Raw genomic sequence first — 57,158 nt, forward strand, 5'->3', positions numbered from 1 at the left:
TGCGCCACGCTTCCCGCGCGATTTCCGGTTTTTCCGGACGGGCAAACGCTTCCATCGGCTTCATCACGAGCGCGCCACGGTCGGCGGCGATCTGTTCGCGGGCATTGGCGCGGCGCAGCCGTTCCAGGCTGGGGGCGACGCCGATGGTGCCGAGGAACGGCGCCCCGGGCACGGCGATACCGGGCAGCTGCGCGCTGCGGGCCTTGCCGCCCTCCAGGTGCCAGTGAGCGAGGATGGGGCCGCGGAACTCGTCCGGCATGAACCCCCGGCCTGGCGCGGTCAGGGTGAACGCCCGGCCGCCGGGGATGATCTCCAGCAGGTGCACGGCCAGCAGATCCCCGGGCTCGGCATCGTTGACGTACACCGGGCCGGTCAGCGGATGCACTCGCCCCGGGGAGAATCCAGCCGGGAGATCGTCGGTCGTCATGGGCTCGTGGAGCTGCCCGTCGGCGGCGTCGATCGTCGTCATCTCGACGGTGTCGCCCGAGTCGATGTGCAGTTCGGGCGGGATATGCGGATGCCACCGGTTGTGCCCGTTCCGCACCCCTTCGCCTTCCCGGATGGCCTGAATCCGGTGATGCCCCATGCCGCGCCTCTTTCGGTATTTCCGGCCAGGTGGCCGGCGGCCGGATCGCCGCCGGCCATGGCTGTTCAGGACTTTTCGACGGCCAGCGACTTGCCGAACTCCTCGTCGTCGGCGACGGCCGCGCTGTAGTGCTCGCGGTAGAGTCCGGCTTCCTCGTCGTAGAGGAATACCGTGGTGCCGAACACCTTCGGCGCGTGGAACACGACGCCCTCGAAGTCCTCGGACGCCTCACCCTCGCGGTGGCGGTTCATCGCGGGCTGGTGCATGACGGTGCCCGCGCCGAGCCGGACCGCGCCGATGCCTTCGAACTCGAAATCCGCCCAGCCCTTGATGATGTAGGTGACGGAGTATCCGAAGTGGTGCATGTGCCAGGGGCTGCCCACCCATTTGTAGCCGGGCTTCGAGCGCATGATCGTGACCCTGGCGTCCCCGGCGGCCAGCGCCCCGAGATCGGACTCGCGGATCTCGCTGGCGTCGAAGCCGGGCAGCGTGCGGAAGCTGCCGGGCAGTTCGGCGCGGAACATGTCAGGGGTCGCCATGACCATGTCCGAGGTGGGCGGCGGAAGCGGGGGCGCGGCAGGGAAATTCGCGGTGGCGATTGCTGCTGACATGGGACAGACCTCACCTGGATTCGACTCAAACGGAAGTTACCGTCTAGACGGTATGTTATTTGGGGCGGTGAGACCTGTCAAGGAACCTGCGGCTGACACAGGGCTTGTGCTACGTGCGGGTGGATCGGAAACGGGAGGGATCACGGGCGCAGCAGCGGCAGCAGCACCTCGTCCACGATCGCCTCGACTTCGGTGGCCGGCACCGTCCCGATATCCATATGGGTGGCGATCACCAGCCGTGGACCCACTCCGGCCACGCGCGCGGTCACCGCATCGGCCCGCACCTCACCGCGTTCGGCAGCCGCGCGCAGCAGATCGGTGAGCAGTCGCTGACGGGGTTGCACCACCAGTTCCCACACTTGCGCATACAACTGGGGATGACGGTCGCGCTGGGTCATCAGCGGCCGCAACGCCCGTCCGTGCGGCTCGTCCAGCGCACGCGCGAACTTCGTCAGCAGCGCGAGCAGATCGCCGCGCAGCGAACCGGTCGCCGGCGGCGTCGTTTCCGTGAACCCGACCTCCGGATCGGCCAGCGCGGCCAGCACGAGCTCGGCCGGGCTGCGCCAGCGCCGGTAGAGCGCCGCCTTCCCGGTCCGCGCCCGGATCGCGATCTTGTCGAACGTCAGCTGGTCGACGCTGGACTCGGCCAGTTCGGCCAGCGTCGCCTCGAAGATCGCCCGGGTCAGCGCGGCGCCGCGACGCCGCGCTCGCGGGAGTTCGTCCGGTTCGGTCGCCACCCCACCATGTATAGCCGGTGGCTCGCGTAGAGTCGTTAGTGAACAGTTTCGTTCTCTATTGGAGCTGACGTCATGACCACCGCTATCCGCAACGTCCGTGTCTTCGACGGCCACGGCCTGTCCGAACCGACGACCGTCATCGTCGACGGCGCGATCCTGGGCGGCGACACCACGGGAGCGCGGACCGTGGATGGCCACGGTGCGACTCTGCTGCCCGGCCTGATCGACGCCCACATCCACCTGGACGGTCGCGGCACCCTCGAACAGCTCGCCCGATGGGGTGTGACGACCGGGCTGGATATGACGACCTGGCCGCCGGCGAAGCTCGCCGGGCTACGCGGCGTCGCGGGGGTGACCGATATCCGCAGCGCCGGCACCCCGGTGATCGGGCCGGACGGTCCGCATGCGCGCCTGCTCGGAAGGGTTGAGGGCGCCGTACTGCGCGAGGCCGGGCAGGCGCCCCAGTTCGTCGATACCCGCCTCGCCCAGGGATCGGATTACCTCAAGGTTGTCCTCGAAGCCCCGGGTGAAGGCGGGCCGGATGCCGACGCCGCCCGTGCCCTGGTCCGTGTCGCCCACGAACGCGGCGCACTCGTCGTCGCCCACGCCGCCTCGCCCGGTGCCTTCACGCTGGCCACCGATATCGGCGTGGACGTGATCACCCACGTCCCGCTGGGCGCCCCGCTGGACGCGCAGGCTGTCGCCGCCGTCGTCGGGAACCGGGCCGTATCGGTGCCTACGCTCACGATGATGAAGGCCATTGCGGACAACGTCGGCAAACCCGAAGCGCTGGCCGGGGCGCTGGCCACTGTCGCTGCGCTGCACGCCGCCGGAGTCCCCGTGCTCGCCGGAACCGACGCCAACACCGCACCCGGCACCCCGGCGCACGTGAAGCACGGCGAAAGCATCCATCACGAGCTGGAACTGCTCGTCGACGCCGGCCTGAGCCCCGTCGAGGCGCTGCGATCCGCCACCAGCTTGCCCGCCCGGTACTTCCGGTTGCCCGACCGCGGTGCGATCACCTCGGGCTTACGGGCCGACCTCGTCCTGGTCGAGGGGGACCCGACCACCGATATCCGCGCCACCCGCGACATCCTGCGTGTCTGGTGCGGTGGTATCGAGCTGGAACCCTTCTGAGGCAAGGGAAATCACCTCCGACGTCCGAGCTAAGGTGCCTCGGTCCGCCAGCCGAGAAGGATCGCGCGGAGCGCTTGCTCCGCGAGTCGCCGGGCGCGGTCATTGCCGACGGTGCCGAGGTAGCCGAGTGACGCTATGCCGTGCAGCGTGCCCCAGATGATCTCGCAGGCCTCGTCGCGGTCGGCAAGGACTACGTCGTGGGCGTCTGACCAGGTGGTGAGGAGTTCCTTCACGACGGCGATGGCCGGTTCCGCGGCGCGCCGGCGCTCGTCCGCGTCGACTGCTGCGCCGTTCATGAGCTCGTAGAGGTGCCGGTGCCGGCCGGCGAACCGGACGTATTCGGACGCGACTCGCATCATGCGCCGGTCGATGCCGGGCTCCTCGGTGGCCTGCTGGAACTCGGCCAGCATCAGGCGGTGGCCGTGTGCGGCCAGTTCCAGCACGAGCGCGTCCTTGTTGGCGAAGTGCTGGTAGACGACCGGCGCGGAGTATTCGACGTCGGTCGCGATGCGCCGGATCGTCAGCGCCGCGGCGCCCTCGGTCTCGAGAACGTGCAGCGCGGCCTCGATGATCCGTTCGCGGGTGCTCGCCCGTTCGCGGGCCCTTCTTGTGCTGGTCGGCATGTCCCGTCACTTCGTTCCGATGGTGTCCTCGGACACTAGCCGCCGCCCTTGACGGCAGCGTCGGGGCGTAGCTAGATTAACGACGTTAGAAAATCTAACAATGTTAATAGGTGAGGTGCAAGGCATGATCTATCACATCGCCCGGGCCACGATGAAGGCCACCGCGACGCCGGAGCAGATCGAGGCGGCCCTGGAGGGCTGGCGTAACCAAGGCCGATCGATTCCCGCGGTCAAGTCCTTCGTCGTGGGCCGCGACCACGGCGGCGACTACGAGTACAGCGCGGTGTTCGCGGTCGAGGACCTTGGTGGACTCTTCGCATATCTGACGCACCCGACCACGTATCAGACCGACCACCTCGGTCTGGACCTTGTCGAGCGGCTCGAAATCTTCGATATCAGCGACGACGACGATCCGGAGCTGAACGCGAAGATCCAGGACCTGCACCGGCGCCGCAACGAGCTCAACCCCGAGGTCGCCGGAATGCTCGCCGATGTGCCCGCCTATAGCGGCTCCGGCGTGGACGACTGACCGAGATCCCAGCCCCAGCAAGGAGAAAACCCTGTCATGGCCGATCATGTCATCATCGGCGCCGGTTCCATCGGCACGAATGTCGCCCGCCTGCTCACCGAGCGCGGCGAAAGCGTCCGGATCGTCACGCGCAGCGGCTCCGGCCCCGACCACCCGCTGATCGAGCGGGTCGCCGCTGACGCCTCCGATGCGTCCCGCCTGAGCGAGCTGTCCCGCGGCGCGAAAGTGATCTACCACTGCGCGAACCCGCCGTCGTACACGGTGTGGGAACGCTTGTTGCCGCCCTTGCAAACGGCGGTGATCGCCGCGGCGAAGGCGAACGACGCGGTACTGGCGCTCACCGGCAGCCTCTACGCCTACGGCCGGCAGCCCGGCGGCAGGATGAACGAGCACACCCCCTTGGCCGCCACCGGGCACAAGGGCCGCCTGCGCAAACGGATGTGGGAACAGGCCCTCGCCGGCGGCATCCGCACCGTCGAGGTCCGCGGCGCGGACTACATCGGCAAGGACGCGGCCAGCCTCTACTCCATGGTCATCGAGCCGGCGTTGAAGAAGGGCGGCACCGCGTGGATCCCCGGCCACCTGGACATGCCGCACACCTTCACCTTCAACGGCGACATGGCACGGGCCCTGATCACGCTCGCCCAGGACGAACGCGCGTGGGGCCGGGCCTGGCATGTGCCGTCCCCGCCGGCCGTCACCATCCGCGAACTGGCGCGGCGTTATGCCGTCGCCGCGGGCCGGCCACCGATCAAACTGATCCAGATGCCGCGCTTCCTGATGCATGCGGTCGGGCTCGTCGTGCCGATCGCCCGCGAGATGGCCGAGATGGACTACCAGTGGTACGAACCATTTCACATGGACGCGACGGAGACGGCCGAGACCTTCGGCCTGACCGCCACCGACCTCGACACCGCCATCCGTGACCAGGTCAGCGGGATCAGGCCGGAACATGCCGACGACGGACGGCGGTCATGAAGCCCCGTCTTCGGATACGGGGGGAATGAGGCCCGCCGCTGCCAGGTCGGCCCAGAAGTCGCGGGGAACGGGCCGGCCGGCGGCCGTGATATTCCGCCGGACCTCGGCCGCCGATCGGTTACCCACGACGACCGCGGCGACGGCCGGGTGACGGACCGGATAGGTCAGCGCCGCGGCGGCGAGGTCCACGTCGTGCACCCGGCAAAAGTCCACAATGCGGGCGACCCGCTCTTGGACTTCCGGCGGCGGGCTGCCGTAGTCGTAGCTCGAGTTGGGGTCTCCGGTGGCCAGTATCCCCGTGTTGAACGGTGAGGCGATCACCACCGCGTGGCCGGATTCGAGGCAGTACGGCAACAACTCGTGCGTCGGTTCGTGGTTGAGCAAGGTGTACGAGCCCGCCATGATGAATCCGTCGACCGCCGCGTTCCGGGCGATGGTCAGACACACGTCCGATTGCCGCGTGGACACCCCGATCGCCCGGATCTGGCCCTCGTCCCGGAGCTGAGCGAGCGTAGGCAGGCACTCGTCGAGTACGAGTGCGAGAACGTCGTCGAACTGATCACCGTGCATCGCCCGGTCGATGTCGTGGACATAGACGATGTCGATCCGGTCCGTTCCCAGGCGTTCGAGGCTGCGAAAGACGGACTCGCGCGTCGCCGAAGCGGAGTAGTCGAACTGGCGAGCGGAGCTCGGATCGGCCACACCGGGGCGGTTGGGCAGGCGCCCGACTTTCGTCGAAATGACCAGCTCGTCCCGCTCATGACGGCGGACGAAGCGCCCGAGCCGCCGCTCGCTTTCGCCGCTCAGGTACAGCGGTGCCGTGTCGAAATCTCGTACTCCCTGCTGCCAGGCCGCTTCGAGCATCTCGTCGAAAGCGCGCTCGCCATCCCGGTTCGACTGGGTACCGGCCCCGACGCCCAGCCAGCCGAGGGTGACGCCCGTCCGGCCGAAGGGGGTCCGGGTTTGTGTTCCGATCACTGTCACCTCGCCAGTATCGGGGGCCGCGCTCCGGCGGACCCTGCCGATACGTCAATCCGGCTCGGAAAGGTCCGACTGGCGTATCGGCGCGCCCCGTCGACGAAGCCTCAGCCAAGCTGGGCGCAGCAATGTCGCACAGGAGGACGCCGAATGCGCTACGGATACGCCACGGTCGGGCTGCCCACGCTCGACCCCGGGGAAGCCATTGCCGAGGCCGCGGAGGCGGGATATGCGGGCCTGGAATGGAAAGTCGGCGAGGCCCCGCACGCGATGGGCAGCAGCGCCGAGACTTTTCTGGTCGGTAACCGCACCACGCTGTCCCTCGATCCCGCGGATGGCAGGCGGGTCGCCCGGCTGAGCGCCGCCGCGGGACTCTCGGTCATCGGCCTCAGTCCCTATGTGCGCACCGGTGATCTGTCTACTTTGGACAAGGTGCTGGCCGTCGCCGAGGCCTCGGGAGCGCCGCAGATCCGGCTGCAGGGCCCTCGGTTCGAGCCGGGCGGCCCGGACTACCACGAGCTTTCCGCCCGTTTTCACGACTTCTTCACCGACGCCGCCGAACACGCCTCCCGATCCGGCGTGCGGCTCGTCCTCGAGATCCACCAGCACACGCTTTTTCCCAGCGCATCGCTGGCACAGCGGCTGGTCTCGCATTTCGACCCGGCGAGGGTCGGCGTCATCTACGACGTGGGCAACATGGTGTTCGAGGGCTACGAGGATCACCGGATCGGCAGTGCATTGCTCGGGCCGTATCTGCATCACGTCCATTTGAAGAACGCCCTGTTCCGTCCCGGCAACGGCGGGGATCCGGTGCGGGTGCACCGTCCGATGTGGAGCCCGCTGGACGACGGCGTGGTCGACGTGCCCGGGGTGCTCAGGTATCTGGACGAGATCGGTTACGACGGCTGGGTATCGCTGGAGGATCTCAGTACCGAGCGCGACCCGGCGGAGACACTGCGGCACAATGCCCGCGTGCTCGCCGCTTGCGGGGCACCGGGCTGGTCCGTACCGGTGGCCGGCTGACGACGAAGGATCACGATGAACGCCCGGTTTGTGACCGTCGACGATGGAGTCGACTTGTTCTGCACCGACAGCGGGGACACCGCCGGGGCGCGTCCCGTCGTACTCGTGCACGGCTGGCTCTGCGACTCCGACGACTGGGTCCACCTCATTCCCCTGCTCACGGCCCACACCCGCGTCATCACCGTTGACCTGCGCGGCCACGGGCGGTCGACGGTAGCCTCCTCGGGTTACGGTCCTGCGGTTTTCGCCGACGACGTCGCCACGGTGATGCGCGCGCTCGGCGTCTCGAACGCCGTGGTCGCCGGGCATTCGGCGGGCGGCGAGGTGGGACTGCTGGTCGGCGAACGCCATCCGGATCTGGTGGCCGGCCTTGTTGCCATCGATCCCGTCTATGCGCTCCCGGCTGAGCGCCGCGCGGGGTTCGAGACGCGGGCGGAGGAGCTGTCCGAGCCCGGCGCAGCCGCTCTCGCGTCGGCCCATTTCGCCTCGATCGAAGGCCCCAATACCCCGGACTACCTGCGGGAATGGCACCGACGGAGACCGTTCGCGATCGCGCCGCACGTCATCGCGGAAACCTCCCGGGGCTTTGCATTGGGACCGGACAGCATCCGGTTGCGTCCCGATGCCGACGCTGTCCTCCTGCGCCGCAGGGTGCCGGTATTCGCCGTCTACCGGGACGCGGCACAGGCCGCGGTCGACCGGGCGCTGTGCCCGCATCCGGCCAGCGAAATCCACAGCTGGCCCGACGCCGGGCATTGGCTGCACCAGGAGGATCCGGTGCGTTTCCACCGGATGCTCCGCAGTTGGCTGGCACGACTCGATCGCTGAACGCCGAGAGGATCCAGGTATCGCATCGGTCCGACCCGCATATGGCGGGGCGGACCGGGTGATCCGTCGGCCGATAGTCGGATGACACCGCGACAAACCCGCCCGCGGGCACCGAATTCCCCTCGATCGCACGCCCACCGTCCGGACAAGGAGGTCCCCACGTGGACACTACGGAATCGACCACGAGCACCCCGGTGCAGACGACGACATCCAGCCCGTCCCCCTATCGCTGGATGATCCTCTTTCTGTGCTGGCTGGCCTTCACCGTCATCTACGTCAACCGCACCGCGTGGTCGGTGGTGGCCGTCAGCGCCTCGCACTCGCTCGGGTTGTCCGTCGCCGAACTCGGGATCTTCGCCACGGCGATGTCCATCGGCTACGTCGTCACCAACATTCCCGGCGGGATCTTCGCCGATCTGATCGGGGGCCGCACCGCCGTCGGGATCTCGCTGGTCGCCGCCGGCATCCTCACGTTCGTGTTCGGCACCGTCACCAACCTCGGCCTCGGCATCGCCGTGCAGGTCCTCATCGGACTCGTCAGCGGCGCCGACGTCGCCTCCTTCACCAAGCTCCTCAGTCGCTGGTTCCCGCTCTCCGAACGCGGCACGGCCTTCGGCCTCTACATCACCTCGACCGCGGTCGGGGGTGTGCTCGCCAACGCCACGATCCCCGGCCTGATGGCCAAAGTGAACTGGAACGGCGTCTACTTCGTACTCGGCGGGCTGTCCATCGTGATCGGCGTCGTGTGCTGGACCTTCCTGCGGAACAAGCCTCCCCGCGAGGTCGCGCCGGAACCGGCCACTTCGCACGGCGACCGGCTGAGCGTGGCCATGATGCTGAAAAACCGCAACCTTCTCTCGCTTTCCGTTGCCGGCCTTGGCATGCAGTGGGGCACGCTCGGCTTCTTGGCGTGGGGTAACTCGCTGATGGTCAAGGCATTCGGGCTGTCCACCGGGAAGGCCGCCCTCGTCATGGTCATCGTCAGCACCACCGCGATCGGGGTGAAACCCCTGGTGGGCTTCCTTTCCGACCGGATCCGCGGCACCCGCAAGATCCATCTGATGGTCCTCAGCGGCTACTTCGTCGTGATCCTCATCGTGTTCGGGCTTCTGCACAGCTACACGGCCATGCTCGCCCTGGCGCCCTTCCTCGGCCTCGGCGTCTACGGCTATACCGTCCTCACCAACTCGACCGTCCCCCAATACGCCGACCCGCGTTACGTCGGGAGCGCATTCGGCTTCGCCAACACGTCGTGGCAACTCGGCGGCGTGTTCGCCCCCATCGCCGTCGGCGCGGCATTCGGTGCCACCGGATCACTTCTGCTCGCGGTCAGTGTGCTGGCGGTCGGCCCGCTGCTCGGCGTGCTCCTGCTGCTGCCGATCCGGGAACAGGCCAAACCGGCGGCTTGACCGTAGAATGCTCGGGCGGCGGAGTGAGGAGTGAAGGTGGAACTACGGCACCTGACCTACTTTCTCGCGCTGGCCGAGCACCGGCATTTCGGCCGGGCCGCCGCTGCCGTCGGGATCAAGCAGCCGCCGTTCTCCCAGCAGATCAAGCAACTCGAGCAGGAGCTGGGTGTCGAGCTGGTGGAGCGGCGGCCGGGTGGTTCGGAGCTGACCGAGGCCGGGCGCACCTTCGCCGAGCACGCCCGCGCGGTTCAGGCCGCTGTGGAGCGTGCTCGTGCGGAAACCCTTCGCGCGGCGCGCGGGGAGCTGGGCCGGATCGAGATCGCCGCCCTGGCTTCCTCATTCACCAAGATCCTGCCCCGCACACTGCGTGTGCTGCGCACCCGCAGGCCGGATCTCGTCGTCCACCCGGTCGAGTATTCCCGCACGGCTGACGGTGTGCGGGCGGTGCTGGAGGGCACCGCGGACATCGCGTTCGGGCGTCCTCCGCTGTCCAACGGCCGGGAGACCGGCCGGCTGCTGGCGCTGCCACTGGTGACCGAACGGGCGATGCTGGTGCTGCCCCGGGAACACCCGCTGGCCACCGAGCCGACGGTCCGCATCTCGGCGCTCGTGCATCAGCAGTTCGTCCTGACGCCACTGGAAGAACGCTTCCCGCGCTACCTGCACCTCGCCTGTGCCGCCGCCGGTTTCGAGCCGGCGATCGCGGGCACGGTACAAGGGATCCACACGGTGGTGGGAATGGTGGCAGCCGGCCTGGGCATCGCCGTCGCCCCGGAAAGCGCGGTCGTGCCGGGGCGGCTCGACGTCGTCTTCCGGCCGATCGCGCCGACCGTCCCGGCCCCGCCGTTGAGCTTGGTCTGGCGTGCGGACGACACCCGTGCCTCCACCGCGACCTTCTGGCAGCTCGTGCGGGAAGTGCTGGAAATCGAGGCCACACCGGTTTCCGAGCAGGAATTCGACCGCCGCTATCTCACCGCTCTCCGTGAACGGCAGGGAGCAGGCTGAGCGGCTCAGTCAGTTCTGGGTCGTGAGGGGGAACCGGGTGCCGGTGAGTTGTTCGGACAGTGCCCACAGACGGGCGGCGAGTTCGGCGTCCTTGGCCTGGGCGGAGCGGTTGATGAGTTCGGGTGCGCCGCGCATGTGTGCGAGGTGGCTCGGTCCGGCGAAGCTGTCGCCGGGGAGGTCGGCGACGGCCGCGTAGAGGACGGGGAGGGCGCCTTGTTCGGGGCTTTGTGCCAGCAGCCGGACGAGAAGTTTGGCGAAGGGGCCGCTGTCGGTGTAGATCTCGGAGGCGACGAAGCCGGGATGGGCGGCCTGCTCCAGGACCTTCGAACCGGCGCGGTCCAGGCGGCGCTGGAGTTCGGCGGTGAACAGCAGGTTGGCCAGCTTCGAGCGGTTGTAGGCCCGTGACTGCTTGTACGGGTGGTGTTCGTCGTGGGGGTCGTCGAAGTCGATGCGGCCGGCACGTTCGGATTGCGAGGCCACGGTCACCACGCGGCCGGTGATGTGCTCCAGCAGCAGGTTGGTGAGGGCGAACGGGCCGAGGTGGTTGGTACCGAACTGCAGCTCGAACCCGTCGACGGTGCGTTGCAGTGCCGGTACCGAGATGCCGGCGTTGTTGATCAAGAGGTCGATGGGCCCCTGCCAGCGGGCGGCGAACGCGCGGACCGAGTTGAGGTCGGCGAGGTCGAGCACACTCACCTCGGTGTCACCAGGTGTGGTGCGCGCTGCTGCCTGGCCCTTGTCGTAATTGCGCACGGCGAACACGACACGCGCGCCGGCGCCGGCCAGGGCGCGGGCTGTCGCCAGCCCGACCCCGCTGTTGGCTCCGGTCACGATCGCGGTCTTGCCCGACAGGTCCGGGATGTCGGCAGTGGTGAACGGCATTACGGGCTCCTTAGATCTGATTGCACTCGGTGGCATCACTCTACAAGGGTGATGCCACCGAGTGCAATCAGGAGTAGGCTGCGGTTCATGGCCAGATGGGAACCGGACGCGTACGGGCGGCTGCGCGATGCGGCGTTGGCGCTGTTCGCGGAACAGGGCTTCGAGAAGACGACGGTCGCGCAGATCACCGAGCGAGCCGGGCTGCACAGGCGGACCTTCTTCCACCACTTCGCCGACAAACGCGAGGTCGTCTTCACCGCTCAAGGAGACTCCGAAGAGCTCATCGCCACCGAGATCCGCGCGCAGCCGGACTCCCTCGACCCGCTCCACGCCGCCATAGCCGGGCTCAAAGTCGCGGCCGGCACGATCTACGAGCAATACCGCGAAGGCGCGATCAACCTCGGCCGCATCATCGCGGCGAGCCCTGAACTCCAGGAACGCGAACTGGCCAAACGAGGCGCCCTTGCCGGCGTCATCGCGGACGCGCTCCGTGACCGTGGCACCGCCGATCCGGCCGCCACGGTCAGTGCCTGGACGGCGGTCGCGGTCTTCTTCGCGGCACGAAACCAGTGGAACCAGGCCGGAAATCGTCAGCCGCTGGTCCAGCTCATCGAGACCACCCTCGAAGAATTCCTCAGCGCGACAACATATCCGTCAGCCGCCGCCGGGAGACGGCGGTTGACGGTGCCGGCCGGCGAGTAGCCGCAGACTGTCCTCTGTGGACGATCCGGGAGTGGCGAGCATGATCGTGATCAGCAGATCGGGATCGCCGGGCATGGTGAGGACCTCGTACTGCAGCTCCAAGATGCCCGCCTCGGGATGCTGGATACGCTTGCTGCCGCTGCTCCGGTCGTAGACATCGTGGCGTGCCCACAGGCGCCGGAACTCCGGGCTGGCGATCGACAGCTCACCGACGAGCGAAGCGAGCTCCGGGTCCTGGGGGTGGCGTCCCGCGTCCAAGTGCAGCCACGCCACGATCTCGGCCGCGACCGCGGACCAGTCGGGGTAGAACGCCACCGCATCGGGGTTCGTGAACACGTGGCGAGCCGAATTCCGGTCGTTTTTGGCCTGACCGCTGAACCCGAATACGACGTCGCCGGGCCGGTTCCAGGCCAGTACATCGGTGCGACGACCGAGGATGAACGCGGGCGCTTCGGTCGCCTCGAGCAGCCGCAGGAGTTGCTCGCGTACGGCTCCGTCAGCGCTGTCGCCGCGCTCGGTGGGCCGGGCGAGCATTTTCAGGTGCGCGGTTTCGCCGGCGCTGAGCCGCAGTGCACGGGCGACCGCCTCCAGGACGACGTCCGATACGTGCGGGCTGCGCCCTTGCTCGAGCCGGACGTAGTAGTCGACGCTGACCCCGGCGAGCTCGGCCAGTTCCTCCCGTCGTAGACCGGCGACCCGCCGCCGGCCCGCCGTCGGCAACCCGATGCTTTCGGGCGCGATGCGGGCACGCCGTGCCTTCAAAAACGCCGTGAGCGCGGATCGTGCGTATTCGGGGCCGGAACGGGACGGATCACTCATGTCGCGGCCTCTGGAGCCTCATCGAACGACACTAACCGATCGATGATCGGCTCAATCGCGTACTCGTCGATGGATCCGGTTCGATGCCGGACGCGTGGCCGCCGGGCAGTACCCATTGGGCCATCCCAGTAGGTCCGGAGTTCACGGGGTCAGGACGAGCAGGCCGCGCCTAGCGCCGCCGGCGGCGTTGCGCTCGTGCGCACTGCGGGCGTCGTCCAGGGGAATGGTCTCGGCGACGGCCACCGACAGCGCGCCCGAGGCCGACAGCGCCGAAACCAGCCCGAGCTGGGCGCGATCGGTGCGGTAGGCCCAGTTGATGCTGGTGATGCCGCGGCGCTGCTGCGGGGCACTGTTGAGCAAGGACACGTAACTCCCGCCGTGCGCCACCGCATCCATGGCCGCGACCCCCATCGTGGCGGCGTCCAGTACGCCGTCGACACCGCCCGGAACCAGGGCACGCACCGCCGGGCCGAGGGACTCTTCACGGGACACGAACTCGACCGCACCGAGCTCGCGTAGTGCGTTCTCGTCGCTTTCCCTTGCCTGGGCGAGGACCCGGCGGCCCCGCAGCGTGGCGAGTTGGACAGCCAGCCGGCCGACCGCGCCGGCCGCACCCGTGATCAGGACCCAGCCGGTGGGCGGAACGGCGAGGGCGTCGAGTGCCTGCCAGGCGGTGACCCCGTTCAGCGGCAGACCGGCCGCTTCGCTCCATGGCACGTCTTTCGGCGCGGGAGCCACCGCCCACTCTTCGAGGACGACGTACTCGGCCTGGCAGGCGGTGCGCTGATCGAGGCGTTCCTGCAGGCCGATGACGGGCTGGCCGACGGCCACGGTCGACACGTCGGCTCCGACGGCTTCCACGATGCCGGCGACGTCGATACCGACCCCGTACTGATCAGCTTCGGCCGCGGCACCGAACTGCACGTACATGCCGCTGGTGGACTGGAAATCGGCCGGGTGCAGCGGTGCCGCGACCACCCGGACGAGGACCTCGTGCGGGTCAGGAACAGGCGTCGGCGTCTCGATGACTTCGATCTTGCCCGGCCCGCCGAGACTTCTGACCACGACTGCACGCATGAACGACAACCTTCCCAAGATCCGTTACCCGGTGACCTCCTCACGGTCGGGTATGCGCGGGACGGCAGGAAGGGCGGCCTGAACCAGGGGTCTGCCGGAACCACCTTGGGCGCGCCATCACTGGCCGGTCGCGAGTGGATCGGAGGGATGCGGTCCAGTCGGGTGGACGGTGATCCGCATGAAGGGCCGCAGCGGCAGAGTCGACAGAAGGGCCTCCAGCTCCGTCTCGTTCTCCGCGCGCCACAGGCCCCAGTTCGCCCATTCGCCGGGGACACGCCATAACCGCACGAGGTGGCCGGTGGCAGCGAGGTGCTGCGCCGTGTCGCGCTCCCGCCGTCGGAGTTCGTCCAGCTCCGACGGCGGCAGGGACGCAGGGACCTGGATATGGATGTTGACGAGATACTCGTGCGGCATGGCCTTCCCGCTCCTAGCCTTTCGCGAGGCGGCGTGCGGCATCGGTGATCGTGGACGCGGTGGGCACCAGTGCTTGCTGCAGGGCGCCGGCGGCGGGCAGCCGCGTGTCACGGGCCCCGAGCCGTTCGATGGGGGCGGTGAGCTGATCGAAACGTGCGCTCTGGATGCGGCTGGCGATTTCGGCGCCGAACCCGCCGGTGAGGTTGGCCTCGTGGACGATGAGGACCCGCCCGTTCCCGGCGTCGACGGCGTCGAAGATCGCCTCGTCGTCGAGCGGGTTCAGCCAGCGCAGGTCGAGGACGGTCGCCTCGATTCCCTCTTCGCTGAGCTGCCCGGCCGCGTCCAGCACACGGTGGAGCACCGCACCCCAGGTGATGATCGTGAGGTCACCGCCCTCCCGGCGGCGAACCGCACCGCCGAGAGACTCGGTGGGGGAGTCGGCGTAGACCTCGCCCTTGAGCTGGTAGAGCTCGCGGGCTTCGATCAGCACGACCGGGTCGTTTGAGGCGACGGCGGCGCGTGTCATCGCGTAAGCGTCTCCCGGAGTCGCGGGCAGTCCGACGCGCAAGCCGGGGATGTGCGCGAGCAGCGCCTCCAGCGACTGGTCATGCTGAGCACACGAACCCGGAGTCGCGCCCTGCTGGGTGCGCACGACCAGTGGTGCCGACAGCCGGGACTGCGTCAGATAGCGCACGTTGGCGGCCTGGTTCACGAGCTGGTCGAGTGCGACGAGCATGAAGTCCGCCCACATGATCTCCACGACCGGGCGCATGCCCTCCATCGACGCCCCGACCGCGGAGCCGAGAATCGCGCTTTCGGAGATCGGGGTGTCGAAGACCCGCGCCGCCCCATGCTTTTTCTGCAGGCTGCGCGTGACGCCGAAAATACCTCCCGCGAAGCCGACGTCCTCGCCGTAGACGAGGACCTCGGGACGTTCCCCGAGTTCACGATCCAGCGCGAGGTTCACAGCACGCTGATAGGTCAGCTCCGTGCTCTCTCCGGCAGGCGAAGCTGGGCGACGAAGTTCGGCCGGTTCATAGAGGTGGGCGGCGGCGTCCGCGGTGCCGGGTTCGGGCATCTCGCGTACCTCCCGCACCACGGAGGCGATCAGCTCGGCGACTTCCGCATCGACGGCGTCAAGCTCGTCACCGGTGACACCGGCCGATTGGAGGCGCTCTCGCAGACGCACCAACGGCTCACTGGTGCGGGCGAGCTCGACGTCGTCCTTCGGGCGATAGTGCTCGATATCCCGGTTGTAGTGGCCGCGCAGCCGCGTCGTCCGGCAGACGAGCACGGAAGGTCCCTCGCCGGATCGCGCAGCCGCGATCGCGGCCCGTGCGGCTTCCGCGACGGCCGCGGGATCATTGCCGTCCACCACGCTGCCGGCGATTCCATAAGCGGCTCCGCGGTCGGCCAGTTCTTTCCGGAGCAGGCTCGAGGTGCGGGTCATCTCGGACCAGCCGTTGTCCTCCACGACGAAGACCACGGGCAGCTGGTACGCCGCGGCGAAGATCATGCCCTCGTGGACCGATCCCTGGTTTATCGCCCCGTCGCCGATCGACACGACCGCGACGCGGGAGGTGCCCTGATGCGTCGCCGCGAGCGCGACGCCGGCACCGATTGGAACTCCTGCGCCGACGATCGAGTTCTCGCCGAAAAAGCCGTGCTCGGGGGAGCTGAGGTAGGCGGAACCACCGCGACCCCCGTTGACGCCGCCGGCCCGCTGGGCGATTTCCGCGAACAGCGGAACCAGGGGGATGCCCGCCGCGATCGCCCAGCCATGCCCCCGATATGTGGGCAGGACACGGTCGCCCGCATCCAGTGCGGCGCGAACGCCCACGGCGACCGCCTCCTGTCCGGTGCTGGTGTGCACCGAGCCGGGGTAGAAGCCTTCCGCGCTCAACGCGAGGGCGGCTTCCTCGAACTGCCGGATGATCTGCATGTCCTTGTACATCGCACGCAGTGTGGGGATATCGGTGTACATATCGTCCTTCTCGGTTCGGGATCAGGCGGCCGGAGCGGGGCGCTGAAGAAGTTCAAGGGTGATGCCGTCGGGGCCCTTCAGATAGCAGGCGCGACCTCCGGCATTGATGCCTTCCGTGATCGCGACCGGCTCCGAGAGGGGGATGGCGCCGCGCTCGGTGACCCTGGCGAAGACGGGATCGATGTCGGGCACCAGGAACGCGAGATGCATCGCGCCCGGCTGCGGGTTTCTGAGTGAGAGCTCCTCGAGTTCGGGCGCGTCGTAACAAATGAGCTCGATGATGTGACCGCTCAGCGGCCGCGGCCCGTCCGTGAAACGCAGCTGTGCGATGCGAAAGCGCGCCTCGGGTTCGCCGACGAGACGCCGGGAGTACGGGTTGTCCTGCACCTGGATGTGCACGACCTCCATCCCGAAGCCGTAGGTGAAGAAGTCGATCGCGCGCTCAAGATCGCGCACGGTCATCCCGACGTGGAACACGGAGACAGCCATGTCTCTCCTCTCGCGTGGCCTCCCTGGTTGCGGAAGACATGGGTCATAATATACAAAAAACGAGAGATGACGACTGACGCCACATTAGTATACGATCCACGGCGAGCTGTACCGCTCGTAACGACGGAGATACGAGATACGAGGCCAGAGATGGACCAGACTCGAGGCAGCACCGCGGAACTGAGTGAAGCTCCTCAGACCACGCCCACGCAGACGACCGCCCTCGGAGGCCGCAACCGGACGCTCTTGGGCCGGATCTTCTCGGTCGACGAGCTCGGCCCGCTGCTGGCACTGGTGGTGCTCGTGGTCGTGATCGGCAGCTTCCACTCCCGATTCCTCGACGGGGACGTCGTCGTCAACACCATCCGCTCGGCCTGCTTCGTCGGCATCGTCGCCTACGCGATGGTGTATCTGCTGGCGATGACCGAGATCGACCTGTCGGTCGGTGGTACCTATGCGATCGCGATCATCCTTGCGGCGGAGTGGATGTCGGCCATCGGACCGTGGCTGGCGGCGTTGCTGGCGATTGTCGTCGCGGTGGCATTGGGAGCGCTCAACGGCGTTCTCGCCAACGTCTTCCGGATCCCCGTCATCCTCATCACCCTGGGGACGTTCTCGGCGTATCGGGGGCTCGTCCAGGTGATCACCGGCGGGCGGCCGGCGTCCGGACTCCCGCTCGACTCGAGCTTCTTCTCCGTGCTGGGCGAGAACTGGCTGGGCGTGCCGGTCGCCGCATGGGCCGCGCTGACCCTCGGCGTGATTCTCACCTTCGTCTTCAAGAAAACGCGTTTCGGCGCCATGGTCCGGGCGACCGGATCCAACCATCAGGCGGCGGAGTTCTCCGGTATCCCGGTTCGCCGGATCCGGCTGTACGGGCTGATGCTGACGGGCGGTCTTGCCGGCGTGGCGGGCATCCTGAGCCTCGCGTACTACCAGGGTGCCGACCCCGCGGTCGGGGTCGGCTTCGAAATGCAGGTCATCGCGGCGGCGATCATCGGCGGGACAGCCATCAGCGGTGGCACCGGCACCGTTCCCGGTGCACTGATCGGTGCCTTGATCGTCGCCGTGATCAACAGCGGATTGGTCTTCTTCTCGGTCGACCCCAACTGGACGTTGTTCGTGACAGGCGCAGTGGTCGTCGTCGCCGTCTGCTCCGACGCCGTCCTGCGCCGCCGCCGGGAGCGGCGCGCCAAGTGACCGTGAACCCCGCTTGAGACTTCCGACATTCCAGTAAATACAGGAGAGGAATCCACTCCCATGAGCACCAAGAGCTCAAGGATGCGCTCGCTCGCGCTCGTTGCACTGGGGGCCGTGACATTGCCCCTCGGCTTGGCCGCGTGCGGCGATGCCGGGTCGGCGCAGTCCGGAGGCCCCGGGCACAAGCCCACTGTCGTGGTGGCGGCGCTTCAGGCAGCCGCGAAGTACTACCAGGAGGAAATGGACGGCGCCAAGGCCTTCGGCGTCGAGGACGGAAACGTCAACCTCACGGTCACCGCCCCGCCGAGCTACGACTCCGGGGTGGCCCAGAAGCAGATCAGGGATCTGCTGGCCACCGGCCCCGACGCCATCGGCATCACCCCGCAGCCGCCGGACCTCTGGGGACGGACGATGAAGGACGCCGTCTCGCGACTGGATGGGAAGGTCATCTCGTTCAGCGAACGCACGGCGTCCACCGAGAACGGCGCCAAGGACGCGGCGGTCAAGACGACGGTCGGTTACAACGACCGGGGCCAGGCCCGGACCCTGCTGGAGCAGACCATCAAGGTCGGCAACATCCCGGCCTCCAGCACCGGCAAGGTGCTCCTCGCCGGGTGCACGGCGGACCAGACGGGCACGGTTGCGCTCCGGCTGCAGGGCTTCCAGGATGCGGTGAAGGAGCTGCTGCCCCAAGCGCAGGTGGTGACGCTCGTTTCCGCACCCGACGTGAAGGAGAACCAGGATCGCTGGTCGTCCGCGCTGACAGCTCATCCCGACGCGGTGCTGGCCGCGGGCACCTGTGAGCCGGACGGGCAGAGCCTTTACCGGTTGAAGAAGGAGCGCGGCTACAACTTCGCGCTCGGCGCCATGGAGCTCACGCCCGAGTCGATTTCCGGCCTCAGGGACGGGCTGACCACCGCCGTGCAGTCGGCGAATACCTGGTTGATGGGCTACACCACCGCTCGCATGCTGACCATGGCCGCCCGTGGTGAAAAGCTCCCCGCCGGGTTCGTGGCGACGGGAGGAACCCTGTTCACCAAGGACAACGTCAATGACACTGAGGTGCGCGAGACCGACCCGGCCAAGTTCTACAAGCCGCTTGTGGACAAGCTTTTCGCGAACGGAATGCCCAAGGCGGCGCCGGTCGCGGATGCGTGGAACTAGCCGGAAAACCCCGAACGAGACGCCAGCGAGGACCCCATGTACACGGTCAAAGATCTGCACAAGACCTACGGTGGCGTGACGGCCCTCGCCGGCGTCGACTTCGAGATCCTTCCCGGCGAGGTGCACGCGCTGCTGGGCGCCAACGGCGCGGGCAAGTCGACCCTGATCAAGATCCTCGTCGGCGCCGCCCAGCCGGACGCGGGTCGGCTCGAGCTCGACGGCGCGCCGGTCAGCTTCACCAACACCCGCGATGCGGCCGACCGTGGTGTCGCGATCGTGTCGCAGGAGCTGACGCTCTTCCCACACCTCGACGTGCTCCAGAACCTGTTCCTCGGCCGGGAACCGCTCGCCGCCGGGATCGCCCTCGACCGGCGCGCGATGCGGCGTATCGCCGCCCCGGTACTCGCGGCGATCGGCCTGGATGTCGACGTCAGCCGGCCACTCGGTTCCTTGCGGCTCGGCGAGCAGCAGCTGGTCGAGATCGCCCGTGCGCTGCTCGAGGATCCGAAGATCCTGATCCTCGACGAGCCGACGTCGGCTCTCCAGGCGACCGAGACCGAACGGCTGCTCGGCGTGGTGCGCAATCTGCGTGACCGTGGCGTCGCCGTCGTTTATGTGTCCCACTTCCTCGAGGATGTCTTCGCCGTCGCGGACCGGATCACGGTGCTGCGGTCGGGCAAGGTCGCCGTCTCCCGTCGCCCGCGTGCGGAGATGACAATCCAGGGCACGGTTCGCGCGATGCTCGGCGAGGCCGTCGCCCACGATCGCCGGACGTCCGAAACCGTGGCGTTCGATGACGCGTCCGGCTCGGCCGGGTCGCTCGTCCTCACGGGCGTCGCCGTCACGGGCATCCTCGAGCCGTTCGACCTCACCGCAAGGCCGGGCGAGGTCGTCGGGCTCGCGGGCCTGGAAGGCTCCGGCGCTCGTGCCGTGCTCGACGTGGTTTTCGGTCGCCTGCGGCCGAGCCGGGGCCGGATCACCTTGCCGGAAGGCGGCGGCTGGCCGATGACGATGAACCGTGCGGTGAAGGCGGGGATCGCTTATATCCCGGCGGACCGCAAGCGGCTCGGGCTGATGCTGGACGTGTCGATCGCGGAGAACATCAGTACGGTCAAAGGCGGACCGTTGAAGCGGATGGGCATGGTGCTCGGCCGCCGGACGATGCAGCGCCGAGCCGAGCACTGGCGCGAAACCCTGAACATCGCGATGTCCAGCTCGGCTCAGCCGGTCGGCTCGCTCTCGGGTGGGAACCAGCAGAAGGTCGTCTTCGCGAAGTGGCTGGAAGCGGATCCTTCGGTGATCCTCCTCGACGACCCGTCGCGGGGCGTCGATGTGGGCGCGAAGGATGACATGCATGCGATCATCGCGCAGATGGCGGCCGGCCAGAAGGTGGTGCTCTACACGTCCAGCGACCTCGAGGAGATGGCGAAGATCTGCGACCGGGTCGTTGTCTTCTTCGGTGGCCGTGCCGTGGGCGAGGTGGGCGGCGAGCAGCTCTCCGAGAGTGTCCTGATGGAGGCGATCAACGTCGGCGGGGTCGATGAGGGTCGCACCGAACGTCTGCGTCAACTGTGAAGGGGAGTTCAGCCGTGACATCAGCCAGCAGTTTCGGTAGCACCGGCGCGCCGACCATCTTCGGCAGGCCGATCGTCCACATCGGATACACGGTCGAGAGCATTCCGGATGCTGTCGACTTCCTTGCCGGCACCTTGGGTGCGGGCCCGTTCTTCCTGATGAAGGACATCCGCATCCCGGTGCTCCGCAACGCCAACGGCCCGATCATCTGGGACCACTCGGCCGCCTTCGGCCAATGGGGTAACGTCGGCATCGAGCTTCAGCAGATCGACAAGCTGGAGCCCGCCGACGCGTTCGGGCCCACCTACCAGCGGACCAGTGGGGTCAACCACGTCGCTTACCTCGCGGACGACCTCGCCCAGGAACGCGCACGGCTGGAGGAAATGGGGCTGCCGCTGCTGTTCGAAGCGTCGAACGGGCCGCACGAGTCACTCCTGTTCGACGCGCCGCTGCTGGGCCACACGATCGAAGTCCACCAGGACTTCGCGCTGTTCCAGCAACTCCGGGCGGTGATGGTGGCCTCGGCCGAAGGGTGGGACGGCAGCGACCCGCTCCGTCCCGTGCCCCGCGCGCTGCAGGAAACGCTGGCGAGCGCGGACGTCTGATCGGTCATGGGATTCGAGAGCACGAAGCTGCGCAAGGTCGCGGGATTCTTCGGTGTGGCACGCAATGGCGCGAGATGGTCGTTCATGGACCCGCGGGGTGCCCCGTTCTTCAGCCTCGGGGTCAATCACGCCGACGAGAGCAATTTGAAGTACCCCAGCAACATTGAGATCTGGCGCCGACGGTACGGCTCACGCGCGGCGTGGATCACCAACGGTGTGGTGCGTGACCTCGATGCCTGGGGCTTCAACACCATCGGGTGGACCTCGGAGTGCGTGGCCTTGGGTGAGGTAACGGTCAACGACTATGAGGCTCCCTACGACGCCAAGCACTCCAAGCCGTGGGAGATCACCGATTTCGCGATCGCCGGGAGGCCGTACTGCATCGCGTTGCCGGTCGCACCGATCGAGGGGTGGAACCTCAACCCGGTGTTCCCGGATGTGTTCTCGCGCGAGTGGGAGGAATGGTGTGCGTACCTCGCGCGATCACTCGTCGCCGACTTCGCCGACGATCCCCACCTGATCGGCTATTTCTTCGTCGACATTCCTTCGTGGACCTCCCATCCGAGCGGTGCCTACTTCCCCGGGGTCGAGCGAGGTGACGAGACGGGCCTCGCGGCGGTGGCGAACCGGTACTACCAGACCATCCACGACGCGATCCGCGCCTACGATCAGAACCATCTGATCCTCGGTGATCGCTACAACGGAAACGCCGGGATACCCGATGTCGTGCTCGATGCCATGGCGGGGTACGTGGATGTGTTGTCGGTGCAGTACTTTCCGGACGCTTCCGCCGAGGGGCGCTGTCAGATGCGTGACGACCTCGCCCGGTGGCATCGGCGTTGCGGTAAGCCCGTTCTCATCGCCGACATCGGCAACTGGTGCGCCACCGCGCACAATCCGCAGCGGGTGAGTGAGCTGGCGGATCAGCGTGCCCGAGCCGAGGACTACGTCGCCGCGTTCGACGCCGTCCTCGATGGGCCGTGGCTCATCGGCTGGCACTGGTGCTCGTATCTTGAGAACTACAGCCGCGGATGGGGGCTCAAGAGCCCTGAGGATGACGCGTATGACGATCTGGTGGCCCCCATCAAGGAGTTCAACGCCTCCGTCCCGGACCGGCGACTGTCAGTCTCCTGACCACAAAGAACCTCCCAGCGGGGTTTGTCAAGTCACGCAGCCACCGGGATTGGGGGTGGAGCGTGGTAGTCGGCGTTGTCGCGGAGTATGGCCCACGGGACGTTGAGGCGTCGGCGGGCGAGGCAGAGCAGGGCTTGTTCGGAATTCCGCCGCGGGGTCGGGCCGGAACCCGGCAGGGTGAGGATCACCTCGGCGTGGCGGTGCTGGCGAAATCGTTCCTCGATCATCGCGTCGATCTCGGCGATTTCGGCGTTGAGGGCGATCACCCCCTTGGCCAGTCGTTCGACCATCGCGGCGGCAAGTGTCCTGTGCGGGAGGAGTCGAGGCTGGGTTCCAGTGCGGGGAAGTATTCCAGCAGTTGGCGGGGGATCCGGTTGATCGCGTGGGTGCGGTCGCAGACCAGGTCGGTGCGCCGGTTGGTCAGGGTCGGCAAGTCCACCGAGATCTCGTCCCCGGCCCGCAGCGGGTCGAGGTCGCGGCGGACGCGGGCCTGGTCGGGGCTCAGGGTCGAGGGTTCGGTTTCGTCGTTCTGGACTCGCCGGGACAGCAGCCGCTCGCCGTTGTCGTTGATCACCACACAGTGGTGGTGTTCCTTGCCGATGTCCACGCCGGCCCAGATCCGGGGCACGACCACCTCCATCACTCACCAGAACAGTCCACCCACAGACGACCACGTCGACTATGTCCTACACAGCGATCCGCCACCGGCATGCGTGACTTCTACGAGCGCTACATCGCGGTGCTCAACGCCGGTACGCCCGCGAAGGAGTGGCGGGGCGTCACCCACGGGCAAACTCGTTCGAGAACGTGGAATTCGCCGTCTACACGGTGCGCGACGGACGCTTCCTGCACCTGTCCTCCATGCACGATGCGGAGACCCTCCAGCAGCAGCTGATGGGGATACACACACCGAAAGGGGTTTTGATGTCAAGTGAGCTGAAGGGCAAGGTGGCGCTGGTCACCGGCGGATCCCGGGGGCTGGGCGCCGCTATCGCCGTGGCACTGGCGGAACAGGGCGCGGATGTGGCGATCAGCTATGTCGCGTCAGCGGAGAAGGCGGCGGCGGTCGTCCGGGAGGTCGAGCAGACGGGCCGCGGCGCGCTCGCCGTCCAGAGTGACCAGGCGGACTCATCGGCTGCCGCGTCTTTGGTCGAGGCGGTGGTGTCCCGCTTCGGAAAGCTCGACATCCTCGTGAACAATGCGGCCATCACGGTTCAGGGCAGGCGAGTCGATGATCCGGAACTCGACGCCGACGAGCTGGACCACTTGTGGCACACCAATGTGCTCGGAGTGGTGGCGACAACGCGTGCGGCGGCGCGGAACCTCTCGGACGGTGGCCGCATCATTTTCATCGGCTCGTCCATCGCCAGCCGGGTCGTCGTCCCCGGCGCGGCGGATTACACCGGGAGCAAGGCCGCGATCGTGGGATATGCGAAGGGCGTCGCGCGTGATCTCGGCCCTCGCGACATCACCGCGAACGTCGTCGAGCCGGGCATCATGCCTACGGACATGGCCGCGGAGGCAGCCCACAACATGTCGCCCATCATGATGGACCTGCATGCGATCCGCCGAATCGGAACGGTGGAAGAAGTGGCCGGCACGGTGTGCTTCCTCGCGGGGCCCAACGCGGACTACATCAGCGGAAGCGTCCTGACCGTCGCCGGCGGATACCACATCTAGGCCCCGATCAGCAAAGGTGGCCGGCCCGGAATCGGGCCGGCCACCGGCGTTATCCGGGCAGGCCTTGCGGGTGGATCAACAACTTGGCGTCCTGACCCGTTGCCGCGCGCTCGATCGCCGCGATTCCCTCGTCCAGCGAGAACCGGCCGGTGATCATCTTCGTCAGGTCGAGCTTGCCCGCGGCGTGCAGGGCGACGACCGCCGGGTACCCGCCGCCGAGGTGGGCGACCGCTCCGTACATCGACGCCGAGCGGAACATCAACGGCACCGTGTCCATCGGGAACGGCTCCTTGTTGACGCCGAGGCACACGATCTTCGCGCCGACCGCGATCGAGTCGAAGATCGCCGGCATCACCCGTGAACCGGCCCCGCTGGCGTCGACGACCATGTCGACGCCGACCCCCTGAGTCTCGGCGAGCAGCCACGCCGCGGCATCGCCGGTGGTCGGGTCGAAAGTGGCGGTGGCGCCGAGCGCGGCGGCGATATCCCGCTTGGGCGCGGCCGGCTCGAGGGCGAGAATCCGGCCGGCCCCCAGTGCGCCGGCGAGCCCGACCGCCGCGAGCCCGACCGGGCCGCAGCCGAAGACCGCGACCGTGTCGCCGGGCAGGAAGCCCCCGGCCCGGCTGATCATCCCGTTGTAGACGACGGCGGCCGGTTCGGTGAGGGCTCCCACGTCATACGCGTAGTCCTCGCCGTAGCGCTCGGCGACGGCGGTCAGTGGCCAGCAATTGCGTTCGTGGGCCACGGACAGCGTCGCGGTGCCGCCGTCGAGCGTGAAACCCCGGTCCTCGATGAAGTCGCAGCTGCTCGGGATCCCGCGGAGGCAGGGGCGGCAGCGCCCGCAATTGACCTGTCCTTCGACCGCGACCAGGTCGCCGGGCCTGACCCGCGTCACGGCCTTGCCGACCTCGATGACTTCGCCGGAGTACTCGTGCCCGATCGCGATCGGCATCCGGGATTGGGCGGGATGGTTGAGGTATCCGTGCTCGTCGGGCACGAACATGTGGACGTCGGATCCGCAAATCCCGCATACGCGATCGCGGATCAGCACGTCATACTCGCTCGACGGGACGGGATCGGGACGCTCCGCGACGGCCATGGTGGGGTTGTGCCAGACCATGTTGCCGCGCCGAGCGCGCCGTGACCGCTCCTCCGCGGCCGTGACCTCGTAACCGGCTTTCGGCTTCCAGTCCGCGGTCAGCACGAGACCCTTCATTGCGATACTCACTTTCTCGTCAGAACAAGGAACGCGATGGTCAGGAACCCTGGAGTCCGCCGTGGATTCCGAAGTCCTCACCGGTGATGTAGGCGGCGGCATCGGACACCAGGAAGGCGACGAGTTCGGCGACCTCCGTCGGTGAGCCGAGGCGCCCGAGTGGAATACGGCTCTCCCACTCCCGCCGCACGGCGTCGGGAGAATCCGCCCCCAGCTCGGTACGGGCGGCCCGGATCCCTTCGAGCATCGGTGTTTCCACCAGGCCCGGCGAGACGGAGTTGACGCGGATACCGCCCTCGGCGAGTGCAACGGCGGCCGACTTGACGAGCGAGATCGTCGCTGCCTTCGAGGCCGCATAATGCGCGGCGAAGGGCCTGCCCACTCTCCCCGCCGTCGAGGCGAAGAGCACCACACTGCCGCCGCCGGAACGCGCCATCTCCTCGGCGGCGGCCTGGACGGCGAAGAACGCGCCCCGCACGTTCACGCAGAAAATCCGGTCGAAGGCGGCGGGCGTGATCCGCGCGAACGGCTGGGTGTCCATCACGCCGGCGGCGTTGACCAGGCCGTCGAGCCGGCCGTACTCCGCGACGGCGTGCCGCAGCACTGGCCCGATCGCGTCGACATCCGCGAGGTCGAGCGTCACCCAGCTGCCTCCCGGCGGAGGCGGGGCCGCCTGGCGGTCGATGCCGATCACCGTCGCGTTTCGCTCGACGAGCAGCTGCACGCAGGCTTCCCCGAGACCCGACGCAGCGCCGGTCACCGCGACCACTTTGCCCTTCATCGCGCTCCCTCGGTCGTGATCACATGACGCTGCCATGTTAATATGCTAACTAGTCGAATGTATATCTCCTACGGGAAACGAGGGTCGGCGCTGTAATCAATTGGCTGAGCGCTGTAACCGCATCGTGGTATCGTGGACCGTCAGCTGCGAAGTGGACTACAAGGCCCATGATATTTGTGGACACCACTGGCATACTTGAAGTCTGGTCGCGTTGACCATTGCACAGGGATAGAGGTTTCCGTGACCGTAGCCACTGAACGAGACGACCGTGCCCTCGGCGTCTCCGAGGCGCGGGCCCGTCTCCGGCAGGCCGTTTTGCGGACAGAGCTGCGCCCCGGCACCGTGTATGCGCAGGACGAGGTGCGAAAGTTGCTCGACGTCGGCCGCACGCCGTTCCGCGAGGCCCTGCGCATGGTCCAGATGGAGAACCTCATCGATATCCTGCCGAACGGCAGGCTGAGGATCCCCCCGCTGGTGATGGATGACGTCACGCATGTGCAGATCGCGCGCATCGCGCTGGAAACGGCGGCCGCGAGGGCATCGGTCCCGAAGCTCGGGCCGGAGGACTTCGCACACCTCGAAGGCTTCATGGCGCAGATGTCGCACTACCTGAGTTCGGACCACTTCGACCGGGTCGAGACGCCTCATCTCGAGTTCCACCATGCGCTGCTTGCGAAGGCCGGGCCGACCATCCTGATGAAGATCGAGGAGCTGAGCGACCGGGTCCGCCGATACCGATGGGCGCACTCCGTGGAATTGCGCAGTGGCTGGCCGAATCGGACCGCGGAGCATCGCGCGATTCTCGACGCCGTGATCGCTTGCGACGTCGAGGGTGCCGTGGCACAGCTGGTCCGGCATTACCTGGAATCGGGGCTGCTCCTCGCTGAATTCATGAAGGAGTCGGACCCCGACAGCAGTCCGGAACGATTTGAGGAAGCGATATTGGCGAGCCTCGCGCCGTCGGTTCGCACCGCGGTGCGCAAACTGCGTTAGCCGGACAGGCCGCCACCCCGAGCTGTCACGACGCCGGGCCCGAAGAAGGGCCCGGCGTTTTTGTGCCCAGCTGCCGACCCTTGTCATGCATCTCGGCCGGTCGTATACTTTTTACGCTGCAAGTGCTAACGCGGCGTTTGAATATCTGCTCATGGGAGAGGGGACTGCGGCGCATGAGAGGTCTTGTGGTGTCGGCGGACTGGAAGCCCAAGGCGGGCTATCAGGTCACGGCCGAGGAGGAAATGTCCGGCCGGGTGAGGCTGGCCAACATGGTCCTGCACAACCCGACCCTCTCGGTGGCCGACCGGCCCGACGCCCAGCTCTCGGGCGAGCACGACGTGCTGATCCGCAACGTCACCAGCGGCATCTGCGGGAGCGATCTGCACATGGTCACGTCCGATGAGGACGGTTACATGGACCTGCCGGCGCCCTTCCGGGTGCCGGTCGCGCTGGGGCACGAGAACTCCGGCCAGGTCGTCGAGGTGGGCAGCGCCGTGACGCGCGTGCGGCCAGGCGATCTGGTCGCCGTCGAGGCCCAGGTTGAGTGCGGCACGTGCCGGGCCTGCCTGCGTGGGCTCACCGCCGCCTGCGAGCGGCTGTGGGATCGCGGCTTCACGCTCGACGGGGGTACGGCCACGATGTCGGTGGCGCACGAGCGGCACTGCTGGCCGTTGACCGCGGTCGCTGACCGCCATGGCGAGCGCAAGGCCTACGACATCGGTGCCCTCATCGAGCCGTCGAGCGTTGCCTACAACGGCATGGTGAACCGGGCAGGCGGCTTCCGGCCCGGGGACACCGTCGCGGTCTTCGGCGCCGGCCCGATCGGGCTCGCGGCCGTCGGGCTGGCGAACGCGCTGGGGGCCGGCCGTGTTCTCGCCCTCGACCCGTCGGCGTCCAAGCGGGAGATCGCGTCGGCGCTCGGTGCGACCGAAACGTTCGACCCCACTGCCGGCGAGGCCGGCCAGTGGCTCCTCGACCGCACGGGCGGGGCCGGTGTCGATATGGCGCTCGACGCCACGGGCGCCGGCAGGATCGTGATGCCGGCGATCGTTCCGGCCATCGCTGTCGGCGGCAAGATCGTGTCGCTGGGCGCGAATATGGCGCCCGTCGAAGTGGACACGATCAAATTGATGTTCCGCGCGGCATCGATCTATTTCACGCTCGGCCATCTCGGCGGCGGGTTTCCGGCCGTCATCGCCTTGCACGCCGCGGGCAAGCTCGACCTCACCAAGATGATCACCGGGCGATTCGCCCTTGACGACGGCGTCGCCGCGATGGAACGGGCCCTGAAAGGGCAGGACGCGAAGATCCTCATCCATCCGCACGGCGTGGATGCTTACCCGAAGGCGGTTTCTCAATGAGTGCGGGCACACCCTTGGTCACCACCGAGGCGATCGAGGAGTACATCGCGAAGTACTCGAACTGGGGCCGCTGGGGCGACGCCGACGAGCTCGGCGCGGTCAACTTCATCACCCCGTCGATCGTGCGCGGCGCGGCTCACAGTGTCCGTGCGGGCCGCGTGGTCGGGCTGGGCCTTCCCTTCGATCAGCACGGACCGCAGACGGGCGTGCTCGGCCGCACCAACTGCCTGCGCTATTCGACGGCGACGGGTACGGATCACGCCAACGGTTTGCAGCGGCTCGCGGGCGAGGAACTGCCGCACGGTTTCGGGTTCGCCGATGACGTCATCGTCATGCCGTTGCAGTCGGCGACCCACTGGGATGTGCTGTCGCATATCTTCCACAACGGCCGCATGTACAACGGGCGCCCGGCGTCCACGGTCACCGCGACCGGCGCGGAGTTCAGCGGTGCGCAGGCCTGGCGGGAAAGCCTGGTGGGACGGGCCGTGCTGCTCGATCTCCCGGCGACTCTCGGCGTGGACTGGCTCGAAAACGGGCATGCCATCGACGCCGATCAGCTCGATGCCGCCGCCGAATTCGGGAAGGTGAAGATCCGCGAGGGGGACATTCTCCTGCTGCGGACCGGCCGGCTCAAACGCGCGCGTGCCGAAGGGTGGGGCACCTATGCGGGCGGTGACTCGCCCGGTCTGAGCTACTACACGGTCCCGTGGCTCGCGGCGCACGGAATCGCGGCGGTGGCCAGCGACACGTGGGGCGTCGAGGTCCGGCCCAACGAACTTCCCGGCGCTTTCCAGCCATTCCACATCCCCGCGCTGGTCTACATGGGACTGGCGCTCGGCGAGATGTTCGACTTCGAGGGGCTGTCGCAGGCCTGTGCGGAGGAAGGACGCTACGAGGTGCTCTTCTCCGCACCGCCGCTGGCGTTCACCGGGTCGGCCGGGGCCCCTCCGGGACCGGTGGCGATCCTTTGAGATCCGGCCGGCCTCCGGAGCGTCATCACGGAGGCCGGCCGGCTGCTATTTCCCAGGAATCCCGAGCAGACTGGTGGTTCCGCCGTCGGCATAGATCACCTGGCCGGTGATGAAGTCGGCGGCGTCGGAGGCCAGAAACGCCACGATCGAACCGATGTCCTGCGGCCTGCCGACCCGGCCCCACGGAACGATCCCCGCTCCCCATTCCGTGGTGTAAGGCACCGTCCGCTCCTGGGTGAAGTACCGGGGCGTCTCGATCAGACCCGGGCCCACGGCGTTCACCCGGATCCGCCGGTCGATCAGCTCCATCGCGACCGTCCGCGTCATCGCATTGATCGCCCCCTTCGACGCGGCATATGCGGCCGTCGGCGGAAGACCCGCGAAGGCATGGACCGAGCTCAGGTTGACCACCGAACCGCCACCGTCGGCCAATGCCGGAATGGCGGCGCGCAGGCACAGATAGGTGCCGCGGACGTTCACGGCGAACAGGCTGTCGAATTCGTCCGCCCCGAGCTGCTCGATGGGGCGCTCGACCGAGATGCCCGCGTTGTTGACCAGGATGTCGAGGCCGCCCAGCGCTTGCGTGGCCTCCTCGATCAGCCGCTCGCATTCGTCCACACGGGACAGATCCGCTTTGATGGAAACCCCGTCTTTGCCTACGTCCGCGAGCAAGGAGAGGGTTTCGGCCGGGGCGCTGCCGGCATGGTGCACGACGACATTCGCTCCCCGCGCGGCCAGCTCGACGGCGATACCCTGGCCGATACCGGTGGCGGCGCCGGTGACCAGCGCGCGCTTTCCGGGTAGTTCCCATCGTGCGTGCCGGTCGCGAAGGTGCTCTGCTGTGGTCATTTCGCGCTCCTACCGGGCGGTCTCGGCAACACAGACATTGCGCTGCGTCCCCAACCCCGTGATGGTGCCTTCGATGACGTCACCGGGCTGGAGGAAAACGCCGTGCGCCGCACCGTTGCCCGCCGGCGATCCGGTGAGGATCACGTCTCCGGGCCGGACCTCCGCGACGGTGGAGATGTGCGCGATCAGCTGCGCGACACCGAAGAGCATGTCCGAGGTCGATTCGTTCTGCATCGTCGTGCCGTTGACGGCGAGCACGATGTGCAGATCCTGCGGATCGCCGACGTGGACGGCGGGGACGAGCAGCGGCCCCAGCGGGAGGAAGCTGGGGGAGTTCTTGCCCGCCAGCCAGTCGATTCCGAGCACACCCGCATCCCAGCGGGCCAGCGCGTCACGAGCGGTCAGGTCGTTGCCGATCATGTAGCCGGCGACCAGGTCGAGGGCGTCCTCGACGGCGACGCGGCGGCCGGATCGGCCGATCACCACGGCGAGTTCGAGCTCCCAGTCCGGCTGCTGTGAGTCGGACGGGAGGGTGATCTCGTCGGTAGCGCCCACGATGGCGTGGGACGAGCCGAGGAAGACGAACGGCCGTCCCTCGGCGGCGCGGGCATCGAGGAGCTCGCGGGTGTTCTGCCTGCGGTCGCCATCGGCGAGGCCATCGGATGTGTCGCCGCGGTCCTCGGCCGCGGACAACAGGTCGAGCACGTGCTGCCGGTAGTTGGCGGCGGCTTGGAAGATCTGCCCCGTCGGTTGCAGAGGCGGCAGGGGCCGCAGATCGGCGAGCCGCAGCTCCGCAGTGCCGGTGAAGCCCTCGTCGGCGAGTTTCTGCAGTTCCGGCAGACGAGTGGTCCACTCGTCGACGATGCTCCGGATGCTGACGTCCGCGCCGAGGAACGGCCGAAGGTCGTAGGCGCGCTCGTCGAGCACCAGGCAGGGCATCGCGCTGTCTCCGAGGGAGTAGGTGCCGAGCGCGAAGCGAGTTCCGGTAGTCAAGGCAGATCCTCCACGCAATGTCGATAGTCTAGCTAGACGTACATCTAGGATGTAGATGTATATCTTATGGACATTCGTAGCTTGGACGCAATGACGTATTCACTTGGGGGTGTGTTGACCTCGGCCTTGCGGCCGGCGCTGACCGGTGCCTGGCGCGAGCGGTTGACCAGCAGTTGTCTCGATCCCTATACTTCTGGCGAAATGCATACTTTCTGTAAAAAGATATCTTCGACAAGGCGATGGGGCCGGTGATGCACATGCCCGAGGTGGTGCTGGAACGCGGTGCAGCCGCCTACGAGCAGGCCAGGCGGGACGCGGTCTGGAACGGGCGAACTCCGCATCGCTATCCCGACGTGATCGTGCAGGCCCAGACGTCCGAAGACGTGATCACCGCCGTTGGTCTCGCGGCGCGGAAGGACCTGCGGATCGGCGTCCGGTCGGGCGGCCACAGCTGGGCGGGCAATCACCTGCGGGACGGCGGCATGCTGCTGGACGTCTCCCGGCTCGATCAGCTGGAGGTGGATCCGGATGCGATGACCGCCGTCGTGGGTCCCGGTTTCAAGGGAATCGCCGGGGCTCTCCAGCCCTATGGCCTGTTCTTCCCGGGTGGGCACGACCTGGATGTCGGCGTCGGCGGGTATCTGCTGCAGGGCGGGTTCGGCTGGAACGGCCGCGTGCACGGCCCGGCCTGTATGAGCGTCGAGGCGATCGACGTCGTCACCGGCGATGGTGAACTGGTGCACGCCGACGAGCACCACCATTCCGATCTTCTCTGGGCGGCGCGCGGCTCGGGTCCCGGGTTTTTCGGCGTCGTTGTGGCGTTTCATCTGCGCCTGTACCAGGCGCCGAAGCACATCGCCAGTAGCTTGCTGCGTTTCCCGTTCGAAATCGCCGAAGACGTGTTCCGCTGGGTCCAGGAGGTGACGCCGACGCTCGCCCGCGAAGTCGAGCTGTCGCTGTTCGTCCACCGCAATGAGAACGGGGAACCGGAGATCACGCTTACCGCTCCAGCTCTCGTGGATTCGGCAACTGAAGCGGCCGAGGCTCTCGCGTTCGTCTCCGAATGCCCGCTGCTCGCGAACGCGCTGGAGATCGTGCCGAACTCGGAGGTCTCGCTCTCGGACCTCTACGCGGGCGTGGCCGGGTTTTACCCCACGGGCGCGCGATATGCGGTCGACAACATGTGGACGCACGCCCGCGCTTCGGAACTCCTTCCCGGTATCCGGAAGATCGCGGAGACCCTCCCGCCGTACCCGTCGGCGATGATGTGGAACCACTGGGGAGGCGATGCGTCGTCACGGCCGCCGATGGCGTTCAGTGTCGAGGACGAGACCTACCTCGCCGTATACGGCGTGTGGAACGACCCCGCCGACGACGAGCGATACGCCACCTGGCCCGAGGAGCGGATGCGCGAAATGGCGCATCTGTCCACCGGAATCCAGCTCGCCGACGAGAACCTCGGCCGACGGCCCGCACGCTTCGTCAGCGACGAAAACCTGGCCCGGCTCGATGAGATCCGTGCCCGCTACGACCCGGCCGGCCGCTTCCATTCCTGGATGGCGTCGACGAAATGAGGAACGTGTGCGTCTGAAGGACAAAGTCGCGGTCGTCACCGGAGGCGGCCAGGGCATCGGGCGCGGCATCGCGCTCGCACTCGCCCGCGAGGGGGCACGGTGTGTGCTCGCGGCCAGAACCCGCTCGAACCTCGAAGCGACACAAGACGAAATCGAGGCGGCCGGCGGTGAGGCGATCATCGTGCCGACGGATCTGCGTGCGCCCGAGGAAATCGAGCGCCTCGCCGGGGAAACGCTCGAGCATTTCGGGCACGTCGACGTTCTCGTCAACAACAGTGGTATCGCCGGCCCGATGCAGGAGCTCTGGAAGATCGACCCGGCGGAATGGGACGAGACGTTCGACGTCAACGTCCGAGGTGTTTTCCTGACCTGCAAGGCTTTTCTGCCGGCGATGATCGAGCGGCGGAGCGGAAACGTCATCATCATCGGCTCGCCGTCCGGAAAGCGCCCACTCCACGGGCGCAGCGCCTACGCCACCGGAAAGCTCGGTCTCGTCGGTCTGGTGCGTACGCTCGCGTGGGAGATCGGTCCCTATGGCCTGCGCGTCAACCTGATTTCCCCGAGTGGGTCCGATGGTCCGCGCATGCACGCGGTGATCCGTGGTCAAGCGGAGACGCGCGGGCTTACCTACGAGGAAGTGCACGAGGAGTTCGTGCGCCTTTCGCCACTGGGGCAATTCACACCGGTGGAGGATGTCGGCAACGCCGCGGTGTTCCTGGCGTCCGACGAGGCGGCGTCGATCACCGGCGAGGACCTGAACGTCTCGTCGGGTCTGGTCATGTACTGACCTGCCGCTGATGCCCATCCGGAAAGCAGATTCGCACAATCAACGAAGTGGAGAACATCACCATGTCACGCCGCACGGTTTCTCAGCTGGCATACGTGGAGCTGGCGACGCCAGACCTTCAGAAGTCGCGCGACTTCTTCGTGAACGTCCTCGGATTGACCGAGATTGCCCAGACAGGCGACGGAATTTTCCTGCGCGCATGGGGCGATTTCCTGCCCTACAGCCTGCAGCTGGTGGAGGGCCCGGTGCCGGAGGCCCGCCGGATCGGCTGGCGCGCCGACAGCGCCGAGGACCTGGAGCACGTGGTCGAGGTGCTGAAAGCCGACGGCCGCGAAGGTGAGTGGACCGGCGAGAACATCGGGCGTGGCCGCGCCTACCAGTTCCGCTCGCCCGGCGGGCATGGGCACGAGATCTTCTGGGACATCAAGCAGTTGGCCGTGCCGGAGGAGCTGCGCTCGACCTACCCGAACCGCCGGCAGAAGTTCTCGCCGGTCGGCGTGGCCGCACGCACGATCGATCACGTGACGTTCGGCACCGACGACGTCCTGCGTGACGTGCTCTGGTTCCGCGACAAGCTCAACTTCCGCTACATGGAATACACCGCCTTGGACGAATCGCCCGAGACGGTCTTCTTCGGCATGGTCTCGAGCACCGAGCAGGCGCACAACCTCGGCATCATGCAGAACGCGACCGACGTGCGCGGCGCGGTCCACCACGTCGCCTACTGGGTGGACCAGGAGATCGACGTGTATCGGGCGGCCGACGTCCTCATCGAGGCGGGCTTCCCCGTGGAGTTCGGGCCGGGCAAGCACGGAATGGGGGAGAACACCTTCCTCTACGTGCGCGAGCCCTCCGGCTTCCGGATCGAACTCTTCTCGGGCGGCTACCGCAACTACATGCCCGACTGGGAGCCGGTCGGCTGGACGCCTTCGAGGGGCTCGCTGGACGCGTTCCGGAACCGGTCGGTGCCGGACTCGATCAACGAGCTGTTCCCCGGCGGGCGTGCGGGCGCCATCGACCACAACGGCACCGCCGAGCAGAGCCCCTTCGCGATCCCGGGCATCAGCTGACGAAAGCACGGTGTGCCGGTGCCGGATGAGAACCAGTCCGGCACCGGCGCCGCTGCACCCCGATGAAGAAAAAGCGATGAGACGAATTGACACGCACGCACACGTGATCCCGGCGGCCTACCGTGCCGAATTGCGCCGGTTGAACCTGGTTCCGGGTTTCCCCCTTCCGGATGCGACCGAGCAGGTCCTGGCAACAGCCATGGAGCGGCGCTCGATCGACGCCGCGGTCATCTCCCTGCCACCGCCCGGGGTGTGGTTCGGTGACGAGGGTGTGGCGCGAAAGCTCAGCCGCCTCGTGAACGAGGAGATCGCGTCGACGGTTCGCGCCGAGCCCGCGCGTTTCGCCGGCCTGGCCACGCTTCCGCTCCCGTCGGTCGATGCTGCGCTGGAGGAAATCGCGTACGCCTTCGACGTGCTCGGTCTCGACGGGGTGGCGTTGCATTCCAACGTCGGTGGCATCTACTTGGGCGACCCGGCGTTCGATCCGATCTTCGCTGAACTTGATCACCGGAGCGCCTACGCTTTCCTGCATCCGATGGAACCGGCCGTACCCTCGCCGAGGCCGGATGTGCCCGGCTGGGTTCAGGAGTTCCCCTTCGACACCACGCGGGCGCTCGTCAACTTGATCTACAGTGGCACGCTCGAACGCTCGCCGAACATCCGCCTGCAGGTCGCGCATCTGGGCGGCACCGCTCCCTTCCTCGCCGACCGGCTGGCGCAATGGGCGGAGCGAGAGCCGGAACGGGCAGGGCAGGCTCCGGCGGGGGCGGTCGCCTACCTGCGCCGCCTCTACTACGACACGGGCCTGTCCAACAATCCGATCGCGCTGGCCGCGGTCCGCGAGCTGGCCGGGATCGAGCACGTGGTCTTCGGCACCGACTGGCCTTATCTGAGCACACCCGCAGACGTCGACCCGATCGACGGGCTGGGCCTCGACGAGCACGAACTCGAACTGGTGCAACACAAGAACGCCGCGGCGCTTGTTCCACGCTTGGTCAGGTGACGTCGGTCGTCCACTGGCACGCAAGGGAAAAACGGGCATCGCCATTTGGGCGAAGAGACAGCCCCTGTTGACCCGGTTAGCAGCACGAACGCAATCTGTAAGGGTCCGAACCATAGAGGTCCAGACCACGATCTGCGCGATCGGTAACCGTCCAGGGAGCTCATCCGTGCCATCTTCCGGGCTTTCACGCGAAGTCACCAGTCCGACCGGTTCTCCGGACACCGCCGAGCCCGTCGCGATCATCGGCATCGGTTGCCGTTTTCCTGGCGGTGTGGCGGATTTGCCAGGATTCTGGGAAATGCTCGAATCCGGCACGGACGCGATTTCCGACATTCCGGCTGAACGGTGGCGCGCGACGGACTACTTCGACGCGGATCGTGCCACCCCGGGGCGGATGTTCGTCCGGCAGGGCGGTTTCCTCCACTCGCCGATCGACGCGTTCGACGCCGGGTTCTTCGGTATGTCGCCGCGTGAGGCGGCCGCGCTGGACCCGCAGCAGCGGCTGCTGCTCGAGGTCACCTGGGAGTCACTGGAGGACGCCGGTATCGCGCCGAGTTCGACCGCGGCGGCGAATATCGGGGTCTTTGTCGGCGGCTTCACGTTCGACGCGGCCACGTTGCAGCTCGCCGAGTCGAACCAGCACCTGGTCAGCTCGGCCACCCCGACCGGTGTGAGCATGACCATGCTGGCGGCCCGGTTGTCCTATGCGTTCGACTGGCGTGGCCCGGCATTCACCGTCGACACCGCCTGTTCCTCGTCGTTGGTGGCGCTGCACCAGGCCTGCACCGCGCTCGCACTCGGCGACTGTGAGCTCGCGGTGGCCGGCGGGGTGAACGTCATGGTCAACCCGGTCACCACCATCCTGATGTCCAAGGGGCAGTTCCTTTCCCCCGACGCACGGTGCAAGTCGTTCGACCACCGCGCCAACGGCTACGCGCGGGGCGAAGGCGCCGGAATCCTTGTCCTGAAGCCACTTTCGGCGGCGGTGCGCGACGGCGACCACATCCACGCCGTCGTGCGTGGCACCGCGGTGAACCAGGACGGCCGCACGCCCGGCATCACCGTGCCGAGGGTGGAATCCCAGCGGACACTGATCGAGCGGGCCTGCCAGGTCGGCGGTGTCGAGCCGGCTTCGGTCGGCTATTTCGAAGCACACGGAACCGGGACCGCGGCGGGAGATCCGGTCGAGGCGACCGCGATCGGCGAGGTGCTGGGGGCCTCGACCGGTACGCACTGGATGGGGTCGGTCAAGTCGAACTTCGGGCACACCGAGGCCGCGGCCGGGGTGGCCGGGGTGATCAAGGCGGCGATGGTCCTGCAGCGCGGTGTCATCCCGCCGAACCTGCACTTCGAAAAGCCCAACCCGAGGATCCCGTTCGACCGGCTGCCCATCCGGGTGCCCACCGAGGTGGTTCCGTTCCCGGAGCGGCACGAGCCTCGGCGAGCGGGGGTGAACTCCTTCGGTTTCGGTGGCACCAACGCGCACGCGATCCTCGAGCAGTGGCCGGAACATGAGTCCGCGGGCGAAGTGGACGACGGCCGGCCGTTGCTGCTGCCGCTGTCGGCGCGCAGCGGGGAAGCGCTTCAGTCGCTTGTGGACAGTTACGCGGCACTGCTGGAAAGCCCGGATGCTCCGGCGCTTCGGAAGGTCGCCCGCGCCGCCTCCCGGCAGCGGGACCACCATCCTATGAGGACGTTCGTCGTCGCCGCGGACAACAGGGAGGCCGCGGAGAAGCTGCGCACCAGTTCCCTCGCGCCCACCCGCACGACGCGTCCGGCGATCGCCTTCGTCTACACCGGAATGGGCCCTCAGTGGTGGGGGATGGGCCGTGAGCTCCTGGACGAGGAGCCGCGTTTCGCCGAAGTGATCGCTGCCTGCGACGAGGTGCTCGAACATTACGGCCTGTCGATCGCCGATGAGCTCCGGCGGGACGAGAGCGAGTCGCGACTGACGAGCACGTTGTACGCCCAGGTGGCCAACTTCGCGGTGCAAGCCGGACTCACCGCGCTTTGGCGCGACTGGGGAATCGAACCTGACGTGATCGTCGGCCACAGTGTCGGCGAGGTGGCTGCGGCTTATGCGGCCGGCGTGTATTCGCTCGAAGACGCGCTCACGGTGAGCTTCAACCGGGCGAACCTGCAGTCCCGCCTCGCCGGGCGCGGCGGGATGGCGGCGGTCAACCTGCCGGTGGAGGAGGTGACGCCGCACCTGGTCGACGGCGTGACCGTGGCGGCCGTCAACAGCACCTATGCGACCACCATCGCCGGTGACCACGACGCACTGGCCACGGCAACCGGCGCCCTGACCGCGGCGGGTGCGTCGGTGAAGCAGCTGCGGGTCGAAGTGGCCTATCACAGCCCCCAGATGGACGAGATCCACGAGCCGCTGCTGGCCGCGCTGCAGGGCATCCGTCCCGGCCACGCGCAGGTACCGCTGTTTTCGACGGTGACCGGTGACCAGGTCGAAGGACCCGAACTCGACGCGGGCTACTGGTGGCAGAACGTCCGCCGGCCGGTCCGGTTCGCCGACGCGTTCCGCAAGATGCTCACCCGTGGCGTCGGTGCGGTGCTGGAAGTGGGGCCGCATCCGGTGCTGGCGTCGGCGATCGACGAGGCGCTGGCGGACCGCACGGACACCGTCGCCCGGCTCGCTTCGCTGCGCCGCGACCGCCCGCAACGCGAGCAGCTCGTGGACACGCTCGGACGGCTGTACGAGGCCGGAGCCGACCCCACATGGGAAGGCGTCCACCCGGGTCCGCGCGAGCACCTCGACCTGCCGCGGTACCCGTGGCACCGCGAGCGCCACTGGATCGAGTCGGCCGCGTCCCGGCAACGGCGGCTGGGCGCCGGCGGCCTGAGCATGGCCGGGCGAGCCGTACCTTCCGTCACGCCGATCCGGGACGTGCAGCTGTCGGCGTCGGCGTTCCCCTACCTCGGTGACCACAAGGTCGGCGAGTCCGTGATCTTCCCCGGCTCCGGCTATCTGGAGGCCGCGCTGGCCGCTTTCGGAGACGAGGAGCCGTGCTTCCTCGAGGACGTCGCGTTCCACCGGCCGCTCGGGCTGCCCCCGGCGTCGGTCACGACCCTGCGCGTGGCGCACGACCCGGCACGGCAGCTGGTCACCCTGCACAGCCGGGCGCAGCCCGACGACGCGACCTGGACGTTGCACGCCGAACTCCGGCGTGCCCATGTCGCGAAACCCCGAGTCGCCCAGCCTCGCACGGAGACCCTGGCCGAGCTCACCGAAGGACTCCCGGAACTCGGCCACGACGACGTGTACGCGAAGTTGAGTGGAACCGGGCTGAACTACGGGCCGGCGTTCCGGGTCGTGCGGCGCCTGTGGTGGCGTACCGAAACCCGTGAAGTCTTCGGCGAGCTGGAGCTCGCCACCGTCGACCAGGAAGGCCACCGGCTGCACCCGGTTCTGCTCGACGGTGCGCTGCAGGCCGCCATCACGGGTGCGCACCTGCTCGGCGACGACATGCAGCCCGGCACGTATGTGCCCGCCCGTATCGATGCGCTCCGGTTCTTCCGGTCCCCTGGCACCCGGCTGTGGATTCACGGCCGCGGCAGGGCCATCAGCACGCCGGGGACCATCGAATGCGATCTGACCCTTATCACCGACGACGGCGAGGTCGTCGCGGAGGTGGAAGGCTTGCGCGCCAAGCGTTTGGCCGAAGCCGAGGAACCTGCATCGCAGCTCCGATATGAGCACGTGTGGGAGCAGGAACCGCTGGAGCGGACCGCCGGCGCCGAGGGCCGCTGGGTCGTGGTGGGCACTTCGGTGACGGCGGACGACATCGCCCGCGGACTGGCCGACATCGGCGGCGACGTCGTCCGCACGGACACCTCCGACGACCGCTGGCTCGACCACGTCCTCGCCGCTGGTGGTTCCGGCTGCCGCGGGGTGGTCTATGTCGATGGCGCGCGGGACGAAGGGGCACTCTCGTGCGGCCCGGTCGCGGCGCCACTGCGGCTCGTCCAAGAGCTTCCGGCCGAGACCGGGGCCCTCGTCCTCGTCACCACGGGCGCGCAGAGCGTCTCCGCCGACGACCCCACGACCGCACCGGCCGCCGCGTCCCTGTGGGGCTTCGGCCGGGTCGTCTCCGCCGAACGGCCGGAGCTGCGCTGCCGGCTCATCGATGTCAGCCCGGAATCGGTGCGGGACACCGGCCCCCTGCTCACCGAGCTTGTCCAAGATGGACTCGACGAGGTCGCCCTGCGCGCCGACGGCCGGTACGTCCGGCGGCTGGTGCGGGCCGACGAGGACTCCGACCTCGGCTACGTCCGCACGCGTACCGACCTCACGCCGGTGCGTCTGCGGCAACCCGGGGGAGCGGGGGCCGAACTCGGTTTCGTCGCGACCACCCGCCGGGCGCCGGGGCCGGGCGAGGTCGAAGTGGAGGTTTCCCACGTCGGCCTGAACTTCAAGGACGTGCTCAAGCAGACCGGGCTCATCTCGCCCCACGCGATCGAAGGGACCCACTCCGGGGAAACGCTCGGACTGGAGTGCTCGGGCACCGTTGCCGGTGTCGGGGAGGGTGTGACGGACCTGCGCGTCGGCGACGAGGTGTTCGCACACAGCCGGGACCTGTTCGTGTCCCACGTGACGCTGGACGCGATACGCGTGGCGAAGAAGCCGACGACATTGTCCGGCGCTCAGGCTGCGTCGCTGCTTCCCGTGGTCACCGCGCACCTGTCCCTGGTGCGTCTCGCAGGCGTCCGTCGCGGGGAGCGCGTGCTGGTCCACTCGGCTGCGGGTGGTGTCGGTTTGGCGGCGGCGCGGATCGCGAAGTGGCTCGGCGCCGAGGTGTTCGTCACCGCGGGAAGTGAGCAGCGGCGGGAAATCCTGCGTCGCGAGGGCTTCACCCGGGTCGCCGATTCGAGATCCTCGTCCTTCGCCGACGACGTGCTCGACTGGACCGAAGGCGCGGGCGTCGACGTCATCATCAACTCCCTGCCCGCCGACATGATTCACCACAGCCTCCGCACGTTGAGCACGTTCGGGCGCTTCGTCGAGCTGGGCAAACCCGGTGACGTCGCGGACCACGCGGTACGGCTCGCGTCGACGCGGCGGGCCCTTTCGTTCCACTCCTTCGACTACGACCAGATGATGGCGCTGCGGCCGCAGGACGTTCAGACGAGCATGCACGCCGTCGCGGAGCTCTACGCGCAGAATGTGATCGACCCCTTGCCGTGCAAGGAGTTCCCGGCCGACGAGATCGACGAAGCCTTCCGGCTCATGGCCCGTCCCGAGCACCACGGCAAGATCGTCGTGCGGATGGCGGGCGAACCGGTGCGGGTCCCGGCGGAGTCGATCCCCGGCTCACCGATCCGGCCGGATGTCACCTACGTCATCACCGGTGGTCTCGGTGGCCTCGGCCGTACGGTCGCGCGGTGGCTTGCGGACAACGGCGCCCGGCATCTGGCGCTCGTCGGCCGGCACGGCGTCACGTCGTCCGCCGCGGCGCAGGACGTGGCCGAGCTGACCGCTCAGGGCGTGACGGTTCGCGTCCTCAAGGCCGACGTCAGCGATCGTGAACAGGTGCGCTCGGTCCTGTCACGGGTGCGTGCCTTCCTGCCACCCATCGCCGGGGTCGTGCACGGCGCGGCCGACTTCGACGACGTGGTGCTGTCGGACACCGATGCGTCCCGGCTTATCGGGGCCACCCGGCCGAAGGCGGACGGGGCCTGGCATCTGCACGAGGAAACCCTGGGCGACGAACTCGATTTCTTCGTGCTGTTCTCGTCGGTCGCGGCGCAACTCGGGGCGCTCGGTGCCGGCGCCTACGTGACGGCGAACGAGTTCCTCAACGGCCTGGCTCGCTACCGGCGCGCACAGGGACTCCCCGCGATCGCCATCGGCTGGGGAATGATCGACGAGGTGGGCGTCGCGGTGAGCCGCGAAGGTTACGTCGGCAATGTCTTGCGGCGCAACGGTCATGAGGGCATGTCGCCCGCGCGGCTCGTCTCCGAACTCGGCACGTTGCTGCGCACCCGGCCGATCGAGGTATCGGTCGCCGATATCGACTGGCCGCGATGGGCCCGCGCCAACCGGCAACTGGCGTCCCTGCCGAAGTTCCGTGTCGTGGTGCCGGAAGGCGCGGGCGACGGTGATGGTGCTTTCGGTGGTGAGGAATCGGTCGTGAAGCGGCTGAAGGAGATGAGCCCGGCCGAGCGGACGGCGTTGTTGCCCGCACTCGTGACGCCACTGCTGCAACGCACGACCGGTCTGTCCGAACAGCAGCTCGGCGAGCAGCAGGCGGTGGATGTCGACTCGCTGACCGCGGTCGAGCTGCGGGTCCTGCTGCAGAAACAACTCGGCATCGCGGTCCCCGCGGCGAGGCTGCAGCGCAGCCTGTCCGTCGACGTGCTCGCCGGGTTGCTCGGAGAAGAGCTCGACCGGGCACAACCCGAGGAGGCGCCGCTGACCGAGCGCCTCACGGTCCACGAGATCACCTCCGACGACGGGACGGTGATCTACGGCCACCTCAGCCTGCCGGCCGGGCCCGGACCGCATCCGGCCGTGGTGGTGTGCGTCTCGGGACACGGCGGGGTGCTCGACTCCGCGGGCGAATACCGGCACATCAGCGAGCACGCACCGCTGAACGCGGCCGGATTCGCGGTCCTGTCCGTCGACCAGCGGGGCGCGCCGGGGCACGGTCCCGAGTTCCGCGCGCTGGCTCAGATCGGAGACAAGGATATCGACGACGTGATCGCGGCGACGCGGTACCTCACCGGGCTGTCCGATATAGACGAGACGCGGATCAACATCCTGGGTACCAGCCGAGGCGCGTATTCCGCGCTCCTGGCACTGGAACGCGGGCCCGCCCTGTGGCGGCACGCCGTGCTGTTGATGGGCGTCTACCATCCGGCCACGTTCGCGGTGGCCGATCAGGGCAGACCCGGCACGCTGTTGCCCCAGAACGATCCGGCCGTGATCGAGGAGTACTTCGCCGCACCGGAGCGCCAGCCGTTGGCAGCGCTCGGCGATGTCGACGCACCGTTGCTGATCGTGCACGGTGACGCCGATCCAGTGGTTCCCTTGGCCGAATCCGAAGAACTGGCCGCGAAAATGCGCGAAGAGGGGTTGCCTTCGGAGCTGATCACCGTGCCGGGGCTGGCACACGACATCGATCACGAGGACGCGGTCTGGACCGATCTGTGGGCCAGAATCACCGAGTTCTTCTCCGAGGAGGACACCCGATGAAGTTCAGCATCTTCCTGCCGACGGGGTTCGCCCAGGAGTTCGCCGGCTTCACCGATCCGATGGCGGCCTGCGTCCGGCTGATGGAGATCGCCAGGATGGCCGACGACGCGGGCTACCACGCGTTGCTCGCGCCGGATCACCTCACCACGGTGCGGCCGTCGAAGGCGATGGTGTTCGAGGCGTGGACGTTGATCACCGCGCTGGCCAGGGAGACCACCAACGTGCGGATCGGTCAGCTGGTCACCGCGAACGGTTACCGGAACCCGGCGCTGCAGGCAAAGATGGCGTCCACTGTGGACGTCCTTTCCGGAGGCAGGCTGGAGTTCGGCATCGGCGCGGGGTGGCTCGAGCCCGACCACGAGCAGTACGGCTACGACTTCGGCACCACCGGGGAGCGGCTGCGCAAGCTCGACGAGGCCGTGCAGGTCATCCTGGCTTTGTGGACACAGGAGAAGGCCACCTTCGAAGGCCGGTACTACCAGGTCAGGGACGCGGTGAACGAGCCGAAAGGTGTGCAGCGCCCGCATATTCCGCTGATGATCGCCGGCTCCGGTGAGAAGGTGACTCTGCGGCTGGTGGCGCGGTACGGCGACAGCTGCAACATCATGGATTGCCCCGAAGTGGCGAAGCACAAGTTCGCGGTTTTGCGGGACCACTGCCACGACGTCGGACGCGACTACGACACCATTAAGCGCACCGTGACGACACCCTGCATCATCCGCGATACCGACGCCGATGCGCGGGCACTGATACCGCTGGCTTCGAAGTTCGTTTTTCCCGGTGACGTAGGGTCTTACGGCCTGGTCGGCACGCTGGATACGGTCCGGAAGCGCATCGCCGCCTTCGAGGAAGCAGGGGTGCAGGAACTGATCGTCTATTTCGAGGATCCGACCAGCGTACGTCAGGTCGAGGAATTCGCCCGGCTTTTCATTGGTGCACCGTGAGTGAACCCCGGGTACTGGTCGTGGGAATGGGCGTCAGCGGGATCGCCACGGCGGCGCGCTTGCGAAAATCCGGGTGGCGGCCGGTAATTGTGGAAAGGGCACCGGCAAGGCGTTCCGGTGGTTATTTCATTGTCCTGTTCGGCGCCGGCCGGGCGGCGGCGGCCAGGCTGGGCATGCTGGACGCCGTGCACGATCGGGTCACGAAGACGCCGAAGCTCGACATCGAACGCGATGGTTCCAGCCGGCCGGGGATGTCTTTCTCTGATCTGCCCGGCAACCCGTGGACGATGCTGCGGGGCGATATCGAAGCGGCCGCATACTCTGTGCTGCCGGACGATGTGGAGATCCGGTACTCGACGGTGCCGACCGCGATCGAGCAGGATACTGATGGGGTCGACGTGACGTTGCTCGACACCGTGGCCGGGACGTCGTCAACCGAACGGTTCGATGTGGTCGTAGGTGCGGACGGGCTGCGCTCGACGGTCCGTACCCTGGTGTTCGGCCCGCACGAAAACTACCTGCGGCGGCTGGGCTACATGGTGACCGCGTTCCAGTTCCACGGCACGCCGGCCGGTCTCGAACCCGGTCAGGCGGTGACCTTGCTCGAACCGGGCCGTTCGATGTGGGTGTTCGCGTACCGGGACCACGATCCGACAGTGATGATGACCTACCGCACCGACGACGTTGACGCGGAGTTCCTCCGGCCCCCCGCGGAACGGCTCCGGTCGGTCTTCGGCCCACGGCCCCTGGGCAGCACCCTCGGCGACGTCATCGACGCGGCCGAGTCCGCCGAGGAAATCTTGTTTGATTCGGCCGAACAAGTACGAATGGACAAATGGCACCAGGGACGCGTAGTCCTCGTCGGCGACGCCGCCTGGTGCGTCACCCTTTATGCGGGCATGGGTGTGTCGTCGGGCCTCACCGGAGCGGAACTGCTGGGCACCATGCTCGACCGGCATCCGGGTGACGTCGGTGCGGCCCTCACCGCCTGGGAGGAGGCCCTGCGTCCCTATATCGACCACTACTTGGACGGCGCGCTGGCCGACCGCAAGGTCTTCGTCGTGAACAGCAAGCTGGAGATCCTGTTCCGGCGCATGGTGCCGTGGCTACGCCGCTTCCGGCTCGGCAAGCGGCTGGTCGACCGCCTCGTGCGGATCGACGAGATCGCCAAGTACAAGAACCCGGATATCGTGGGCGAGGTTACCGGCACCCACAAAACCGCCGCTGTGCAACAAAAGCCGGCCCAGGGACCCGCCGCCCACTCCCACCCCCGGACCAACACGAAGCCTTCTTAACGATCGGCGAAGTGGGGGCGGGGGTGGGTCCACTCTCGAGGGCGCCCTGCGCCCGGTCAAATCCGCGCCAAACGAGACCAGGGCATCGCGCGGAGCGCGACCCAAAAAGATTGCCTCGCCGGCGGGCTGGCTCCGGGATAACCGGCCCAGCGGAACCTCACCTTGAGTGGGTGGTCTGAGGCATCGCTGTCTTACCTGGTTTTCAGGCGTGGGAAGAGAATCTCGGCGTTACCCCGGTCGATTGCCTCGGGTTGGCCGGGCGCGAAGTCCTGATAGGACTCGAGGAAACCGTTGTAGTAGCTGCCGACGGGCTCCGGGGCGAACGGCCAGTCGCTGCCGTACAACACATGGCCGGGCTCGGCGAAGGCCAGCAGTGCCGGCAGGGCGCTCGGGCTGGCCGAAAGCGCCGTGTCGAAATAGAACCACTTGAGCTGCCGCAACACGTCGTCGGGAGTGCGGTTCTGGTCGTTTGTGGTCAACGTGAGCCCGGCGAAGCGGTAGGCGGCGTAGGGCAGGAACCCGCCGGCGTGGGCGAGGATGACCTTGAGATCGGGATAGCGGTCCATCACCCCGGCGGAGACCATGTTCAACGCGCTGCGGGTGGTGTCGAACACGAAGTCCACCCACGGCGCGGGAGTGCCGGGCAGCAACGGCATCGGCGGCTGCGCGGGGTGGATGAACACGACCGCGTGTCGGCGCTGCAGTTCGGTCCACAGTGGGTCCAGGGCAGCGTCGCCGAGATACTGGCCGTTCGCATTGGACACGAGCACGATTCCGTCCGCGTGCAACTCGTCGAGCGCGTACACCGCCTCGGCGGTGGCGCCGTCGACGTCGGGCAGCGGGACACTGGCGAACGAGCCGAAGCGGTCCGGCCGGTCTTTGACGCGTTCGGCGTTGAATTCGTTGACGGACCGGGCCAAAGCGCGCGCTTCGCGATCGTCACCGAGGTGCACACCAGGCGCCGTGACCGAGAGGACCCCGGTGGCGATGTGCTGCCGGTCCATCATCGCGATCGCGGACTCGGCGGACCAGTCCGGAATGGGCCAGCCACCCGAGTCGAGGTTGCGCTCGGCCAGGGCCTGCGCCCACTGCGGAGGAACGACGTGCTGATGAACATCGATGCGCGCGGACATTTACCCTCCTAAAGGTTAGGTTGCTAAGTACCTCAGTGCTAAGCTAGCAACCGTGAGTGGCGGCGGCAATGAACATCAGCGTGAGAAAGCCGACATCGACGAGCTGATCCGCAAGGTGGACCGGTTGTTCTCCGTGATGCGCAAGGCGCGGGCCACCAGCGCCGCGGCGGCGGGCAACAGCCTTTCCCCATCTCAGGTGGCGCTCATCGAACCCCTGCTCGCGGAGCCCGAACTACCGGTCGGGCGGCTGGCCGAGGCCGCGGGTGTGGCGGTTCCCTCGGCGACGCGGATGCTCCAGCAGTTGGAGGGCAAGGGAATGCTGGCACGCAGGCGTTCGCCGGACGACGACCGTCAGGTGCTGATCAGGCTGACCACATACGGTCGCACCGAGATCGCAGCCGTGCGGGCCGCGCTGCGGAGCCGCCAGGTGCGCCGGTTGCGCACACTGTCCGCCGGGCAATGCCGTGACCTCATCCGGTCTCTGGATCTGCTGATCCCGCTTATCACAGAGGAGTCTCCATGACCCGGTCTCGTGATTTCGTCGATCCGGTTCATGAGGTGTGATGATCTTGGTCGTGGTTGCAGGTGTTCACCGCGAGCTCCGGTGGCGCATCGTCGTGCGGGTGCGAGTAGGTCAGTTTCCCGAACTGCCTGCCGAAAGCGATCTGCAAGGCATGGTCGAGATTCTGGTCGCGGAAGAAGATAACCTGGTAGGTGTGCAGCGCACTTTTCAGTTCGGCGAGCGTGGATTCGCTGAGCGGCCGGGAGATATCGACCCCGGAAATGTCGGCGCCGATATGCCCGGCCACGGGCCGGACGGTGACCTGCTCGGTCAACGGTTCCTCGGTGACGGTCATTCGAATAGCCCTTTCCTCTGTTCGAAGAAGACGGGCCCGATCGTCACATTGCGATCCCGTGAACAAAGTCGGGTCCACATGGTGGGCTTTCGCGTGCTGGGCCTCGATGGACTACCCGGTGGGGAAGATCGGCCTGTCCCGTTCGTCCATTGTGGACCCGTCAATGGGCCTCGGCCGGCGGATGGAGCGCGGCCAGGATCGCTTGGTGCGTGATCCAGCCGGTGAGGTTGCCCGCCTCCTTGTCCAGTACGGGCAGACCGGTGCCGGGGGCTTGGGTGAGGGCGTCGAGCGCGTCGGTGAGGCGCGATTCCTCGGTGACCAGGGGTGGCAGCTCGGCGAGGCTGCGCACGGTTTCCTCCCGTTCGCCGGTGAGGGCCTCGGCGACCGCCCGCGCGGTGACACAGCCGTGGTACTGCCCGTCCGCGCCGACCACCGGCAAGATGCCGTGCCCGGAGAGGGCGAGCGCCCGAGCGGCGGGACGCAGGGCAGTGTCCTCGGTCAGCGCGCCGGGCAACGGTTCCAGGACCTGGGCGACCTTCGTGCCGGCCAGTTGCCGGGTTTCGGGGCGGCTCTCGATGTGCACGCCACGACGCCGCAGTTTGAGGGTGTAGATGGTGTCCTCGCCGAGCAGTGCCTTGCTGATCAGGGTCGCGACGACGATCGCGGTCATCAGGGGCAGGATGATCGTGTACTGGCCGGTGAGTTCGAACAGGATGATCACCGCGGTGATCGGTGCGCGGGCCGCGCCGGCGAAGGCCGCGCCCATGCCGATCAGCCCGTACACGCCGGGGGAGGCGGTCATGCCCGGCAGCCAGGCGTGCACGGCGATACCGAACGCCGTGCCACCCATCGCGCCGATGAACAGCGACGGAGCGAACACCCCGCCGGAGCCGCCGATGCCGATGGTGAGGCTGGTCGCGAACATCTTGCCGAAAAGCAACAACAGCAGGAACCCGAAAAGGTACTTGCCCTCCACCGCGTTCTGCAGCACCGGATAACCCACGCCGTACATCTGCGGCAGCACCAGGAGCAGTCCACCCAGGAGGACGCCGCCGACCGCGGGCCGCAGCCATTCCGGCCCGCGCCACAGCCAGTCACAGGCATCCTCGATCCGGTAAAGGACCTTGGTGAACAACACCCCGCAGGCGCCGACGACGACCCCGAGCACGATGAAAAGCGGATACTCGATCGGGTTCCGCACCGTGAACGGGGGCAGGGTGAGAAAGGCGAGGTCACCGAAGACCGCCCGGCCCACCACGCTCGCGGTGACGCTCGAGAGCACCACGGCGCCGAAGGATTCGACGGCGAAGTTCCGCAGGATGAGCTCCATCGCGAAGAACGGCCCCGCCATCGGGGCGTTGAAGGTTGCCGCTATCCCACCCGCCGCACCGCAGGCGACGAGGACCCGGAGCCGGCCTTCGGGGAGCCGGAACCAGCGGCCGAACGTCGAGCCCAGCGCGGAACCGATCTGCACGATGGGCCCCTCGCGGCCGACCGATCCGCCTGATCCGATCGTCAGCGCGGAGGCGAGTGCCTTCACGACGGTGACATGTGCGGGGATCCGCCCACCGCGCTCGGCGACGGCATACATCACTTCCGGGACCCCGTGCCCGCGGGCCTCCGGGGCGAACCTGTGGACCAAAGGCCCGTAGATCAGCCCGGCCAGGACCGGCGTGATCAGCAGGAACCAGGGACCGAGCGCCGGGAACCACGGGTGGGCCTGCCCGCCGGACGCGGAATAGTCCGCATGGCCCGAAAACAGGTGGGTGAACGTCGTGATGAGCCAGCGGAACGCCACGGCGCCAAGCCCCGCGCCGGCCCCGATTGCCACGGCGAGCACGGCAAGTCCTGTCGGGCTCTCCCGTAACCACACGCCGGCCGGCTGACGGTTCGGTACCGGCACCGGTGCGCGTTTCGTGCTCATCCACAGCGACATGTTTGCAGTATGCAACACTTGGCCGGGGCAACGTACCCAAGGTGAGGTAAAACGGTGACATGCCCACCCGTCGTACCGCAGCAGTACCGGCATCCGACGATGTCGACGCCGTCACCGATGCGGTGCTCACCGCGTCAAGGCTTCTCGTCGCGGTGTCCGCCCGGTCGATCGCCGCTGTCGACGAATCCATCACGATTCCGCAGTTCCGGCTGCTCGTCGTGCTCGGCAGCCACGGTCCGCTCAAGCTCACCGCACTGGCGGAGTTCCTCGCGGTGAACCCGTCGACGGCCACCCGGATGGTCGACCGCCTCGTCGCCGCCGGACTCGTCAACCGTGAGGCCAACCCCGCGTCGCGCCGGGAACTGGTCGTCTCGCTCACCGGAACCGGGGCGGCGGTGGTCCGGGACGTCACCCAGCGGCGCCGGAAGGAGATTTCCCGGATCGTCGGCCGCATGGCGCCGAGTACCCGGCGCGGCCTGGTCAGGGCGCTCAACGCCTTCACCGATGCCGGCGACGAACCGCGAATCGCCGACCACGGTGATCTCTGGCTGTGACGCCGGGAACTTCCCGGGCCTGCCCGACGACTGGTCGAGGTGAGAGGCAAAAGCCCGTCGCCTGCTGTCCCAGGGCGAGCCAAGCGGAGGAGTTCGTTGGTGAATAGCCGCGTCGCAGCCGCGCTTATCGTGGCGTTCGTGCTCGCCGGATGCGGGGGGCCGAGTGGTGTCAGCGCGTCGAGTGTCGGCGTGGACTCGGGCTACGGCACCCGTACGGTGACCGATTGCACGGGCACGAAATCGACGTTCACCGCCGCCCCGAAGCGCGTCGCGGCGGTGACGACGAGTGTGCTGGAGTTCCTGCTGGCGTTGGGGTTGAAGGACAAGATCGTCGGTGTGCAGGCGGTCGCCCCTGGCGCGTTTCCCGCCGATCTGCAGCAGATCGCGGACCGGATGCCCAAGCTGGGCGGTGAGTACGTTCCCGGCAATTTCGTGCCGGTGCAGCGCGAACAGTTGCTTTCGGCGAACCCGGATTTCGTGGTCGGTGGCTGGCCCTCGAATTTCGACGCGACGAAGGGAGCGTTGACGCAGGCCGAACTCGCGCAGCGCGGCCTCAAGTCGTACTTCGCGCTCTCGGCGTCCTGCGCGAGGACGACCCCGGTCACCGATCTTTCGGCCGTATATCAGGACATCGAAAACTACGGCACGATTTTCGACGTCAAGGGCGCCGCCGACGCCATGGTGTCGAAGATGAAGAACACGGTCGGGCGGGTGCAGGACAAGGTCAAGCACGCGGTCAGGCCGAAGGTGTTCTCCTACAGCTGGGAGGACGGCGGTGCCGGAAACGCCTATGCCGTGGGCAACCAGAACCTGTCCAACGCGATCATTTCCCAGGCCGGCGGGAAGAACATTTTCGACGACGTCAACGCGGTCTACGGGGATGTCGGCTGGGAGCAGGTGGTCGCGCGCAACCCGGACGTGATCGTGCTGGAAGTGTTCGGTAAGCGCACGCAGGCCGAGTTCGACCAGGTGATCACCACGGCGGAGAACTTCTTCACCGGCAACCCGGCACTGCGGAATGTGACCGCCGTGCGGAACCGGAAGTTCATACCGGTTCTCGCCGAGACGTACTACCTCGGCGGCACGCGGAACGCCGACGCGGTCGAGTCCCTCGCCAAGGCCCTGCACCCGGACGCGTTCGAATAGTGGCCGGCACGGCGATACGGACGGGCCGGGGGAGCGGGCTGCGCACGGGGCTCGTGCTCGGCGGTCTCGCCATCACGGGGCTCGCGCTCTGCGTTGTCGCGGTGGGGATCGGCAGCGCGTTCATCCCGCCGGCGACAGTTGCCGAGATCCTGACGTACCGGGTCACCGGTCTCGGGGATCCGGCGCACTGGACCCTGACGCAGGACGACATCGTGTGGAACCTGCGTCTTCCCCGGGTGCTGCTCGCGATCTTGGTGGGCGCGGCACTGTCGGTGGTCGGCGTCGTCGCGCAGGCGGTGATGCGCAATTCGCTCGCGGACCCTTATGTGCTCGGCATTTCGTCGGGGGCCGCGCTGGGTGCGGTGGCGTGGCTCGTGCTCGGCGCCGCGGCCTTCGGGGGCGCAACGGTGGGGTTCGCGGCGTTCACCGGTGCGATGGTGGCACTGCTTGCGGTGGCTGGATTTGTGCGGTTCACCGGATCGTTCTCGTCCAGCCGCCTGGTATTGGCCGGGATCGTGATCGGTGCCGGGTTCACCGGGCTCACGAACTTCCTGATCTTTCAGGCCCGGGACAACGCCACGACCAATTCCGCGTTGTTCTGGCTGCTGGGCAGCCTTTCCGGGGCGCGATGGGACCAGCTTCCGCTGCCCGCCGTCGTGCTCGTCGCGGGTGTGCTCGGCGTGATGTTGTTGTCCCATCAGCTGAACGCGTTGTTGTTCGGCGATGCCACCGCGGCGGCGCTGGGTGTCGATCCGAATCGCGTCCGGCTGCTGATGTATGTCATCGCGGCGGCCCTGACCGGTGTCGCCGTGGCACTGTCCGGCGTCGTCGCGTTCGTCGGCTTGATCGTGCCGCATGCCGCGCGCCTGCTCGTCGGCAGCGACCACCGCCGGCTGACCCCGGTCGCGGCCGTGCTCGGGGCGGTGTTCATGGTCGCGGTCGACCTGATCGGACGGACGCTCATGCCGCCGGAGGAGCTTCCGGTCGGGGTGGTCACCGCCGTGCTGGGGGCGCCGGCGTTCCTGCTGCTGATGGCGCGTCGCACTGTCCACTTCGGAGACTCATGAACCCCGATGCGTTGCGGATAAGGGGGCTCACGGTCGAGCGTCGCGGCCGGCGAATCCTGACCGATATCGGGTTCACCGTGCCACGCGGTGTGGTGGTCGGCGTCATCGGTCCCAACGGTGCCGGAAAATCCACGTTGCTGAGCTGCCTCTACCGCCATACCCCGTACCGGCAGGGTGAGATCATCATCGAGGACCGGGAACTGCGGTCCTTGCCCCGCAAGGAAATCGCGCGCCTGATCGCGGCCGTTCCCCAGGACACCCCGATCGCCTTCGATCTCACCGTCTCCGACATCGTCGCCGCCGGCCGCATCCCGCATTCCGGCGCACTCGTGCACAGCGGAAAGCGTGACCGCGAGATCATCGAGCATTGTCTGCGCCGGGTGAACCTGGAGCAGTTGCGGCATCGCAGCGTGGCCACCCTGTCCGGCGGGGAGCGGCAACGCGCCCTGCTGGGCAGGGCATTGGCCCAGCAGGCCCCGATCCTGGTCCTCGACGAGCCGACGAACCACCTGGACCTCGCGAACCAGGAACAGTTGCTCGAACTCGTCCACGAGCACACGGGGACCGGCGTCATCGCCCTCCACGACCTGAACCTGGCAGCCGAATACTGCGACCGGATCGTCGTCATGAACTACGGATCGGTCGTCGCCACCGGCACACCCGGGGAAGTCCTCACCCCCACCCTGCTGCACGAGGTTTTCCGGGTACGCGCTCGGGTGGTCCCGCACCCGGAAAGCGGGCGCCCGCACATCATCACCCGTGCCCGCCGGAGTGTCCATATCGGACAGTGAGGTTCTCGTCCAGGTCGCCGGCTCCCGGCGCGAGCGACGAACCCAGAAGCGCCAGCTTTTCCGCGTCCGCGGAGCCGGCGTCGGCGTGGTAGATGACGAGAGTGATGCCGTCCGTTCCACTGATCGTGAGCCGCTCGCGGTGCAGCCGGATTTCTCCCACCTGCGGGTGCGCGAACGGAACCGACGTGGGGCGCTGGGTTCTCACGTCGTGGCGGTTCCACAGCGCGCGGAAACGCGGGCTCGCAAGGGAAAGTTCGCCGATGAGCTCGATGAAGCGATGGTCGTCGGTGTCGGTACCCACGGATTGGCGAAGGCTGGCGGCGTAGCACGCCGTGGTTCCGTCCCAGTCCAGATGCAGGGATTGCTCTGCGGGGTTGAGGAACAAGTCGAGCAGCTGGTTGCTTCCGACGGACAGGCGTGGCGACAGTGCGGTCGCCAGGGGATTGGCGGCCAGGATGTCGAAGTAGCGTCCCTCGACGAACGCGGGATGCGCCAGCGTCGACACGAGATTGACGGTATGGGCAGGCACAGTTTCCGTCCGCGGCCGGCGCCGGGTTCGCCGGGGTTTGTCCGCCCCGAGCCCCAGCAAGTAGGTCGTCTGCTCGTCGTCGAGGTGCAGGACGCGTGCGATGGACTCGAGCACCTGAACGGACGGGTTGCGGTCGCGTCCCCGCTCGAGGCGCAGGTAATAGTCGACGCTGATACCGGCAAGCATGGCCACCTCTTCGCGCCTCAAGCCGGGCACGCGCCGCCCGCCGAGATCGGTGAGGCCCGCCTGCTCGGGCGTGACGAGTTCACGGCGGGCGCGGAGGTATTCGCCGAGGTGGTTCGGCTTGCCGGTCATACCAGCACCGTAACTCGCGGGCAATTCGGCTGGGAGGACCTGTCACTACCTGGGTCCGCAAGAGTACTGGTCCGGTCCGGACGCTCCGGGTTTTCTCGAAGAGACATCAGTCGTCCTTTTCCACGAAAGGAAACCAAGCGTGAGCGCGAAAGTGAATCGGCAGATCATCCTGGCGGCACGGCCGCACGGAAATCCGAAGGAAAGCGATTTCGAAATCGTGGAGCGCCCCGTGCCCGTCCCCGGCGACGGGCAGGTGCTCGTCCGGAACATCCTGGTGTCGCTGGACCCCTTCAACCGCATTCTCATGGGAAACGCGAACAGCGACCAGCCCCCCATCGAACTCGGCGACACGATGTTCGGTTTCACGGTCGCCGTCGTCGAACAGAGCAACAATCCCGATTTCGCTGCCGGCGACCACGTTGCCGGCATTTTCGGCACCACTGGCTGGCAGGACTATGCGCTTTCCGATGGATCGGATCTTCGGGTGGTCGATCCGGACGCGGCGCCCTTGTCGGCGAACCTCGGTGTGCTCGGCGTGACCGGCCTCACGGCCTGGATCGGCCTGACCAAGATCATCGAGCCGAAGCCGGACGGAACGCTCCTCGTCACCGCCGCCGCCGGTGCCGTCGGCTCGGCCGCGGCTCAGATCGGGAAACTCCGGGGATACCGGGTCGTGGGGATCGCCGGCGGCCCCGAGAAGACCCGGCACCTGCTCGATGATCTCGGTCTGGACGCCGCCGTCGACTACAAGGCGCCCGACTTCGCCGGGCAACTCGCCCGCGCCGTGCCCGAAGGAATCGACACCATTTATGAGAACGTGGGTGCCGCGCTGCTTCCCGCGCTGGTGCCGCACCTGAACCGGAAAGCGCAGATCGCCGTGGGCGGCGTCATGTCGCAGATCACGCAAACCGGTGCCTTCGAGGGGCCGGACCACCTGCCGGACCTGCTGCGGGCGGCCCTTTACAAGACGCTCACCATTCGCGGCTTCGACGTGACCGAGTTCTACGATTCCTATCCTGAATTCCTCGCGGATCTCGCCCCGGCCGTGGCGGAACAGAAGTTGCATTACAGCGCGCACATCATCGAGGGGCTCGAGACGATCCCCATCGCGTTTCCCGATATGTTCACTGGTCGCGTCGCGGGCAAGATGATCGCGAAGATCGGCTGAGGCAGGCGGCTCGCGGGGCTCGCCGGGCATACACTGTCCATAGTAGACGGTTCGCCACAAACTCAGAGCTCGAACAGCCCCGCGGCGCCCATGCCCCCGCCGACGCACATGGTCACGACCGCATAGCGGGCGCCGCGCCGGCGGCCCTCCAGCAAGGCATGTCCGACCATGCGGGCCCCGCTCATGCCATACGGGTGGCCGATCGCGATGGCGCCGCCGTTGACGTTGAACTTCTCGGGGTCGATTCCCAGGCGGTCCCGGCAGTAGAGGGCCTGGGATGCGAAGGCCTCGTTGAGCTCCCACAGGTCGATGTCGCCGACCGACAGCCCGTGCCGTGCCAACAGCCGGGGGACGGCGAAGACGGGGCCGACACCCATCTCGTCCGGCTCACAGCCCGCGACGGCGATTCCCCGGTAGACACCCAGCGGTTCGAGGTCACGGCGGGCCGCTTCGCGGGCGTTCATCAGGACGAGCGCGGCGGCCCCATCGGAGAGCTGGGACGCGTTCCCGGCGCTGATGGTCGCCTTGTGCCGGGGCCGATCGGGCAGGACGGCACGCAGACTCGCGAGGCCCTCGAGCGTGGTCGACGGCCGGTTGCCCTCGTCGAGTTCCAGGGTGAAGTCGGCGCGCTGCTCAGGGTCGTCCCCCGGGACGAGTTTGCTGCCGCTGAACGCGACGATTTCCTCTTTGAACAGGCCGCGTTCCTGCGCGTCGGCGGTGCGCTGCTGCGACTGCAGGGCGTAGGCGTCCTGCGCCTCCCGGGTCACGCCGTAGCGCTGGGCGACGGTCTCCGCCGTGTCGAGCATCGTGACGTAGACGTCGTGGCCGTTCTTGACGAGCCGCGGGTCCTGCGCGCGATAGCTGTTGCGATGTTCGTTCTGCACAAGGGAAATCGATTCGACCCCACCGCCCACGGCGATCCGCATCCCGTCGGCGATGATCTGCTTTGCCGCGGTGGCCACGGCCATCAGCCCGGAGGCACACTGCCGGTCGACGGTCATGCCCGCGACACCGACCGGCAGCCCGGCGCGGAGCACAGCCTGCCGGGCGACGTTGTAGCCGCTGGTGCCCTCCTGCATACCGCAACCGAAAATGACGTCTTCGACTTCGCCGCCCTCGATCCCGGCCCGCTCCAGTGCCGCGCTCAACGCGTGTGCGGCCAGGTGCTGGGCCTGGGTGTCGTTGAAAGCACCTCGGTAGGCCTTGCCGATCGGGGTGCGGGCGGTCGAGACGATCACGGCTTCGCGCATGGAATGTCCTCTTCGGATGTGGTTATCCGCCCACGCTAATACGGCGCACCAACATCGTCAATCATTTGACTATACTGACGACAAAGAGCCTGGGCGCCCATGGTTGACGCCGTTGGTGTCTAATCATCTACGCAACCGTAGTTCGAGGTGAGGTGGCCAGAATGGGCGAGGACAACAGGCTCAGGGCGGAGGACCTCCCGGTCGGCGAGCTCATCGAGCTGGGCAGTCAGACGGTGACCCGTGCGGAGATCATCGAGTTCGCCACGCAATGGGATCCCCAGCCGTTTCACATCGACGCCGACTTCGCTCGCGGGACGATGTTCGGTGACGTGATCGGCAGCGGCCTGCACACCCTGGCGATTTTCCAGCGGCTCGCCGCGCTCAACCTGTACCGGCAGTGGGCTGTCGTCGCCGGCCGCGCGGTCCGGAACGTGCAGTTGACGGCCCCGTTGCGTCCCGATACGACGGTCCGGGCGACCGTGCGGGTGGACTCGGTGACGCCGCATTCGCCCGGTCGTTCCCTGGTGTGCAAGACCGGCCGGGTGTGGCACGAGGACACCGTCCTGATGACCGTCGAGTTCGAGTCGTACGTACTCAGCCGCTCGTAGCTCGGCGCGACCCGCATTCGCTTTATGCTGGGCGCATGGCCAGTCAACCTGAGGTCGCCAGGAAATCGCGGAAGAAGCCGGCCCCCGCGCAGCCGGACAACTCGTCGACGGGCTCGCGACGTAAGCAGCTCATGGAAAACGAGGTCCTCGAACACGCGACTCGCCTGTTCGCGGAACGCGGCTTCAACGGCACGAGCCTGCAGGACATCGCCGAGGCGATGGGCCTCAAGCGTCCGGCGCTCTACTACTACTTCAAGAGCAAGGACGAGCTGCTCGACCGGCTCATCGTGGAGGCGACCAGCGGCCCCGCCCACGATCTGAACAAGATCGCCGCACTGTCCGATATGGACGTAGCCGCGCGCCTGCATGCCATGGCCCGGCACATCGTGATCTGGGTGACGAGCAACCGGGATCGTTTCCTGCTCCTGGTGAAATCGGAGTCGGATTTGTCCCCGGCGAGCGCCAAGAAGTTCAACGAAGGCCGGCGCGCGGCGCTGGATGCGGTGCGGTCGATCATCGAGGAGGGCATCGAGGCCGGGCAGTTCCGGCCCGTCGATGCGAAGATCGCGGCGTTCGGTGTCTGGGGTATCT

The 57,158-nt window shown here is 67.6% G+C and carries 52 protein-coding genes and 1 pseudogene (2 of these 53 only partly in view); 32 read left to right on the top strand and 21 right to left on the bottom strand.

What is annotated here, in order from left to right; translation table 11 throughout:
• The 3 genes from GKO32_RS01130 to GKO32_RS01140 form a co-directional block, all read right to left on the bottom strand.
• A protein-coding gene (locus tag GKO32_RS01130) for an acetamidase/formamidase family protein (RefSeq protein ID WP_154754839.1) crosses the window boundary here: on the bottom strand, positions 1-586 show its 5' portion. It extends 521 nt beyond the left edge of the window; 586 of the gene's 1,107 nt are visible here — the first part of the coding sequence; the start codon lies at positions 584-586; its stop codon lies off the left edge, out of view.
• Positions 587-651: 65 nt separating this feature from the next.
• Entirely contained in the window at positions 652-1,197 is a 546-nt protein-coding gene (locus GKO32_RS01135) for a cupin domain-containing protein (RefSeq protein WP_154754840.1), read from the bottom strand.
• A gap of 140 nt (positions 1,198-1,337) precedes the next feature.
• The gene (locus tag GKO32_RS01140; protein WP_312867387.1) at positions 1,338-1,934 is read right to left on the bottom strand and encodes a TetR-like C-terminal domain-containing protein; all 597 of its coding nucleotides are present in this window, start codon (positions 1,932-1,934) and stop codon (positions 1,338-1,340) included.
• 72 nt (positions 1,935-2,006) lie between these two features.
• On the opposite strand from GKO32_RS01140, the gene GKO32_RS01145 reads away from it, so the two are divergent.
• The gene (locus tag GKO32_RS01145; RefSeq protein ID WP_154754841.1) at positions 2,007-3,071 is read left to right on the top strand and encodes an amidohydrolase family protein; all 1,065 of its coding nucleotides are present in this window, start codon (positions 2,007-2,009) and stop codon (positions 3,069-3,071) included.
• A gap of 29 nt (positions 3,072-3,100) precedes the next feature.
• Here the strand turns inward: GKO32_RS01145 and GKO32_RS01150 are convergent, their stop codons facing one another.
• The gene (locus tag GKO32_RS01150) at positions 3,101-3,694 is read right to left on the bottom strand and encodes a TetR/AcrR family transcriptional regulator (RefSeq protein ID WP_154754842.1); all 594 of its coding nucleotides are present in this window, start codon (positions 3,692-3,694) and stop codon (positions 3,101-3,103) included.
• A gap of 124 nt (positions 3,695-3,818) precedes the next feature.
• Between GKO32_RS01150 and GKO32_RS01155 the strand changes: the two genes are divergently transcribed.
• Positions 3,819-4,223, top strand: a complete 405-nt coding sequence (locus GKO32_RS01155; RefSeq protein WP_154754843.1) for a Dabb family protein — start codon at positions 3,819-3,821, stop codon at positions 4,221-4,223.
• Positions 4,224-4,259: 36 nt separating this feature from the next.
• Positions 4,260-5,201: an NAD-dependent epimerase/dehydratase family protein gene (locus GKO32_RS01160; RefSeq protein WP_154754844.1), complete on the top strand. Its 942-nt coding sequence runs from the start codon at positions 4,260-4,262 to the stop codon at positions 5,199-5,201.
• Here the strand turns inward: GKO32_RS01160 and GKO32_RS01165 are convergent.
• Positions 5,196-6,185 (bottom strand): aldo/keto reductase, encoded by a 990-nt coding sequence (locus GKO32_RS01165; protein WP_154754845.1) that lies wholly within the window; start codon positions 6,183-6,185, stop codon positions 5,196-5,198. The genes GKO32_RS01160 and GKO32_RS01165 overlap by 6 nt on opposite strands.
• A gap of 144 nt (positions 6,186-6,329) precedes the next feature.
• Between GKO32_RS01165 and GKO32_RS01170 the strand changes: the two genes are divergently transcribed.
• The 4 genes from GKO32_RS01170 to GKO32_RS01185 all read left to right on the top strand — a co-directional run bounded on the left by GKO32_RS01170 (position 6,330) and on the right by GKO32_RS01185 (position 10,444).
• Entirely contained in the window at positions 6,330-7,202 is an 873-nt protein-coding gene (locus tag GKO32_RS01170; RefSeq protein ID WP_154754846.1) for a sugar phosphate isomerase/epimerase family protein, read from the top strand.
• 15 nt (positions 7,203-7,217) lie between these two features.
• Complete coding sequence (locus GKO32_RS01175; RefSeq protein ID WP_154754847.1) at positions 7,218-8,030, top strand: alpha/beta fold hydrolase; 813 nt, start codon at positions 7,218-7,220, stop codon at positions 8,028-8,030.
• Positions 8,031-8,191: 161 nt separating this feature from the next.
• Complete coding sequence (locus GKO32_RS01180) at positions 8,192-9,439, top strand: MFS transporter (RefSeq protein ID WP_154754848.1); 1,248 nt, start codon at positions 8,192-8,194, stop codon at positions 9,437-9,439.
• Positions 9,440-9,475: 36 nt separating this feature from the next.
• A complete protein-coding gene (locus GKO32_RS01185; protein WP_154754849.1) occupies positions 9,476-10,444 on the top strand; it encodes a LysR substrate-binding domain-containing protein in 969 nt (322 codons plus the stop codon).
• A 9-nt stretch (positions 10,445-10,453) separates the two neighbouring features.
• On the opposite strand, the gene GKO32_RS01190 is transcribed toward GKO32_RS01185, so the two are convergent.
• Positions 10,454-11,326, bottom strand: a complete 873-nt coding sequence (locus tag GKO32_RS01190) for an oxidoreductase (protein ID WP_154754850.1) — start codon at positions 11,324-11,326, stop codon at positions 10,454-10,456.
• 87 nt (positions 11,327-11,413) lie between these two features.
• On the opposite strand from GKO32_RS01190, the gene GKO32_RS01195 reads away from it, so the two are divergent.
• On the top strand, positions 11,414-12,028 hold the full coding sequence (locus tag GKO32_RS01195) for a TetR/AcrR family transcriptional regulator (RefSeq protein WP_246242977.1): 615 nt from the start codon (positions 11,414-11,416) through the stop codon (positions 12,026-12,028).
• Here the strand turns inward: GKO32_RS01195 and GKO32_RS01200 are convergent.
• The 5 genes from GKO32_RS01200 to GKO32_RS01220 form a co-directional block, all read right to left on the bottom strand.
• Entirely contained in the window at positions 11,981-12,847 is an 867-nt protein-coding gene (locus GKO32_RS01200) for a helix-turn-helix transcriptional regulator (protein WP_154754852.1), read from the bottom strand. The two genes, GKO32_RS01195 and GKO32_RS01200, sit on opposite strands and share 48 nt — an antisense overlap.
• 141 nt (positions 12,848-12,988) lie before the next feature.
• Positions 12,989-13,924, bottom strand: coding sequence for an NADP-dependent oxidoreductase (locus tag GKO32_RS01205; RefSeq protein WP_154754853.1), 936 nt, complete (start codon positions 13,922-13,924; stop codon positions 12,989-12,991).
• A 117-nt stretch (positions 13,925-14,041) separates the two neighbouring features.
• Entirely contained in the window at positions 14,042-14,338 is a 297-nt protein-coding gene (locus GKO32_RS01210) for a muconolactone Delta-isomerase family protein (RefSeq protein ID WP_154754854.1), read from the bottom strand.
• Between the two features lie 13 nt (positions 14,339-14,351).
• Positions 14,352-16,322, bottom strand: coding sequence for an alpha-ketoacid dehydrogenase subunit alpha/beta (locus GKO32_RS01215; RefSeq protein WP_154754855.1), 1,971 nt, complete (start codon positions 16,320-16,322; stop codon positions 14,352-14,354).
• A 21-nt stretch (positions 16,323-16,343) separates the two neighbouring features.
• Positions 16,344-16,784: a VOC family protein gene (locus tag GKO32_RS01220; protein WP_166459316.1), complete on the bottom strand. Its 441-nt coding sequence runs from the start codon at positions 16,782-16,784 to the stop codon at positions 16,344-16,346.
• A gap of 177 nt (positions 16,785-16,961) precedes the next feature.
• Between GKO32_RS01220 and GKO32_RS01225 the strand changes: the two genes are divergently transcribed.
• The 5 genes from GKO32_RS01225 to GKO32_RS01245 are packed head-to-tail and all read left to right on the top strand — an operon-like array spanning position 16,962 to position 22,486.
• Positions 16,962-18,008, top strand: coding sequence for an ABC transporter permease (locus tag GKO32_RS01225; protein ID WP_166459317.1), 1,047 nt, complete (start codon positions 16,962-16,964; stop codon positions 18,006-18,008).
• A gap of 60 nt (positions 18,009-18,068) precedes the next feature.
• Positions 18,069-19,172 carry a sugar ABC transporter substrate-binding protein gene (locus tag GKO32_RS01230; RefSeq protein ID WP_154754858.1) on the top strand — a complete coding sequence of 368 codons (1,104 nt, stop codon included), beginning with the start codon at positions 18,069-18,071 and terminating at the stop codon, positions 19,170-19,172.
• Positions 19,173-19,208: 36 nt separating this feature from the next.
• On the top strand, positions 19,209-20,747 hold the full coding sequence (locus GKO32_RS01235) for a sugar ABC transporter ATP-binding protein (RefSeq protein WP_154754859.1): 1,539 nt from the start codon (positions 19,209-19,211) through the stop codon (positions 20,745-20,747).
• 14 nt (positions 20,748-20,761) lie between these two features.
• Positions 20,762-21,352 (top strand): VOC family protein, encoded by a 591-nt coding sequence (locus GKO32_RS01240; RefSeq protein WP_154754860.1) that lies wholly within the window; start codon positions 20,762-20,764, stop codon positions 21,350-21,352.
• Positions 21,353-21,358: 6 nt separating this feature from the next.
• Positions 21,359-22,486, top strand: a complete 1,128-nt coding sequence (locus GKO32_RS01245) for a glycoside hydrolase family 113 protein (protein ID WP_154754861.1) — start codon at positions 21,359-21,361, stop codon at positions 22,484-22,486.
• A 32-nt stretch (positions 22,487-22,518) separates the two neighbouring features.
• Here GKO32_RS01245 and GKO32_RS01250 read toward each other — a convergent pair.
• Positions 22,519-23,126 (bottom strand): annotated as a pseudogene (locus GKO32_RS01250) (IS110 family transposase).
• Positions 23,127-23,410: 284 nt separating this feature from the next.
• Between GKO32_RS01250 and GKO32_RS01255 the strand changes: the two are divergent.
• Positions 23,411-24,166: an SDR family NAD(P)-dependent oxidoreductase gene (locus GKO32_RS01255; protein WP_154754862.1), complete on the top strand. Its 756-nt coding sequence runs from the start codon at positions 23,411-23,413 to the stop codon at positions 24,164-24,166.
• 49 nt (positions 24,167-24,215) lie between these two features.
• Here the strand turns inward: GKO32_RS01255 and iolM (GKO32_RS01260) are convergent, their stop codons facing one another.
• Both iolM (GKO32_RS01260) and GKO32_RS01265 read right to left on the bottom strand, forming a co-directional pair.
• Positions 24,216-25,382: a scyllo-inosose 3-dehydrogenase gene (iolM, locus tag GKO32_RS01260; protein ID WP_166459318.1), complete on the bottom strand. Its 1,167-nt coding sequence runs from the start codon at positions 25,380-25,382 to the stop codon at positions 24,216-24,218.
• A gap of 40 nt (positions 25,383-25,422) precedes the next feature.
• Positions 25,423-26,163 carry an SDR family NAD(P)-dependent oxidoreductase gene (locus tag GKO32_RS01265; protein ID WP_166459319.1) on the bottom strand — a complete coding sequence of 247 codons (741 nt, stop codon included), beginning with the start codon at positions 26,161-26,163 and terminating at the stop codon, positions 25,423-25,425.
• A gap of 240 nt (positions 26,164-26,403) precedes the next feature.
• On the opposite strand from GKO32_RS01265, the gene GKO32_RS01270 reads away from it, so the two are divergent.
• The 3 genes from GKO32_RS01270 to GKO32_RS01280 all read left to right on the top strand — a co-directional run bounded on the left by GKO32_RS01270 (position 26,404) and on the right by GKO32_RS01280 (position 29,488).
• Positions 26,404-27,156, top strand: a complete 753-nt coding sequence (locus tag GKO32_RS01270) for a GntR family transcriptional regulator (RefSeq protein ID WP_166459320.1) — start codon at positions 26,404-26,406, stop codon at positions 27,154-27,156.
• A gap of 173 nt (positions 27,157-27,329) precedes the next feature.
• Entirely contained in the window at positions 27,330-28,517 is a 1,188-nt protein-coding gene (gene iolM / locus GKO32_RS01275; protein WP_154754866.1) for a scyllo-inosose 3-dehydrogenase, read from the top strand.
• Complete coding sequence (locus GKO32_RS01280; RefSeq protein ID WP_154754867.1) at positions 28,514-29,488, top strand: cyclase family protein; 975 nt, start codon at positions 28,514-28,516, stop codon at positions 29,486-29,488. The genes iolM (GKO32_RS01275) and GKO32_RS01280 overlap by 4 nt, the downstream gene beginning before the upstream one ends.
• 45 nt (positions 29,489-29,533) lie before the next feature.
• Here the strand turns inward: GKO32_RS01280 and GKO32_RS01285 are convergent, their stop codons facing one another.
• The gene (locus tag GKO32_RS01285) at positions 29,534-30,337 is read right to left on the bottom strand and encodes an SDR family NAD(P)-dependent oxidoreductase (protein WP_154754868.1); all 804 of its coding nucleotides are present in this window, start codon (positions 30,335-30,337) and stop codon (positions 29,534-29,536) included.
• Positions 30,338-30,346: 9 nt separating this feature from the next.
• Entirely contained in the window at positions 30,347-31,330 is a 984-nt protein-coding gene (locus GKO32_RS01290) for a fumarylacetoacetate hydrolase family protein (RefSeq protein WP_208024227.1), read from the bottom strand.
• Between the two features lie 251 nt (positions 31,331-31,581).
• Between GKO32_RS01290 and GKO32_RS01295 the strand changes: the two genes are divergently transcribed.
• From GKO32_RS01295 to GKO32_RS01325, 7 genes are all read left to right on the top strand, one after another.
• Complete coding sequence (locus GKO32_RS01295; RefSeq protein ID WP_208024228.1) at positions 31,582-32,904, top strand: FAD-binding oxidoreductase; 1,323 nt, start codon at positions 31,582-31,584, stop codon at positions 32,902-32,904.
• Between the two features lie 7 nt (positions 32,905-32,911).
• Positions 32,912-33,691: an SDR family NAD(P)-dependent oxidoreductase gene (locus GKO32_RS01300; RefSeq protein ID WP_166459321.1), complete on the top strand. Its 780-nt coding sequence runs from the start codon at positions 32,912-32,914 to the stop codon at positions 33,689-33,691.
• Positions 33,692-33,738: 47 nt separating this feature from the next.
• The gene (locus GKO32_RS01305; RefSeq protein WP_154754870.1) at positions 33,739-34,761 is read left to right on the top strand and encodes a VOC family protein; all 1,023 of its coding nucleotides are present in this window, start codon (positions 33,739-33,741) and stop codon (positions 34,759-34,761) included.
• A 76-nt stretch (positions 34,762-34,837) separates the two neighbouring features.
• Positions 34,838-35,764 carry an amidohydrolase family protein gene (locus GKO32_RS01310; RefSeq protein ID WP_166459322.1) on the top strand — a complete coding sequence of 309 codons (927 nt, stop codon included), beginning with the start codon at positions 34,838-34,840 and terminating at the stop codon, positions 35,762-35,764.
• Between the two features lie 166 nt (positions 35,765-35,930).
• On the top strand, positions 35,931-42,974 hold the full coding sequence (locus GKO32_RS01315; protein WP_312867388.1) for an SDR family NAD(P)-dependent oxidoreductase: 7,044 nt from the start codon (positions 35,931-35,933) through the stop codon (positions 42,972-42,974).
• Positions 42,971-43,918, top strand: a complete 948-nt coding sequence (locus GKO32_RS01320; protein ID WP_154754872.1) for an LLM class F420-dependent oxidoreductase — start codon at positions 42,971-42,973, stop codon at positions 43,916-43,918. The genes GKO32_RS01315 and GKO32_RS01320 overlap by 4 nt, the downstream gene beginning before the upstream one ends.
• A complete protein-coding gene (locus GKO32_RS01325; protein WP_312867389.1) occupies positions 43,915-45,213 on the top strand; it encodes an FAD-dependent monooxygenase in 1,299 nt (432 codons plus the stop codon). Before GKO32_RS01320 ends, GKO32_RS01325 begins: the two co-directional genes overlap by 4 nt.
• 191 nt (positions 45,214-45,404) lie before the next feature.
• On the opposite strand, the gene GKO32_RS01330 is transcribed toward GKO32_RS01325, so the two are convergent.
• Positions 45,405-46,346, bottom strand: a complete 942-nt coding sequence (locus GKO32_RS01330) for an amidohydrolase family protein (protein ID WP_154754873.1) — start codon at positions 46,344-46,346, stop codon at positions 45,405-45,407.
• A 52-nt stretch (positions 46,347-46,398) separates the two neighbouring features.
• Here GKO32_RS01330 and GKO32_RS01335 point away from each other — a divergent pair, with 52 nt between their 5' ends.
• Positions 46,399-46,869 carry a MarR family winged helix-turn-helix transcriptional regulator gene (locus tag GKO32_RS01335; RefSeq protein ID WP_154754874.1) on the top strand — a complete coding sequence of 157 codons (471 nt, stop codon included), beginning with the start codon at positions 46,399-46,401 and terminating at the stop codon, positions 46,867-46,869.
• A gap of 28 nt (positions 46,870-46,897) precedes the next feature.
• Here GKO32_RS01335 and GKO32_RS01340 read toward each other — a convergent pair whose 3' ends face one another.
• Together GKO32_RS01340 and GKO32_RS01345 are read right to left on the bottom strand one after the other, a co-directional pair.
• Positions 46,898-47,203, bottom strand: a complete 306-nt coding sequence (locus GKO32_RS01340; RefSeq protein WP_154754875.1) for a TauD/TfdA dioxygenase family protein — start codon at positions 47,201-47,203, stop codon at positions 46,898-46,900.
• Between the two features lie 160 nt (positions 47,204-47,363).
• On the bottom strand, positions 47,364-49,139 hold the full coding sequence (locus GKO32_RS01345; protein ID WP_376765909.1) for a chloride channel protein: 1,776 nt from the start codon (positions 49,137-49,139) through the stop codon (positions 47,364-47,366).
• Positions 49,140-49,198: 59 nt separating this feature from the next.
• Between GKO32_RS01345 and GKO32_RS01350 the strand changes: the two genes are divergently transcribed.
• The 4 genes from GKO32_RS01350 to GKO32_RS01365 all read left to right on the top strand — a co-directional run bounded on the left by GKO32_RS01350 (position 49,199) and on the right by GKO32_RS01365 (position 52,697).
• Complete coding sequence (locus GKO32_RS01350; protein WP_154754876.1) at positions 49,199-49,693, top strand: MarR family winged helix-turn-helix transcriptional regulator; 495 nt, start codon at positions 49,199-49,201, stop codon at positions 49,691-49,693.
• Between the two features lie 99 nt (positions 49,694-49,792).
• Positions 49,793-50,839 (top strand): ABC transporter substrate-binding protein, encoded by a 1,047-nt coding sequence (locus GKO32_RS01355; RefSeq protein WP_166459323.1) that lies wholly within the window; start codon positions 49,793-49,795, stop codon positions 50,837-50,839.
• Positions 50,839-51,906 carry a FecCD family ABC transporter permease gene (locus GKO32_RS01360; RefSeq protein ID WP_208024229.1) on the top strand — a complete coding sequence of 356 codons (1,068 nt, stop codon included), beginning with the start codon at positions 50,839-50,841 and terminating at the stop codon, positions 51,904-51,906. Before GKO32_RS01355 ends, GKO32_RS01360 begins: the two co-directional genes overlap by 1 nt.
• Positions 51,903-52,697, top strand: a complete 795-nt coding sequence (locus GKO32_RS01365; protein WP_154754878.1) for an ABC transporter ATP-binding protein — start codon at positions 51,903-51,905, stop codon at positions 52,695-52,697. The genes GKO32_RS01360 and GKO32_RS01365 overlap by 4 nt, the downstream gene beginning before the upstream one ends.
• On the opposite strand, the gene GKO32_RS01370 is transcribed toward GKO32_RS01365, so the two are convergent.
• The gene (locus GKO32_RS01370; RefSeq protein ID WP_154754879.1) at positions 52,660-53,541 is read right to left on the bottom strand and encodes a helix-turn-helix domain-containing protein; all 882 of its coding nucleotides are present in this window, start codon (positions 53,539-53,541) and stop codon (positions 52,660-52,662) included. The two genes, GKO32_RS01365 and GKO32_RS01370, sit on opposite strands and share 38 nt — an antisense overlap.
• A 139-nt stretch (positions 53,542-53,680) precedes the next feature.
• Between GKO32_RS01370 and GKO32_RS01375 the strand changes: the two genes are divergently transcribed.
• Positions 53,681-54,709, top strand: coding sequence for an NADP-dependent oxidoreductase (locus tag GKO32_RS01375; protein ID WP_208024230.1), 1,029 nt, complete (start codon positions 53,681-53,683; stop codon positions 54,707-54,709).
• Positions 54,710-54,771: 62 nt separating this feature from the next.
• On the opposite strand, the gene GKO32_RS01380 is transcribed toward GKO32_RS01375, so the two are convergent.
• Entirely contained in the window at positions 54,772-55,959 is a 1,188-nt protein-coding gene (locus tag GKO32_RS01380) for an acetyl-CoA C-acyltransferase (RefSeq protein WP_154754881.1), read from the bottom strand.
• 161 nt (positions 55,960-56,120) lie between these two features.
• On the opposite strand from GKO32_RS01380, the gene GKO32_RS01385 reads away from it, so the two are divergent.
• Positions 56,121-56,567, top strand: coding sequence for a MaoC/PaaZ C-terminal domain-containing protein (locus GKO32_RS01385; RefSeq protein WP_154754882.1), 447 nt, complete (start codon positions 56,121-56,123; stop codon positions 56,565-56,567).
• A gap of 35 nt (positions 56,568-56,602) precedes the next feature.
• Positions 56,603-57,158: the 5' portion of a TetR/AcrR family transcriptional regulator gene (locus GKO32_RS01390; protein ID WP_246242978.1), read on the top strand. 206 nt of this gene lie beyond the right edge of the window; only the first 556 of its 762 coding nucleotides appear in the window; it begins with the start codon at positions 56,603-56,605; the stop codon falls past the right edge of the window.

It is taken from the genome of Amycolatopsis pithecellobii (genome assembly GCF_009707865.1).
Classification (GTDB): domain Bacteria; phylum Actinomycetota; class Actinomycetes; order Mycobacteriales; family Pseudonocardiaceae; genus Amycolatopsis_E; species Amycolatopsis_E pithecellobii.

Coding starts and splice junctions, on each gene's coding strand:
- iolM (WP_154754866.1), top strand. CDS start 27,330: ATGAGAGGTCTTGTGGTGTCGGCGGACTGGAAGCCCAAGGCGGGCTAT.
- GKO32_RS01330 (WP_154754873.1), bottom strand. CDS start 46,346: ATGTCCGCGCGCATCGATGTTCATCAGCACGTCGTTCCTCCGCAGTGG.
- GKO32_RS01350 (WP_154754876.1), top strand. CDS start 49,199: ATGCCCACCCGTCGTACCGCAGCAGTACCGGCATCCGACGATGTCGAC.
- GKO32_RS01210 (WP_154754854.1), bottom strand. CDS start 14,338: ATGCCGCACGAGTATCTCGTCAACATCCATATCCAGGTCCCTGCGTCC.
- GKO32_RS01280 (WP_154754867.1), top strand. CDS start 28,514: ATGAGTGCGGGCACACCCTTGGTCACCACCGAGGCGATCGAGGAGTAC.
- GKO32_RS01215 (WP_154754855.1), bottom strand. CDS start 16,322: ATGTACACCGATATCCCCACACTGCGTGCGATGTACAAGGACATGCAG.
- GKO32_RS01205 (WP_154754853.1), bottom strand. CDS start 13,924: ATGCGTGCAGTCGTGGTCAGAAGTCTCGGCGGGCCGGGCAAGATCGAA.
- GKO32_RS01320 (WP_154754872.1), top strand. CDS start 42,971: ATGAAGTTCAGCATCTTCCTGCCGACGGGGTTCGCCCAGGAGTTCGCC.
- GKO32_RS01385 (WP_154754882.1), top strand. CDS start 56,121: ATGGGCGAGGACAACAGGCTCAGGGCGGAGGACCTCCCGGTCGGCGAG.
- GKO32_RS01380 (WP_154754881.1), bottom strand. CDS start 55,959: ATGCGCGAAGCCGTGATCGTCTCGACCGCCCGCACCCCGATCGGCAAG.
- GKO32_RS01285 (WP_154754868.1), bottom strand. CDS start 30,337: ATGACCACAGCAGAGCACCTTCGCGACCGGCACGCACGATGGGAACTA.
- GKO32_RS01345 (WP_376765909.1), bottom strand. CDS start 49,139: ATGTCGCTGTGGATGAGCACGAAACGCGCACCGGTGCCGGTACCGAAC.
- GKO32_RS01160 (WP_154754844.1), top strand. CDS start 4,260: ATGGCCGATCATGTCATCATCGGCGCCGGTTCCATCGGCACGAATGTC.
- GKO32_RS01265 (WP_166459319.1), bottom strand. CDS start 26,163: ATGAAGGGCAAAGTGGTCGCGGTGACCGGCGCTGCGTCGGGTCTCGGG.
- GKO32_RS01370 (WP_154754879.1), bottom strand. CDS start 53,541: ATGACCGGCAAGCCGAACCACCTCGGCGAATACCTCCGCGCCCGCCGT.
- iolM (WP_166459318.1), bottom strand. CDS start 25,382: ATGAAGGGTCTCGTGCTGACCGCGGACTGGAAGCCGAAAGCCGGTTAC.
- GKO32_RS01200 (WP_154754852.1), bottom strand. CDS start 12,847: ATGAGTGATCCGTCCCGTTCCGGCCCCGAATACGCACGATCCGCGCTC.
- GKO32_RS01235 (WP_154754859.1), top strand. CDS start 19,209: ATGTACACGGTCAAAGATCTGCACAAGACCTACGGTGGCGTGACGGCC.
- GKO32_RS01220 (WP_166459316.1), bottom strand. CDS start 16,784: ATGACCGTGCGCGATCTTGAGCGCGCGATCGACTTCTTCACCTACGGC.
- GKO32_RS01255 (WP_154754862.1), top strand. CDS start 23,411: ATGTCAAGTGAGCTGAAGGGCAAGGTGGCGCTGGTCACCGGCGGATCC.
- GKO32_RS01155 (WP_154754843.1), top strand. CDS start 3,819: ATGATCTATCACATCGCCCGGGCCACGATGAAGGCCACCGCGACGCCG.
- GKO32_RS01150 (WP_154754842.1), bottom strand. CDS start 3,694: ATGCCGACCAGCACAAGAAGGGCCCGCGAACGGGCGAGCACCCGCGAA.
- GKO32_RS01190 (WP_154754850.1), bottom strand. CDS start 11,326: ATGCCGTTCACCACTGCCGACATCCCGGACCTGTCGGGCAAGACCGCG.
- GKO32_RS01170 (WP_154754846.1), top strand. CDS start 6,330: ATGCGCTACGGATACGCCACGGTCGGGCTGCCCACGCTCGACCCCGGG.
- GKO32_RS01365 (WP_154754878.1), top strand. CDS start 51,903: ATGAACCCCGATGCGTTGCGGATAAGGGGGCTCACGGTCGAGCGTCGC.
- GKO32_RS01245 (WP_154754861.1), top strand. CDS start 21,359: ATGGGATTCGAGAGCACGAAGCTGCGCAAGGTCGCGGGATTCTTCGGT.
- GKO32_RS01295 (WP_208024228.1), top strand. CDS start 31,582: ATGCACATGCCCGAGGTGGTGCTGGAACGCGGTGCAGCCGCCTACGAG.
- GKO32_RS01225 (WP_166459317.1), top strand. CDS start 16,962: ATGGACCAGACTCGAGGCAGCACCGCGGAACTGAGTGAAGCTCCTCAG.
- GKO32_RS01135 (WP_154754840.1), bottom strand. CDS start 1,197: ATGTCAGCAGCAATCGCCACCGCGAATTTCCCTGCCGCGCCCCCGCTT.
- GKO32_RS01310 (WP_166459322.1), top strand. CDS start 34,838: ATGAGACGAATTGACACGCACGCACACGTGATCCCGGCGGCCTACCGT.
- GKO32_RS01145 (WP_154754841.1), top strand. CDS start 2,007: ATGACCACCGCTATCCGCAACGTCCGTGTCTTCGACGGCCACGGCCTG.
- GKO32_RS01195 (WP_246242977.1), top strand. CDS start 11,414: ATGGCCAGATGGGAACCGGACGCGTACGGGCGGCTGCGCGATGCGGCG.
- GKO32_RS01230 (WP_154754858.1), top strand. CDS start 18,069: ATGAGCACCAAGAGCTCAAGGATGCGCTCGCTCGCGCTCGTTGCACTG.
- GKO32_RS01340 (WP_154754875.1), bottom strand. CDS start 47,203: ATGACCGTCACCGAGGAACCGTTGACCGAGCAGGTCACCGTCCGGCCC.
- GKO32_RS01175 (WP_154754847.1), top strand. CDS start 7,218: ATGAACGCCCGGTTTGTGACCGTCGACGATGGAGTCGACTTGTTCTGC.